General features: G+C 71.8%; 36 protein-coding genes (1 of these 36 only partly in view). 31 read left to right on the top strand and 5 right to left on the bottom strand.

Features of this window, described 5'->3' with window-relative positions; all coding sequences use genetic code 11:
• The 4 genes from ABZY13_RS03010 to ABZY13_RS03025 all read left to right on the top strand — a co-directional run.
• Positions 1 to 63 carry the end of a DUF4365 domain-containing protein gene (locus ABZY13_RS03010; RefSeq protein ID WP_356627089.1) on the top strand. Its footprint begins 504 nt before the window's first position, so the window shows 63 of its 567 coding nt (coding positions 505-567); its start codon lies beyond the left edge, outside the window; its stop codon occupies positions 61 to 63.
• The gene (locus ABZY13_RS03015) at positions 60 to 1274 is read left to right on the top strand and encodes a hypothetical protein (protein WP_356627090.1); all 1215 of its coding nucleotides are present in this window, start codon (positions 60 to 62) and stop codon (positions 1272 to 1274) included. The genes ABZY13_RS03010 and ABZY13_RS03015 overlap by 4 nt, the downstream gene beginning before the upstream one ends.
• Before the next feature lie 97 nt (positions 1275 to 1371).
• On the top strand, positions 1372 to 3348 hold the full coding sequence (thrS, locus tag ABZY13_RS03020) for a threonine--tRNA ligase (RefSeq protein ID WP_356627091.1): 1977 nt from the start codon (positions 1372 to 1374) through the stop codon (positions 3346 to 3348).
• A gap of 90 nt (positions 3349 to 3438) precedes the next feature.
• Positions 3439 to 3987, top strand: a complete 549-nt coding sequence (locus ABZY13_RS03025) for an HIT domain-containing protein (protein WP_356627092.1) — start codon at positions 3439 to 3441, stop codon at positions 3985 to 3987.
• Between the two features lie 120 nt (positions 3988 to 4107).
• Here ABZY13_RS03025 and ABZY13_RS03030 read toward each other — a convergent pair whose 3' ends face one another.
• Entirely contained in the window at positions 4108 to 5769 is a 1662-nt protein-coding gene (locus ABZY13_RS03030) for a hypothetical protein (RefSeq protein ID WP_356627093.1), read from the bottom strand.
• Between the two features lie 185 nt (positions 5770 to 5954).
• A complete protein-coding gene (locus tag ABZY13_RS03035) occupies positions 5955 to 8153 on the bottom strand; it encodes an elongation factor G-like protein EF-G2 (protein WP_356627094.1) in 2199 nt (732 codons plus the stop codon).
• A gap of 257 nt (positions 8154 to 8410) precedes the next feature.
• Here ABZY13_RS03035 and pgsA point away from each other — a divergent pair, with 257 nt between their 5' ends.
• From pgsA to ABZY13_RS03110, 15 genes are all read left to right on the top strand, one after another.
• Positions 8411 to 9103, top strand: coding sequence for a phosphatidylinositol phosphate synthase (gene pgsA, locus ABZY13_RS03040; RefSeq protein ID WP_356627095.1), 693 nt, complete (start codon positions 8411 to 8413; stop codon positions 9101 to 9103).
• On the top strand, positions 9100 to 10005 hold the full coding sequence (locus ABZY13_RS03045; RefSeq protein WP_356627096.1) for a phosphatidylinositol mannoside acyltransferase: 906 nt from the start codon (positions 9100 to 9102) through the stop codon (positions 10003 to 10005). Before pgsA ends, ABZY13_RS03045 begins: the two co-directional genes overlap by 4 nt.
• Positions 10002 to 11165 carry a glycosyltransferase family 4 protein gene (locus ABZY13_RS03050; RefSeq protein ID WP_356627097.1) on the top strand — a complete coding sequence of 388 codons (1164 nt, stop codon included), beginning with the start codon at positions 10002 to 10004 and terminating at the stop codon, positions 11163 to 11165. The genes ABZY13_RS03045 and ABZY13_RS03050 overlap by 4 nt, the downstream gene beginning before the upstream one ends.
• Before the next feature lie 357 nt (positions 11166 to 11522).
• Positions 11523 to 12062 (top strand): hypothetical protein, encoded by a 540-nt coding sequence (locus ABZY13_RS03055; RefSeq protein ID WP_356627098.1) that lies wholly within the window; start codon positions 11523 to 11525, stop codon positions 12060 to 12062.
• A 122-nt stretch (positions 12063 to 12184) separates the two neighbouring features.
• Positions 12185 to 13090, top strand: a complete 906-nt coding sequence (pdxS, locus tag ABZY13_RS03060; protein ID WP_356627099.1) for a pyridoxal 5'-phosphate synthase lyase subunit PdxS — start codon at positions 12185 to 12187, stop codon at positions 13088 to 13090.
• 11 nt (positions 13091 to 13101) lie between these two features.
• Complete coding sequence (pdxT, locus tag ABZY13_RS03065; protein WP_356627100.1) at positions 13102 to 13710, top strand: pyridoxal 5'-phosphate synthase glutaminase subunit PdxT; 609 nt, start codon at positions 13102 to 13104, stop codon at positions 13708 to 13710.
• 47 nt (positions 13711 to 13757) lie between these two features.
• On the top strand, positions 13758 to 14510 hold the full coding sequence (locus ABZY13_RS03070) for a YebC/PmpR family DNA-binding transcriptional regulator (RefSeq protein ID WP_356627101.1): 753 nt from the start codon (positions 13758 to 13760) through the stop codon (positions 14508 to 14510).
• A gap of 123 nt (positions 14511 to 14633) precedes the next feature.
• Positions 14634 to 15182 (top strand): crossover junction endodeoxyribonuclease RuvC, encoded by a 549-nt coding sequence (ruvC, locus tag ABZY13_RS03075; RefSeq protein ID WP_356627102.1) that lies wholly within the window; start codon positions 14634 to 14636, stop codon positions 15180 to 15182.
• Positions 15179 to 15784 carry a Holliday junction branch migration protein RuvA gene (gene ruvA, locus ABZY13_RS03080; protein ID WP_356627103.1) on the top strand — a complete coding sequence of 202 codons (606 nt, stop codon included), beginning with the start codon at positions 15179 to 15181 and terminating at the stop codon, positions 15782 to 15784. Before ruvC ends, ruvA begins: the two co-directional genes overlap by 4 nt.
• A 105-nt stretch (positions 15785 to 15889) precedes the next feature.
• Positions 15890 to 16960, top strand: a complete 1071-nt coding sequence (gene ruvB, locus ABZY13_RS03085; protein ID WP_356627104.1) for a Holliday junction branch migration DNA helicase RuvB — start codon at positions 15890 to 15892, stop codon at positions 16958 to 16960.
• 164 nt (positions 16961 to 17124) lie between these two features.
• Positions 17125 to 17592 carry a preprotein translocase subunit YajC gene (gene yajC, locus ABZY13_RS03090; protein ID WP_356627105.1) on the top strand — a complete coding sequence of 156 codons (468 nt, stop codon included), beginning with the start codon at positions 17125 to 17127 and terminating at the stop codon, positions 17590 to 17592.
• A gap of 132 nt (positions 17593 to 17724) precedes the next feature.
• Positions 17725 to 19488, top strand: coding sequence for a protein translocase subunit SecD (gene secD / locus ABZY13_RS03095; protein ID WP_356627136.1), 1764 nt, complete (start codon positions 17725 to 17727; stop codon positions 19486 to 19488).
• Between the two features lies 1 nt (position 19489).
• Positions 19490 to 20611: a protein translocase subunit SecF gene (gene secF, locus ABZY13_RS03100; protein WP_356627106.1), complete on the top strand. Its 1122-nt coding sequence runs from the start codon at positions 19490 to 19492 to the stop codon at positions 20609 to 20611.
• Positions 20608 to 21147, top strand: coding sequence for an adenine phosphoribosyltransferase (locus ABZY13_RS03105; RefSeq protein WP_356627107.1), 540 nt, complete (start codon positions 20608 to 20610; stop codon positions 21145 to 21147). The genes secF and ABZY13_RS03105 overlap by 4 nt, the downstream gene beginning before the upstream one ends.
• A gap of 169 nt (positions 21148 to 21316) precedes the next feature.
• The gene (locus tag ABZY13_RS03110) at positions 21317 to 23842 is read left to right on the top strand and encodes a bifunctional (p)ppGpp synthetase/guanosine-3',5'-bis(diphosphate) 3'-pyrophosphohydrolase (RefSeq protein ID WP_356627108.1); all 2526 of its coding nucleotides are present in this window, start codon (positions 21317 to 21319) and stop codon (positions 23840 to 23842) included.
• Between the two features lie 109 nt (positions 23843 to 23951).
• Here ABZY13_RS03110 and ABZY13_RS03115 read toward each other — a convergent pair whose 3' ends face one another.
• Positions 23952 to 25181, bottom strand: a complete 1230-nt coding sequence (locus ABZY13_RS03115) for a DUF349 domain-containing protein (RefSeq protein WP_356627109.1) — start codon at positions 25179 to 25181, stop codon at positions 23952 to 23954.
• A gap of 134 nt (positions 25182 to 25315) precedes the next feature.
• Entirely contained in the window at positions 25316 to 26137 is an 822-nt protein-coding gene (locus ABZY13_RS03120; protein WP_356627110.1) for a peptidylprolyl isomerase, read from the bottom strand.
• A 181-nt stretch (positions 26138 to 26318) separates the two neighbouring features.
• On the opposite strand from ABZY13_RS03120, the gene ABZY13_RS03125 reads away from it, so the two are divergent.
• The 5 genes from ABZY13_RS03125 (at position 26319) to rpsD (ending at position 31483) form a co-directional block, all read left to right on the top strand.
• Positions 26319 to 27026 carry an MBL fold metallo-hydrolase gene (locus ABZY13_RS03125; protein ID WP_356627111.1) on the top strand — a complete coding sequence of 236 codons (708 nt, stop codon included), beginning with the start codon at positions 26319 to 26321 and terminating at the stop codon, positions 27024 to 27026.
• A gap of 13 nt (positions 27027 to 27039) precedes the next feature.
• Positions 27040 to 28302 carry a histidine--tRNA ligase gene (hisS, locus tag ABZY13_RS03130; protein ID WP_356627112.1) on the top strand — a complete coding sequence of 421 codons (1263 nt, stop codon included), beginning with the start codon at positions 27040 to 27042 and terminating at the stop codon, positions 28300 to 28302.
• A gap of 173 nt (positions 28303 to 28475) precedes the next feature.
• Positions 28476 to 29132 (top strand): vitamin K epoxide reductase family protein, encoded by a 657-nt coding sequence (locus tag ABZY13_RS03135; protein ID WP_356627114.1) that lies wholly within the window; start codon positions 28476 to 28478, stop codon positions 29130 to 29132.
• 62 nt (positions 29133 to 29194) lie between these two features.
• Entirely contained in the window at positions 29195 to 30550 is a 1356-nt protein-coding gene (locus ABZY13_RS03140) for a replication-associated recombination protein A (protein WP_356627115.1), read from the top strand.
• Between the two features lie 318 nt (positions 30551 to 30868).
• Entirely contained in the window at positions 30869 to 31483 is a 615-nt protein-coding gene (gene rpsD, locus ABZY13_RS03145) for a 30S ribosomal protein S4 (protein WP_356627116.1), read from the top strand.
• 31 nt (positions 31484 to 31514) lie between these two features.
• Here the strand turns inward: rpsD and ABZY13_RS03150 are convergent, their stop codons facing one another.
• Complete coding sequence (locus tag ABZY13_RS03150) at positions 31515 to 33677, bottom strand: tetratricopeptide repeat protein (protein WP_356627117.1); 2163 nt, start codon at positions 33675 to 33677, stop codon at positions 31515 to 31517.
• Between the two features lie 164 nt (positions 33678 to 33841).
• Between ABZY13_RS03150 and ABZY13_RS03155 the strand changes: the two genes are divergently transcribed.
• From ABZY13_RS03155 to ABZY13_RS03185, 7 genes are all read left to right on the top strand, one after another.
• Positions 33842 to 34285, top strand: a complete 444-nt coding sequence (locus ABZY13_RS03155) for a DUF948 domain-containing protein (RefSeq protein ID WP_356627118.1) — start codon at positions 33842 to 33844, stop codon at positions 34283 to 34285.
• 6 nt (positions 34286 to 34291) lie between these two features.
• On the top strand, positions 34292 to 34642 hold the full coding sequence (locus ABZY13_RS03160) for a hypothetical protein (RefSeq protein ID WP_356627119.1): 351 nt from the start codon (positions 34292 to 34294) through the stop codon (positions 34640 to 34642).
• Positions 34642 to 37314, top strand: a complete 2673-nt coding sequence (gene alaS, locus ABZY13_RS03165; protein ID WP_356627120.1) for an alanine--tRNA ligase — start codon at positions 34642 to 34644, stop codon at positions 37312 to 37314. Before ABZY13_RS03160 ends, alaS begins: the two co-directional genes overlap by 1 nt.
• 2 nt (positions 37315 to 37316) lie before the next feature.
• The gene (ruvX, locus tag ABZY13_RS03170; protein ID WP_356627137.1) at positions 37317 to 37781 is read left to right on the top strand and encodes a Holliday junction resolvase RuvX; all 465 of its coding nucleotides are present in this window, start codon (positions 37317 to 37319) and stop codon (positions 37779 to 37781) included.
• Positions 37782 to 37905: 124 nt separating this feature from the next.
• Positions 37906 to 39615 (top strand): endolytic transglycosylase MltG, encoded by a 1710-nt coding sequence (mltG, locus tag ABZY13_RS03175; protein WP_356627121.1) that lies wholly within the window; start codon positions 37906 to 37908, stop codon positions 39613 to 39615.
• The gene (locus ABZY13_RS03180) at positions 39596 to 40435 is read left to right on the top strand and encodes a shikimate dehydrogenase (RefSeq protein WP_356627122.1); all 840 of its coding nucleotides are present in this window, start codon (positions 39596 to 39598) and stop codon (positions 40433 to 40435) included. The genes mltG and ABZY13_RS03180 overlap by 20 nt, the downstream gene beginning before the upstream one ends.
• Before the next feature lie 59 nt (positions 40436 to 40494).
• The gene (locus ABZY13_RS03185) at positions 40495 to 40878 is read left to right on the top strand and encodes a hypothetical protein (RefSeq protein WP_356627123.1); all 384 of its coding nucleotides are present in this window, start codon (positions 40495 to 40497) and stop codon (positions 40876 to 40878) included.
• Positions 40879 to 41127: the final 249 nt, after the last annotated feature.

Consider the following 41127-nt stretch of genomic DNA (forward strand, 5'->3'; position numbering starts at 1 on the left):
GTCTTCGACGACCGCGCCCTGTGCGAGATCATGACGCGGGTCGGGACGGGAGGCAGACCATGACGCAGCGCCCGCTCCACGAACCACTCAGGACCGCCCGGCCCCACCCCGAGGCACCCTGGAGCCGCCCGCCCGAGCCCGGCCAGGTCGACCCGGCCGTTCTCGGCGCCCTGCTGCGCCAGCACGGCTGGCAGCGCCGCGGCGGGGCCGCGGGACGCTACGGCCGCTGGACCCCGCCCGGACCCGGCGGCCGCCCCACCAGCCTGCTCGTCCCCGAGAACCGCGACTTCCCCGACAGCGACGACCTGCTCGCAGAAGCGCTCACCGCCCTCACCCGCAGCAGCGACCCCGCCGCGCGCGACGTCCTCGTCGGCCTCACCGTGCCCAGCGACGAGATCCACTGGTGGCGCGACGTCCCCTGCGGACCCGCCGGCGTCGCCGCGTGGACCGTCGAGGAACAACTGCGCACCGCCGCCCGGCGACTGCTGCTCGCCGGCGCCCTCGCCACCCGCGCGCGAGCCGGCTACCACGGCGCCCGGCACCGCCGCTCCGCCGCCGCCCTGCTGGACAGCGTCCTGGTCGGCGCCCCGGCCGGCGGCCGGCGCCTGACCGCCTTCGTGCCCGTGGGCACCGGCCGCCCGCTCGCCCTGCGCCTCCACCAGGCCCTCCACGCCACCCGCGAGGCCGTCGACCACCGGCGCGCCACCGGCGGCATGGACGCCTTCGACGCCGCCGTCGAGGCGGGCGTCAGCCGGGAGCTCACCGAGGCCCTCGTCGCCCTGGTGAGCGGTGCCGAGGGCGCCCGGATCGCCGTCGAGTGGGCGCCCGCCGCCGCACCCCCCGACGGCGCCGCCCCCGCCGAGGCCGTCGGGTTCACCCCCGGCGACCTGCCCGCCCTGCGCGAGGCCGGCGCCCGCTACCTGCGCGAGGAGCCGTCCGTGCCCGCCCGCGTCACCGGCGACGTGATCCGCATGCGCCGGTCCGGGCGGGGCGGCACCGGCGTCGTACGGCTGCGCGTCCTGGCCGGCGCCGAGGTCCCCCACCTGCGGGTGATCCTCGACGAGGAGGACTACCGCGTCGCCGGACAGGCCCACCTCCTCGGGCTGCCGGTGCGCGTGCACGGGCGGCTGGACAGCAGCGGCGGCTTCCGGCGGCTGACCGGCGCCTCCGGCGTCGTACCGGTCCAGGTGGACGAGGCGGAGCGGGACCGGCTGATGAAGTCGCTCCAGGAGAATCTCGACTTCTTCGAGGATGCCTGCGCCGGGGACGACTGACACAACCGTTTCGCGGTCGGTGGCCGCGGGTCGGTACGATCCGCTATGGCGCGCGCAGTGGAACGCCGCGCATCCATTCGTCAGTCAGGAGAGACCGGTGTCAGACGTCCGTGTGATCATCCAACGCGATTCCGAGCGGGAAGAGCGCGTGGTGACGACGGGCACTACGGCCGCCGACCTCTTCGCCGGCGAGCGCGCGGTCATCGCCGCGCGCGTGGGCGGCGAGCTGAAGGACCTCGCGTACGAGCTGAGCGACGGCGACGAGGTCGAGGGCGTCGAGATCTCCTCCGAGGACGGTCTCGACATCCTGCGCCACTCCACCGCGCACGTCATGGCGCAGGCCGTGCAGGAACTCTTCCCCGAGGCCAAGCTGGGCATCGGCCCGCCGGTCAAGGACGGCTTCTACTACGACTTCGACGTCGAGAAGCCGTTCACGCCCGAGGATCTCAAGGCCATCGAGAAGAAGATGCAGGAGATCCAGAAGCGCGGGCAGAAGTTCGCCCGCCGTGTGGTCACCGACGAAGCCGCCCGCGAGGAGCTGGCCGGCGAGCCGTACAAGCTGGAGCTGATCGGCCTCAAGGGCGCCGCCTCCAGCGACGACGGCGCGGACGTCGAGGTCGGCGCCGGTGAGCTGACGATCTACGACAACCTGGACCCGAAGACCGGCGAGCTGTGCTGGAAGGACCTGTGCCGCGGCCCGCACCTGCCGTCGACCCGGCTCATCCCGGCGTTCAAGCTGATGCGCAACGCGGCCGCCTACTGGCGCGGCAGCGAGAAGAACCCGATGCTCCAGCGCATCTACGGCACCGCCTGGCCGTCCAAGGACGAGCTGAAGCAGTACCTGGACTTCCTCGCCGAGGCCGAGAAGCGCGACCACCGCAAGCTCGGCTCCGAGCTGGACCTGTTCTCCGTCCCGGAGCAGATCGGCTCCGGCCTCGCCGTCTTCCACCCCAGGGGCGGCATCGTCCGCCGCGTCATGGAGGACTACTCGCGCCGTCGCCACGAGGAGGAGGGGTACGAGTTCGTCTACACCCCGCACGCGACGAAGGGGGCGCTCTTCGAGACCTCGGGCCACTTGGACTGGTACGCCGACGGCATGTACCCGCCCATGCAGCTCGACGAGGGCGTGGACTACTACCTCAAGCCCATGAACTGCCCGATGCACAACCTGATCTTCGACGCGCGGGGGCGGTCCTACCGTGAACTGCCGCTGCGTCTGTTCGAGTTCGGGACCGTGTACCGGTACGAGAAGTCGGGCGTCGTGCACGGCCTGACCCGCGCCCGGGGCTTCACCCAGGACGACGCGCACATCTACTGCACCCGCGAGCAGATGTCCGAGGAACTGGACAAGACCCTCACCTTCGTCCTGAACCTGCTGCGCGACTACGGTCTGACCGACTTCTACCTGGAGCTGTCCACCAAGGACCCGGAGAAGTTCGTCGGCTCGGACGAGGCCTGGGAGGAGGCGACGGAGACCCTGCGCGAGGTCGCGGAGAAGCAGGGCCTGCCCCTGGTTCCCGACCCGGGCGGCGCGGCCTTCTACGGTCCGAAGATCTCCGTCCAGGCGCGCGACGCCATCGGCCGCACCTGGCAGATGTCGACCATCCAGCTCGACTTCAACCTGCCCGAGCGCTTCGACCTGGAGTACACCTCCGCCGACGGCTCCAAGCAGCGCCCGGTCATGATCCACCGCGCGCTGTTCGGCTCCATCGAGCGGTTCTTCGCGGTGCTGCTCGAGCACTACGCGGGCGCGTTCCCGGCGTGGCTGGCCCCGGTGCAGGCGGTCGGCATCCCCATCGGCGATGCGCACGTCGATTATCTGCAGCAGTTCGCCGCGGAGGCCAAGCGGAAGGGCCTGCGGGTGGAGGTCGACTCGTCGTCGGACCGGATGCAGAAGAAGATCCGCAACGCACAGAAGCAGAAGGTGCCGTTCATGATCATCGTTGGGGACGACGACATGAACGCAGGGACGGTGTCGTTCCGCTACCGCGACGGTTCACAGGAGAACGGCATCCCGCGCGACCAGGCGATCGCCAAGCTCGTCGACGTGGTGGAGCGTCGCGTGCAGGTGTGACGCGGTCCCCGCCGGTGCGGGGATTTCCGGCCCCCGGGAACTCCCGGGGGCCTTTCCCGTCCTCCCGGCGGCACGCCATATGCTGCACGCATGACGAGTGAGCCGGAACAGCAGTGGGGAGTGGGCACGCAGGACGCGTTCCAGCGTCTGTGGACGCCCCATCGGATGGCCTACATCCAGGGTGAGAACAAGCCGAGCGGCCCGGGCGCCGACGACGGCTGCCCCTTCTGCTCGATCCCGGCGAAGTCCGACGAGGACGGTCTGATCCTGAGGCGTGGGCAGCGGGTGTACGCGGTGCTCAATCTGTACCCGTACACCGGCGGCCACCTGATGACCGTGCCCTACCGTCACGTCGCCGACTACACCGACCTCACCGTCGAGGAGACGGCCGAGCTGGCCGAGCTGACCAAGCAGGCGATGACGGCCCTGCGCGCGGCGTCCGGCGCGCACGGGTTCAACATCGGGATGAACCAGGGCTCGGTGGCCGGCGCCGGCATCGCGGCCCATCTCCACCAGCACGTCGTCCCGCGCTGGGGCGGCGACACGAACTTCATGCCGGTCGTGGGCCACACGAAAGTGCTGCCGCAGCTGCTGGCCGACACCCGCAAGATGCTGGCGGAGGCCTGGCCGAAGGCATGACGGCCACGTGACGGCCGGGGCCGTCGCTCTCCGCCCGTCCGGCGCCTGGGACGAGGGCCGACGGGGCCCGGAGCGCAGCGCTGCTCCGGGCCCCGTCGGCCCGACGGCCGGCCGGAGGGCCTACGCGTCGTACACGTCCGCCTTGCGCGGGCTCGCGTCCTGCACGGCCGTGCTGAGGAACGCCGAGCGGGTGCCGAACTTCTCCGTGTCCACGCCGTTCTCCTTCAGGACCTTGATCGCCGCCGCGTGCACCACCCGCAGTACCGGCGTCGCCGCCCGCAGCGCGTCGTCGGCCATGAACCGGTGCCGCCAGGGCTTGTCGGCCCAGGCGTGGCGCAGGCCGAACGGCTCGGGCAGGGCGAGGGTGCCGCCGAGCCAGTTCAGCAGCGGGGGATACCAGGTCAGGGGGGCGCGGGCCGCGAGCCGTACGACCTCGTCGGTGTCGACCAGGGGGAGCTTTATCTTCCGGGTCTCCCACCGCTTCAGCGACTTCTGCACCTCCTTCTCCTTCGCCTCCGGCTTCGACGTGAACAGCCCGTGCACGGGGCCGAGGGCATGTCCGGTGACCTCGATGCGCAGGGTCTCGTAGAGCACGGTCACGGTGATCATCATGGTGATGACCAGCTGGCCGTCCCACAGCGTCCACTGGACGCCCAGGTAGTGCCGGTCGCCGCTGCCGAACTGCTGCTTGTTGCAGATGTCCTGTATGGCGTGCGGTTTGACCTGGTACGCCTCGACGTCCGTGCCCTCGGGCCGGGACACCGAGCCCGCGTTCTCACCGACCGGGGTGACGATCCAGTGGCGTATCGACGGGGTCGGGAAGCCGCCGGTGTTCAGCGGGCCGCGCTCCAGCATGCGCAGCTGGTCGTGGATGGAGCGGATCACGTCCCAGCTGCGGAAGGGGTGGATCTCCCGGTCGGGATCGGCCGGGGCCAGGTCCTCGGCGAGCTGCCAGGCGCCCCAGCGGGTGCCCATGCCGAGGATGCCCTTGGGGCCGGCGTAGAAGACGGAGTTGGACCGCTGCTCGGCGCCGAGCCGGGCGAGGGACTGGCGCAGCGCTTCGGCGGCGGTCTCGCCGGGGTTGCTGGGCACGGCCTCGGGCACCTTGGCGCCTACGCTGCCGCCGGACAGCAGGCTCTCCCAGCGTGCCCGCAGGTCGACGGCGGTGCGTTCGCAGATGCGCTTGGCCCAGAACCAGCCGACGACCGGGAGGACGACCGCCGCGCGTCCGTACCAGCCCCAGAAGCCGCCGAACGGCATGCGCAGCACGAACAGCAGGGCCAGCGCGCCCACGGCGAACAGCAGCACGGTCGCCAACGTGGAGGCGCGTTTGTCCTCGCGCTTGGCGACGGTGGTGCGCAGCGTGAACACCAGCAGCCACACCAGCAGGCCGGGCAGGACGAGCACGCCGCACAGCACCATGATGATCGCGAGCATGTTGTCCCGCTCGCGGCGGATGCGGTTGGCGGCGAGGCAGTGCTCGACCACCACCTGTGGCTCGATGCCGAAGGACTGGATGAGCGGCTTGCGCCCGGCGCCGAGCATGCGGTCGACCACCGCACGGGAGAACGCCTCGCCCAGGTTGGGACGGAAGATCCGGGCCCACCTCCGGCCCGGTTTCACGGTCGACTTGTGCCACTCGTTGTTGGCCTTGAGTATCTCCTCGACCTCGTTGTCCCGGTAGGCCGCCGAGGCCAGCGCGTACGTGGCCGTCTGGCCCTCGTCGCCCGTACGCGGCACCTGCGGCCCGAAGCTGTCCGCGTAACCGCCGTCAACGGTCATTCCCGCCCCCGATCGCCGCCACTGTCGTCCTGCGGCCTTCCCGACTTCCGTGCTCCGCACACCTGTTGATCAGGCCGTCAACAGCGTATCCGCAGGCGCGGACATTCGTCGGCGGACGACCGAAGCCGTCCGCCGAGTGCGGGCAAGCCCGCCCCACAGGTCACTTGGGTCGCGTTGCGCCCCGACTAGGCGACCTGGCGCTCGTGTTGGCGCAGCCTTTCGGCGACCTGGGCGGGCATCGGCTCGTGCCGGGCATACCCGCGGCTGAAGCGTCCGGTGCCGTGCGACAGGGAGCGCAGGTCCACGGCGTAGCGGCCGATCTCGATCTCGGGCACCTCGGCCCGGACCAAGGTACGTGCGCCGGGGGCCTGTTCGGTGCCGAGGACCCGGCCGCGCCGGCCCGACAGATCGCTCATGACGGCGCCGACGTACTCGTCGCCGACCAGCACGCTCACCTCGGCCACCGGTTCCAGCAGGTGGATCCTCGCGCTCGCCGCGGCCTCCCGCAGGGCGAGCGCGCCGGCCGTCTGGAAGGCGGCGTCGGAGGAGTCCACCGAGTGCGCCTTGCCGTCGAGCAGCGTCACCCGCACGTCGATGAGCGGGTATCCGGCGGCGACGCCCTTGGCGGCCTGGGCCCGGACGCCCTTCTCCACCGACGGGATGAACTGCCGCGGCACGGCGCCGCCGACGACCTTGTCCACGAACTCGATGCCCGAACCGCCCGGCAGCGGCTCGACCTCGATCTCGCAGATGGCGAACTGCCCGTGCCCGCCGGACTGCTTGACGTGCCGCCCGCGTCCGGACGCCCTGCTTCCGAAGGTCTCCCGAAGCGACACCCGGTGCGGTACGACGTCGACCTGGACGCCGTAGCGGCTGCGCAGCCGTTCCAGGGCCACGTCGGCGTGCGCCTCGCCAAGGCACCACAGCACGACCTGACGGGTGTCCTGGTTCTGCTCCAGCCGCATGGTGGGGTCCTCGGCGACGAGGCGGGCCAGCCCCTGGGAGAGCTTGTCCTCGTCGGCCTTGCTGTGCGCCTCGATGGCCAGCGGCAGCAGCGGGTCGGGCATGTCCCACGGCTCCATGAGCAGCGGGTCGTCCTTGGCGGAGAGGGTGTCGCCGGTCTCCGCGCGGCTCAGCCTGGCGACGCAGGCCAGGTCGCCGGCGATGACGTGGGAGACCGGGCGCTGCTGTTTGCCGAAGGGCGTGGACAGGGCGCCGATGCGTTCGTCCACGTCGTGGTCCTCGTGGCCGCGGTCGGTCAGCCCGTGCCCGGAGACGTGGACCGTCTGGTCGGCGCGCAGGGTGCCGGAGAAGACGCGGACCAGGGAGAGCCGGCCGACGTACGGGTCGGAGGAGGTGCGGACGACCTCGGCGACCAGCGGGGCCTCGGGGTCGCACGGGCGCAGCTCGCGGGGCCGGCCGTCGACGGTGGTCACGCGTGGGGTGCCGTGCTCCAGCGGGGTGGGGAAGCCGCGGGTGACCAGATCGAGCAGTTCCACCGTGCCGAGCCCCTGCCGGGCGCCCTCGGGGGCCGGGGCGGCGGCCAGCACGGGGAAGAAGCTGCCGCGCGCGACGGCCCGCTCCAGATCCTCGATCAGCGTCGTGACGTCGATCTCCTCGCCGCCCAGGTAGCGGTCCATGAGGGTCTCGTCCTCGCTCTCGGCGATGATGCCCTCGATCAGCCGGTTGCGGGCCTCCTCGATCAGCGGCAGCTGGTCCCCGACCGGTTCGGACTCCGCGCGCTCCCCGCCCGAGTAGTCGAACAGCTTCCGCGTGAGCAGCCCGATCAGCCCGGTCACGGGCGCGTGCCCGTCGGGCGACGCGGGTCCGCGCAGGGGCAGGTAGAGCGGCAGCACGGCGTCGGGGTCGTCGCCGCCGAAGGCCCCCGCGCAGATCCGGGTCATCTCCTCGAAGTCCGCGCGGGCGGCCTCCAGGTGGGTGACGACGATCGCGCGCGGCATGCCGACGGCCGCGCACTCCTCCCACACCATGCGGGTGGCGCCGTCCACGCCGTCGGAGGCCGAGACGACGAAGAGGGCCGCGTCCGCCGCGCGCAGACCGGCCCGCAGCTCCCCGACGAAGTCGGCGTAGCCGGGGGTGTCGAGGAGGTTGACCTTGATGCCGTCCCATTCGACGGGCACCAGGGACAGCTGTACGGAGCGCTGCTGCCGGTGCTCGATGTCGTCGTAGTCGCTGACGGTGCCGCCGTCCTCCACGCGGCCCGCCCGGTTCACGGCGCCCGCGGTCAGCGCGAGAGCCTCCACCAACGTCGTCTTGCCCGATCCGGAGTGGCCGACCAGCACCACATTCCGTACGGACGCGGGATGGTCGGCCGCCTCTGCCCTGCCGGCGGCTCCGGGGTGGGTGTGCGCCTTGTCGCCCATGACTTGCCTCCCGTGCACGGTGAGGTCACTGCGGGCGCGGGCACGCGAGAGCCGTGTGCGAGCGGCTTCTGCGGCGCCCGCGATCCTTCGAGCTTTCCACTCCCGTCACCGGTCGTCCATACGAGGGACCGGAACCCGTCGCCCGCGGCCGTGCGGCGGGCCCGGGTGCCCGGCCGTCGCCCGCCCGCGCGCGTGGCTACGATGGGCCAGCCGGCGGCCAGCAGGGGCCGCGCGGCGCAGCGACCCTCGGGAAGGCCATGCTGAACAAGTACGCGCGTGCATTCTTCACGCGTGTCCTCACACCGTTCGCCGCGTTTCTCATCCGCCGGGGCGTCAGCCCCGACACGGTCACGCTCATCGGGACCGCGGGTGTGATGGCCGGTGCGCTGGCGTTCTACCCGCGGGGCGAGTTCTTCTGGGGCACGGTCGTCATCACGCTGTTCGTCTTCTCCGACCTGGTCGACGGCAACATGGCCCGCCAGCTCGGCCGCAGCAGCCGGTGGGGCGCGTTCCTGGACTCGACGCTGGACCGGGTCGCCGACGGGGCGATCTTCGGCGGGTTCGCGCTGTGGTACGCGGGCGGCGGCGACGACAGCGTGCTGTGCGCGGTGTCGATCTTCTGTCTGGCCAGCGGCCAGGTGGTGTCGTACACCAAGGCCCGCGGCGAGTCGATCGGCCTGCCGGTCGCGGTCAACGGGCTCGTCGAACGCGCCGAGCGGCTGGTGATCTCCCTGGTCGCGGCGGGTCTGGCGGGGCTGCACGCGTTCGGCGTGCCGGGCATCGACGTGCTGCTGCCGGTCGCGCTGTGGATCGTCGCCGCGGGCAGCCTGGTCACCCTGGTGCAGCGGGTCGTCACCGTCCGGCGCGAGTCCGCCGAGGCGGAGGCGCGGGAGGGCGCCGCGCGGGACGACGCCGGCAACGCCTCCCGCGGGAGGGAGGCGACCACATGAGCGCCCGCGACCGGCTGACGGACGCCCTGTACGGGCTGGGCTGGAGCACGGTCAAGAACCTCCCGGAGCCCGCCGCCGCACGGCTCGGCCGCACCATCGCCGACCTCGCCTGGAAGCAGCGCGGCCAGGGAGTGCTGCGGCTGGAGGCCAACTACGCGCGCGTGGTGCCCGGCGCCTCCCCGCAGCGGCTCGCCCAGCTCTCTCGCGCGGGCATGCGCTCCTACCTGCGCTACTGGATGGAGTCCTTCCGGCTGCCGGCCTGGAGCCCCGAGCGGATCCGGGACGGCCTCGACGTCAAGGACCTGCACCACCTGACCGACGGCATGGCCGCCGGCAGGGGCGCGATCCTCGCGCTGCCGCACCTGGCCAACTGGGACCTGGCCGGCGCCTGGGTCACCACCCACCTCGGCATCCCCTTCACCACGGTCGCCGAGCGGCTCAGGCCGGAGACGCTGTACGACCGTTTCGTCGCCTACCGCGAGGGCCTCGGCATGGAGGTCCTGCCGCACAGCGGCGGCGAGGCTTTCGGCACGCTGGCACGGCGGCTGCGCCGGGGCGGCCTGGTCTGCCTGGTCGCCGACCGGGACCTGTCCGCGACCGGCGTCGAGGTGGATTTCTTCGGCGAGACCGCGCGGATGCCCGGGGGACCGGCGCTGCTGGCGCAGCAGACCGGCGCGGCGCTGCTGCCGGCGAACCTCTGGTACGACGACTCGATGATGCGGGGCAGGGTGCATCCCCCGATCGAGGTACCGGAGTCAGGCAGCCGGGCCGAGAAGACGTCTGTGATGACACAGGCGCTGGCAGACGCCTTCGCCACCGGCATCGCCGAGCACCCGGAGGACTGGCACATGCTGCAGCGGTTGTGGGTCGCCGACCTCGACCCCGCGAAGGGGCCCGCGTGAGGATCGGCATCGTCTGCCCGTACTCCTGGGACGTGCCGGGCGGCGTCCAGTTCCACATCCGCGACCTCGCCGAGTACTTCCTGCGGCTCGGGCACGAGGTGTCCGTCCTCGCCCCGGCCGACGACGACACCCCGCTGCCGCCGTACGTCGTCTCGGCCGGACGCGCGGTGCCGGTGCCCTACAACGGCTCGGTGGCCCGCCTCAACTTCGGTTTCCTGTCGGCGGCGCGGGTACGGCGGTGGCTGCACGACGGCGCGTTCGACGTGATCCACATCCACGAGCCGACGTCGCCGTCGCTCGGGCTGCTGGCCTGCTGGGCCGCGCAGGGCCCGATCGTCGCCACGTTCCACACGTCCAACCCGCGCTCGCGCGCGATGATCGCCGCGTACTCCATCCTCCAGGCCGCCCTGGAGAAGATCAGCGCCCGGATCGCGGTGAGCGAGTACGCCCGGCGCACGCTGGTGGAACACCTCGGCGGGGACGCGGTGGTGATCCCCAACGGCGTCGACGTGGACTTCTTCGCCAAGGCGGAGCCCAGACCCGAGTGGCAGGGCGACACCATCGGCTTCATAGGCCGCATCGACGAGCCCCGCAAGGGCCTGCCGGTGCTGATGCGCGCCCTGCCCCGCATCCTCGCCGAGCGCCCGGGGACCCGCCTGCTGGTGGCCGGCCGGGGCGACGAGGAGGAGGCGGTGGAGTCCCTGCCGGCCGCGCTGCGCCCCCGCGTGGAGTTCCTGGGCATGGTCAGCGACGAGGACAAGGCGCGTCTGCTGCGCAGCGTCGACCTGTACGTCGCGCCCAACACCGGCGGCGAGAGCTTCGGCATCATCCTGGTCGAGGCCATGTCGGCGGGCGCCCCCGTCCTCGCCTCCGACCTGGACGCCTTCGCCCAGGTCCTCGACCGGGGAGCCGCGGGCGAACTCTTCGCCAACGAGGACGCCGACGCCCTCGCGCAGGCGGCCCTGCGCCTCCTGGCCGACCCGGGCCGCCGTGCCGAACTCCGCGACCGGGGCAGCGTCCATGTGCGCCGTTTCGACTGGTCGACGGTGGGCGCGGACATCCTGTCGGTCTACGAGACGGTGACGGCGGGCGCGGCGGCGGTGGCCACGGACGACCGGGCCACGGGGCTGCGGGCACGGCTCGGGCTGGCGCGGGACTGAGCCGGGCAGCGCCTGCGGGGGGCGGGTGGCCGCGTCCCGTGCGACGGCCACCGCGGCCCGGCGCGGGGCCGCACGCGGGCCGACGGGCGGGCCGCCGTGCGCGCTGCCGGGCTGGGCAGCCGTGACCGACGTTCCCCGCGGGGCCTGCCACGCCAGGGCCGGGCGCCGCTGAGGGTCCACGACCCGGGCGGCCGACGCCGCGGAAGCCGCGGTCCAGGAGGCGGGATGCGGCCCGCCCTCGCCCCGGCCACCCAGGGCCGGCACCGAACATCGGGCGCACCGGCCGCGCGCGAGGCCGCCGATCCGGGAGCGCCCGGCGGCGCGGCCCCCGTGGTGCGACCGGTAGCCTTGCCGCCCGTGTACTCCACCCTCGTCTGGATCCTCGTCGGGCTCGCGGCGGTCGGGCTGTATCTCAGCTGGACCGCCGGGCGGCTCGACCGGCTGCATGCCCGGATCGACGCCGCGCGGGCCGCGCTCGACGCGCAACTGCTGCGGCGGGCTTCCGTGGCGCAGGAACTGGCCACCTCCGGGGTGCTGGATCCGGCCGCGTCGATCGTGCTGTACGAGGCCGCCCACGCGGCGCGGCAGGCCGAGGAGGAGCAGCGGGAGGTCGCCGAGAGCGAGCTGAGCCAGGCGCTGCGGGCCGTCTTCGCCGACGCGCCGCAGGTCGAGGCCGTGCGCGCGGCTCCCGGCGGTGAGGAGGCGGCGCGGGAGCTGACGGAGGCCGTACGCCGGGTGCCGATGGCGCGGCGGTTCCACAACGACGCCGTGGGCGCGGCCCGGCGGCTGCGCCAGCACCGCAAGGTGCGCTGGTTCCGGCTGGCCGGTCACGCCCCCTTCCCGCTGGCCTTCGAGATGGACGACGAGCCGCCGGCGGCTCTGGTCGACCGGACCTGAGACCACCGGAGGAGTCCCCCGAAAAGAGTCCACAGGGTGTCCATTGGCCCTTGCTGTGGACTGCTGTGTTCACGTTTCCTCGATCGGGCAGCAACCTTCTTTCCACCGAGTGAGGTCAACCCGTGTCCAGCACCCAGAACCAGGCTCCCGAGACCGGCACCGCCCGTGTGAAGCGCGGCATGGCCGAGCAGCTCAAGGGGGGCGTGATCATGGACGTCGTCACCCCGGAGCAGGCCAAGATCGCCGAGGACGCGGGCGCCGTCGCCGTCATGGCCCTGGAGCGCGTGCCGGCCGACATCCGCAAGGACGGCGGCGTGGCCCGCATGTCCGACCCGGACATGATCGAGGGCATCATCGACGCCGTCTCGATCCCGGTCATGGCCAAGTCCCGCATCGGCCACTTCGTGGAGGCCCAGGTCCTGCAGTCCCTCGGCGTCGACTACATCGACGAGTCCGAGGTCCTCACCCCCGCCGACGAGGTCAACCACTCCGACAAGTGGGCCTTCACCACCCCGTTCGTCTGCGGCGCCACCAACCTCGGCGAGGCCCTGCGCCGCATCGCCGAGGGCGCGGCCATGATCCGCTCCAAGGGCGAGGCCGGCACCGGCAACGTCGTCGAGGCCGTCCGCCACCTGCGCCAGATCAAGAACGAGATCGCCCGCCTGCGCGGCTACGACAACAACGAGCTGTACGCCGCCGCCAAGGAGCTGCGCGCCCCCTACGAGCTGGTCAAGGAGGTCGCCGAGCTGGGCAAGCTCCCCGTGGTGCTGTTCTCCGCCGGCGGCGTCGCCACCCCGGCCGACGCGGCCCTGATGCGCCAGCTCGGCGCCGAGGGCGTCTTCGTCGGCTCCGGCATCTTCAAGTCCGGCGACCCGGCCAAGCGCGCCGCCGCCATCGTGAAGGCGACCACCTTCTACGACGACCCGAAGATCATCGCGGACGCGTCCCGCAACCTGGGAGAGGCCATGGTCGGCATCAACTGCGACACCCTCCCCGAGACCGAGCGCTACGCCAACCGCGGCTGGTAGGACGCACCGACATGAGCGACACCCCCGTCATCGGCGTCCTGGCCCTCCAGGGCGACGTCCGGGAGCACCTCGTCGCCCTGGCCGCGGCCGACGCCGTGGCCAGGCCGGTGCGGCGCCCCGAGGAGCTCGCCGGGGTGGACGGCCTGGTCCTGCCCGGCGGCGAGTCCACCACCATCTCCAAGCTGGCCGTCCTGTTCGGCGTGATGGACCCCCTGCGCGCGCGGGTGCGCGACGGCATGCCCGTCTACGGCACCTGCGCCGGCATGATCCTGCTCGCCGACAAGATCCTCGACCCGCGCTCGGGCCAGGAGACCGTCGGCGGCATCGACATGATCGTGCGCCGTAACGCCTTCGGGCGACAGAACGAGTCCTTCGAGGCCGCCCTCGACGTGAAGGGCGTGGCGGGCGATCCTGTGGAGGGCGTCTTCATCCGCGCCCCCTGGGTGGAGTCCGTCGGAGCGGGCGCCGAGGTGCTCGCCGAGCACGACGGCCACATCGTCGCGGTGCGCCAGGGCAACGCGCTGGCGACGTCGTTCCACCCGGAACTGACGGGCGACCACCGCGTCCACGGCCTCTTCGTGGACATGGTGCGCGCAAACCGGGCGGCCGGGGCCTTGTAGGATTCCTGCGTCGTTGCAGAGATGGGTTACGCGAAGGAGACAGGCAGATGTCCGGCCACTCTAAATGGGCCACGACGAAGCACAAGAAGGCCGTGATCGATGCCAAGCGCGGCAAGCTCTTCGCGAAGCTGATCAAGAACATCGAGGTCGCGGCCCGGATGGGCGGTGCGGACCCCGAGGGCAACCCGACGCTGTACGACGCCATCCAGAAGGCCAAGAAGTCGTCGGTTCCGAACAAGAACATCGACTCCGCGGTCAAGCGCGGCGCGGGCCTGGAGGCCGGCGGCGCCGACTACGAGACGATCATGTACGAGGGCTACGGCCCCAACGGCGTCGCGGTGCTCATCGAGTGCCTCACCGACAACCGCAACCGCGCCGCCTCCGAGGTCCGCGTCGCCATGACCCGCAACGGCGGCTCCATGGCCGACCCGGGCTCCGTGTCCTACCTGTTCAACCGCAAGGGCGTGGTGATCGTCCCCAAGGGCGAGCTGACCGAGGACGACGTCCTCGGCGCCGTCCTGGACGCGGGCGCCGAGGAGGTCAACGACCTCGGCGAGACCTTCGAGGTCATCAGCGAGCCCGGTGACCTGGTCGCCGTCCGCACCGCCCTCCAGGACGCGGGCATCGACTACGAGTCCGCCGACGCCAACTTCGTCCCGACCATGCAGGTCGAGCTGGACGAGGAGGGCGCCAAGAAGATCTTCAAGCTGATCGACGCGCTCGAGGACAGCGACGACGTCCAGAACGTCTTCGCCAACTTCGACGTCAGCGACGAGATCATGGAGAAGGTCGACGCGTAACCGCGCGGGCTGAGCACGGCTCAACGGGCCGACGGGACACACCCGTCGGCCCGTCGTCTTGCCGGGCGTTGTCGGTGGCACCCGATAGCCTGCCCAAACAGGAGAGCGAAGGGAGGGGGCGACGTGCGCGTGCTGGGGGTGGACCCGGGGCTGACCCGGTGCGGCGTCGGCGTCGTGGAGGGCGTCGCCGGACGGCCGCTCACCATGCTCGGCGTCGGCGTCGTCCGCACGCCCGCGGACGCCGAACTGGGCGAGCGACTCGTCGCCGTCGAGCAGGGCATCGAACGGTGGCTGGACGAACACCGGCCCGAATTCGTCGCCGTCGAGCGGGTGTTCAGCCAGCACAACGTCCGCACCGTCATGGGCACCGCCCAGGCCAGCGCCGTCGCCATGCTCTGCGCCGCCCGCCGCGGCATCCCCGTCGCCCTGCACACCCCCAGCGAGGTCAAGGCCGCCGTCACCGGCAGCGGCCGCGCCGACAAGGCCCAGGTCGGCGCCATGGTCACCCGCCTGCTGCGACTCGCCGCACCGCCGAAACCCGCCGACGCCGCCGACGCCCTCGCCCTCGCCATCTGCCACATCTGGCGCGCCCCCGCCCACAACCGGCTCCAGCAGGCCGTCGCCCGGCACACGGCCGCCCACCCGATCGCATCGAAAGGCCGTACGGCATGATCGCCTTCGTCAGCGGCACCGTCGCCGCACTCGCCCCCGACGCCGCGGTGATCGAGGTCGGCGGCGTCGGCATGGCCGTCCAGTGCACGCCGAACACCCTCTCCACCCTGCGCACGGGACAGCCCGCCAGGCTGCACACGTCCCTGGTGGTCCGCGAGGACTCGCTCACCCTGTACGGCTTCGCGGACGACGACGAGCGCCAGGTCTTCGAACTGCTCCAGACCGCCAGCGGCGTCGGCCCCCGCCTGGCCCAGGCCATGCTCGCCGTGCACAGCCCCGACGCGCTGCGCCGGGCCGTCGCCACCGCCGACGAGAAGGCGCTCACCGCCGTCCCCGGCATCGGCAAGAAGGGCGCCCAGAAGCTGCTGCTGGAGCTGAAGGACCGCCTCGGCGCCCCCACCGGCGCCCCCGCGGCGGCCGGCGCCGCCCCCACGGGCTGGCGCGACCAGCTGCACGCCGCCCTCATCGGCCTCGGTTACGCCACCCGCGAGGCCGACGAGGCCGTCGCCGCCGTCACCCCCCAGGCCGAGGCCGCCGGGGGCGCGCCCCAGGTGGGCGCGCTGCTCAAGGCCGCGCTGCAGACCCTCAACAGGGCCCGCTGACGCGCCGGCCCGCGCACCGGCGCGCCGGAACGGCCGGAAACCACCCCGGCGAGGGCGCCGCCCAACCCGTACGAACCACCCGACCGCGACCCCGAGGCACACTCCATGAACTGGGACGACACGACCGACAGCACCGCCGACGACCGGCTGGTGGGATCTGTCGCCGACCGTGAGGACCAGGCCGTCGAGGCCGCCCTGCGCCCCAAGGACCTCGGCGAGTTCATCGGCCAGGAGAAGGTTCGCGAGCAGCTCGACCTGGTGCTGCGCGCCGCCCGCGCGCGCGGCGCCACCGCCGACCACGTGCTGCTCTCCGGCGCCCCCGGCCTCGGCAAGACCACCCTCTCGATGATCATCGCCGCCGAGATGGGCGCCCCGATCCGGATCACCTCCGGCCCCGCGATCCAGCACGCCGGCGACCTCGCCGCGATCCTGTCCTCCCTCCAGGAGGGCGAGGTCCTCTTCCTCGACGAGATCCACCGCATGTCCCGGCCCGCCGAGGAGATGCTGTACATGGCGATGGAGGACTTCCGCGTCGACGTCATCGTCGGCAAGGGCCCGGGCGCCACCGCCATCCCCCTCGAACTGCCCCCCTTCACCCTGGTCGGCGCCACCACCCGCGCGGGCCTGCTGCCGCCCCCGCTGCGCGACCGCTTCGGCTTCACCGCGCACATGGAGTTCTACGAACCCGCCGAGCTGGAGCGGGTCGTGCACCGCTCGGCGCACCTGCTCGACGTCGAGATCGACGCCGACGGCGCCGCCGAGATCGCCGGCCGCTCCCGCGGCACACCCCGCATCGCCAACCGCCTGCTGCGCCGCGTCCGGGACTACGCCCAGGTCAAGGCCGACGGGATCATCACCCGCGAGATCGCCGAGGCGGCCCTCGCGGTCTACGAGGTCGACGCCCGCGGGCTCGACCGGCTGGACCGCGCCGTCCTGCACGCCCTGCTCAAGCTGTTCGGCGGCGGCCCGGTCGGCCTGTCCACCCTCGCCGTCGCGGTGGGGGAGGAACGCGAGACCGTCGAGGAGGTCGCCGAACCCTTCCTGGTCCGGGAGGGCCTGCTCGCCCGCACCCCGCGCGGCCGGGTGGCCACCCCCGCGGCATGGGCGCATCTCGGCCTCACTCCGCCCCGCTCCGCGTCCCCGGGAAACGGACAACAGGACCTGTTCGGGGCGTGACGGCCCGGGCATTCGCCCCCGCAGGAACCCCGATGCCATGCTGAGCGTTGTTCCCTGCGCGCGGACTCGCTTAGACTCCGCCGATGCCGCCTCTCCGCGGCGGCAGACACACCCCCAGCCAACAGGCCGCTCACCTGCGCGGTCGTGCGAAGGAAAATCGTCCCGTGAATAGCCTCGTGACCCTCCTCCCGTTCATCGTGCTCATCGGGGCCATGTTCCTGATGACCCGCTCGGCCAAGAAGAAGCAGCAGGCCGCCGTCGACATGCGGAACCAGATGCAGCCCGGTTCCGGCGTCCGCACCATCGGGGGCATGTACGCGACGGTCAAGGAGGTCAACGAGGACACGGTCCTCCTCGACGCCGGCCCGGGCGTCGAACTGCTCTTCGCCAAGAGCTCCATCGGCGCCGTCCTCTCGGACGACGAGTACAACCGCATCGTCCACGGCGTCGAGCACGACCTGAAGTCCGACGCCGACGTGGTCCCGGACGACGCCTCCTCCCTCACCGAGACCGACGAGCAGGCCGCCGCCGACGACACCTCCGTCGACCTTGGCAAGAAGGACGCCGCCGAGGACGCGCCGAAGACGGACGCCCAGCCGAAGAAGACCGACGGCGACACCGACGCGAAGTAGTCATGTCCCGCAGTGCGCCGGCCGGGCTCGAGCGCACCAGGACATGCGCACCCCGCACGGGATCCCCACACCATGTCATGGCCGCCCGCCCGCCGACCCGGCGCCGGGCGGCCCGAGAGGGAGTACGAGAAGGTGGCAGCACCTAAAAAGGGCCGGAGTGCGAGCGCCCAGAGCAAGCCGTGGCGCTCGCTGGCCCTGATCCTGATCGCCATCCTGGCGCTCACCGGCGGCATGTTCGCCTCCGGTCACACCACTCCGCGTCTCGGCATCGACCTGGCCGGTGGTACGAGCATCACGCTCGGCGCGGTCCCCGAGGACGGCAATGAGTCCGCGATCAACCCGACCAACATGAACACGGCCGTCTCCATCATGGAGCGCCGCGTCAACGGTCTCGGCGTCTCGGAAGCAGAGGTCCAGACGCAGGGCGATCGCAACATCATCGTCAACATCCCCAAGGGCACCAACTCCGAGCAGGCACGCGAACAGGTCGGCACCACCGCCAAGCTCTACTTCCGCCCGGTCCTGGCCACCGAGGCCACCGGCGCCCCGGCGACGACCCCCTCGCCCAGCGGCTCGCCCTCGGCGAGCGGCTCCCCGAGCCCGTCCGCCTCGGCGTCCGCCTCCGAGAAGGCCACGCCCTCCGACGACGAGAGCGCGAGCCCCTCGGCCTCCGCGACCACGCAGGGCCGCGCCGTCACCGACGCGCTGAAGGCCGACCCCACCCCGTCCGCGAGCGCCTCGGCGTCCGCGAGCCCCAGCGCCTCCGCGCCGGCCGGGGACGCCGGCAAGGCGAGCAAGGCGGAGTCCCAGTACGCCACCCTCGACTGCAGCAAGCCCGCGGTCCGAGCGGAGGCCGGCGACGGCTCCAAGCCCGAGGAGACCACCGTCGGCTGCGGTGAGATGGACGGCGTCTGGTACAAGTACCTGCTCGGCCCCGCGGCCGTCGACGGCACCGAGGTCGACGACGCCCAGGCCGTCTACGACACCCAGAGCGGCGCCGGCTGGAAGGTCCAGATGGACTTCACCGGCAGCGGTTCCAAGAAGTTCGCCGAGATCACCGGCCAGCTCGCGAAGAACTCCCAGCCGCAGAACCAGTTCGGCATCGTCCTGGACGGCGAGGTCGTCTCCAGCCCGTACGTCAGCCAGTCGATCACCGGCGGCAACGCCGAGATCTCCGGCAGCTTCACCCAGGACGAGGCCCAGAACCTCGCCAACATGCTGTCGTACGGCGCCCTGCCGCTGACCTTCAAGGAGGACAGCGTCACCACGGTGACCGCGGCCCTCGGCGGCGAGCAGCTCGAGGCAGGCCTCATCGCGGGCGCCATCGGCCTCGCGCTGGTCATCGTCTACCTGCTGGTGTACTACCGCGGCCTGTCCTTCATCGCGATCCTGTCGCTGCTGGTCTCCGCCGCGCTCACCTACGTGATCATGTCGCTGCTCGGCCCCGCGATCGGCTTCGCGCTGAACCTGCCGGCCGTCTGCGGCGCCATCGTCGCCATCGGCATCACGGCGGACTCGTTCATCGTGTACTTCGAACGGGTCCGGGACGAGATCCGCGAGGGCCGCTCGCTGCGCCCCGCCGTCGAGCGGGCCTGGCCGCGTGCCCGGCGCACCATCCTGGTCTCCGACTTCGTCTCGTTCCTCGCCGCGGCGGTGCTCTTCATCGTCACCGTCGGCAAGGTGCAGGGCTTCGCGTTCACGCTCGGCCTGACCACCGTCCTCGACGTCGTGGTGGTCTTCCTGTTCACCAAGCCGCTGCTGACGCTGATGGCCCGCCGGAAGTTCTTCGCGAGCGGCCACCCGTGGTCCGGCCTCGACCCGAAGCGCCTGGGCGCCCGCCCGCCGCTGCGCCGCACCCGCCGTCCCGTCGCCCCCGTCGACCCGAAGGAGGCGTGAGATGTCGAAGCTCGGCACGCTCGGCGCCCGACTGCACCGTGGCGAGGTCGGTTACGACTTCGTCGGCAACCGCAAGCTCTGGTACGGCATCTCGATCCTGATCACCATCACGGCCATCGTCGGCCTGGCGGTGCGCGGCCTGAACATGGGCATCGAGTTCCAGGGCGGAGCCGTCTTCACCACCCCGAAGACGTCCGTCTCCGTGTCCCAGGCCGAGGAGTACGCGGAAGAGGCCTCCGGCCACGACGCCATCGTCCAGAAGCTCGGCAACGGCAGCCTGCGCATCCAGATCGCCGGCACCGACACCAGCAAGTCCGACCGGATCAAGGCGGACCTCGCAGAGAACCTCAAGGTCGACGGCGAGAAGATCAACGCCGAACTCGTCGGCCCCAGCTGGGGCGACCAGATCGCCAACAAGGCCTGGCAGGGACTCGGGATCTTCCTGGTCCTGGTGGTGATCTATCTGGCGATCGCCTTCGAGTGGCGGATGGCGCTGGCGGCGTTCGTCGCGCTCATCCACGACATCACCATCACGGTCGGCATCTACGCCCTCGTCGGCTTCGAGGTCACACCGGGCACGGTGATCGGTCTGCTGACAATCCTCGGCTACTCGCTCTACGACACGGTCGTCGTGTTCGACAGCCTCAAGGAACAGACGAAGGACATCGCCAAACAGACCCGCTGGACGTACAGCGACATCGCCAACCGCTCCATCAACAGCACCCTGGTCCGCTCGATCAACACCACGGTGGTCGCGCTGCTGCCGGTGGCGGGCCTGCTGTTCATCGGCGGCGGCGTCCTCGGCGCGGGCATGCTCAACGACATCTCGCTGTCGCTGTTCGTCGGTCTCGCGGCCGGCGCGTACTCCTCGATCTTCATCGCCACGCCGCTCGTCGCGGACCTCAAGGAGCTGGATCCGCAGATGAAGGCCCTGCGCAAGCGGGTCCTCGCCAAGCGCGCCCACTCCGGCGACCAGGGACCGGCCGAGGACGAGCACACCACCGCCGAGCCCTACGACGAGGACGACGAGCCGGGCGACGCCGCCCCGGCGGTGGTCGGCCCCCGCAACCAGCCCGCGTCCCGCACCCGGGGCCGCGGCCGGCCGTCGGGCAAGCGCCGATGACGGACGTCCAGGAACTGCTGCTCAGCCGCATCCGCGACGTTGCCGACTACCCGGAGCCGGGCGTGATGTTCAAGGACATCACCCCGCTCCTGGCGGACCCGGCGGCGTTCACGGCGCTCACGGACGAGCTGGCCGCCGTCGCCGGGCGCACCGGCGCCACCAAGGTCGTCGGTCTGGAGGCCCGGGGCTTCATCCTCGGCGCCCCGGTCGCCATCCGGGCCGGCGTCGGCTTCATTCCCGTGCGCAAGGCGGGCAAGCTCCCCGGCGCCACCCTCCGCCAGGCCTACGACCTGGAGTACGGCTCCGCGGAGATCGAGGTGCACGCCGAGGACCTGAGCGCGGGCGACCGCGTCCTGGTCGTGGACGACGTGCTGGCCACCGGCGGCACCGCCGAGGCGTCCCTCACCCTCGTCCGCCGCGCCGGGGCCGAGGTCGCGGGCGTCGCCGTCCTGATGGAACTGGGCTTCCTGGGCGGGCGCGCCCGCCTCGAACCGGCCCTCGCCGGAGCGCCCCTGGAGGCACTCCTCACCATCTGAGACCCGTAGCCACCACCCGAGGCGGGCCCGGAGGAATCCGGCGCCCGCCTCCGGCGTTCCACCGGGGACGGTCCGCACAGTGGCCTGAAGGCGATCTGGGAGCCCCGGCTCGCTACCATGGGATTTCCGGAGCCTGACCGGGGACCCGGATCGCGCACGAGGAGCCCTCTTGCCAGACGAGGCCCAGCACCTGACCGCCGCCAAGCCCGAGCAGCCCTCGGAGCCCGCGGCGAAGCCCGCGCCGCGCCCGACGAACGACACCCGCGGGACGGCCGGGCACGCCCAGCCCGAGCCCGTCGCGCAGCCCGCCGAGCAGGCCCGCCCCAAGCCCGCGCCGCCAGAGCGCCCCGCGCCCGCGATCCGCCCCGCCGCGACCCCGCAGCCCGCCCGCTCCGGCTCCTCCAACCGCGTGCGCGCCCGTCTCGCCCGCCTCGGCGTCCAGCGCGCCAACCCGTACAACCCGGTTCTGGAGCCGCTGCTGCGCATAGTCCGCAGCAACGACCCCAAGATCGAAACGGCGACATTGCGCCAGATCGAGCGCGCCTACCAGGTCGCCGAACGCTGGCACCGCGGACAGAAGCGCAAGAGCGGCGACCCGTACATCACCCACCCGCTCGCCGTCACCACCATCCTCGCCGAGCTGGGCATGGACCCCGCCACCCTCATGGCGGGCCTGCTGCACGACACCGTCGAGGACACCGAGTACGGCCTGGACGACCTGCGCCGCGACTTCGGCGACGTGGTCGCCCTCCTGGTCGACGGCGTGACCAAACTGGACAAGGTCAAGTTCGGCGAGGCCGCGCAGGCCGAGACGGTGCGCAAGATGGTCGTCGCCATGGCCAAGGACCCGCGCGTCCTGGTCATCAAGCTCGCCGACCGCCTGCACAACATGCGCACCATGCGCTACCTCAAGCGCGAGAAGCAGGAGAAGAAGGCGCGCGAGACCCTGGAGATCTACGCGCCGCTCGCCCACCGCCTGGGCATGAACACCATCAAATGGGAGCTGGAGGACCTCGCCTTCGCGATCCTCTACCCCAAGATGTACGACGAGATCGTCCGCCTCGTCGCCGAGCGCGCCCCCAAGCGCGACGAGTACCTCGCCATAGTCACCGACGAGGTCCAGCAGGACCTGCGGGCGGCCCGCATCAAGGCGACCGTCACCGGCCGCCCCAAGCACTACTACAGCGTCTACCAGAAGATGATCGTCCGCGGCCGGGACTTCGCGGAGATCTACGACCTGGTGGGCATCCGCGTCCTCGTGGACACCGTCCGCGACTGCTACGCGGCCCTGGGCACCGTGCACGCGCGATGGAACCCGGTCCCCGGCCGGTTCAAGGACTACATCGCGATGCCCAAGTTCAACATGTACCAGTCGCTGCACACGACGGTCATCGGCCCCAACGGCAAGCCGGTCGAGCTGCAGATCCGCACCTTCGACATGCACCGCCGCGCCGAGTACGGCATCGCCGCGCACTGGAAGTACAAGCAGGAGGCCGTCGCCGGCGCCTCCAAGGTCCGCACCGACGCCCCGAAGTCGTCCGGCAAGGGCAAGGACGACCACCTCAACGACATGGCGTGGCTGCGGCAGCTGCTGGACTGGCAGAAGGAGACCGAGGACCCGGGCGAGTTCCTCGAGTCCCTGCGCTTCGACCTCTCCCGCAACGAGGTCTTCGTCTTCACGCCCAAGGGCGACGTCATCGCGCTGCCGGCCGGGGCCACCCCGGTCGACTTCGCCTACGCCGTCCACACGGAGGTCGGCCACCGGACCATAGGGGCACGGGTCAACGGCCGTCTGGTGCCGCTGGAGTCCACCCTGGACAACGGCGACCTGGTCGAGGTCTTCACCTCGAAGGCGGCCGGCGCGGGACCGTCGCGGGACTGGCTCGGCTTCGTCAAGTCGCCCCGCGCCCGCAACAAGATCCGCGGCTGGTTCTCCAAGGAGCGCCGGGACGAGGCGATCGAGCAGGGCAAGGACGCCATCGTCCGCGCCATGCGCAAGCAGAACCTGCCGATCCAGCGCATCCTCACCGGCGACTCGCTGGTCACCCTGGCCCACGAGATGCGCTACTCGGACATCTCCGCGCTGTACGCGGCCATCGGCGAGGGTCATGTCTCCGCGCAGAACATCGTGCAGAAGCTCGTCCAGGCCTACGGCGGCGAGGAGGCCGCCACCGAGGAGATCGACGAGAGCGTCCCGCCGGCCCGCGGTCGCCGCAAGCGCCGTTCCAGCAGCGACCCGGGCGTGGTCGTCAAGGGCGTCGACGACGTGTGGGTCAAACTGGCCCGCTGCTGCACCCCCGTCCCCGGCGACCCGATCATCGGCTTCGTCACCCGGGGCAGCGGCGTCTCGGTGCACCGCAGCGACTGCGTCAACGTCGAGTCGCTGTCCCGGGAGCCCGAGCGCATCCTCGACGTCGAGTGGGCGCCCACCCAGTCCTCGGTCTTCCTGGTCGCCATCCAGGTCGAGGCGCTGGACCGCTCCCGCCTGCTGTCGGACGTCACCCGCGTGCTGTCCGACCAGCACGTCAACATCCTCTCCGCGGCCGTCCAGACCTCCCGCGACCGCGTCGCCACCTCCCGCTTCACCTTCGAGATGGGCGACCCCAAGCACCTGGGCCACGTCCTGAAGGCGGTCCGGGGCGTGGAGGGCGTCTACGACGTCTACCGCGTGACGTCGGCGCGCAGCCGGTCGTAGGGGGGCCGCCGCACCCACGAGGGGCAGCGGCCGGACAGCACGAGGAGGGGACAGCACGAGGAAGGGGCTCCCGTACGCGGTACGGGAGCCCCTTCCTCGGTGCGCTGCGTCAGCCGCCGAACTCCTGCAGACCCTTCAGCGCCTGGTCCAGCAGGGCCTGGCGGCCCTCCAGCTCACGCTCGAGCTTCTCCGCCTTCGCGGTGTTGCCCTGGGCGCGCGCCTGCTCGATCTGGCCCTTGAGCTTGTCCACGGCGGCCTGGAGCTGCCCGGTCAGACCCTCGGCACGTGCCCGCGCCTCCGGGTTCGTCCGGCGCCACTCGGCCTCCTCGGCCTCCTGGATCGCCCGCTCCACCGCGTGCATGCGGCCCTCGACCTTCGGCCGGGCGTCGCGCGGCACGTGGCCGATGGCCTCCCAGCGCTCGTTGACCGAGCGGAAGGCGGCCCGCGCGGCCTTCAGGTCCGTGACCGGGAGGATCTTCTCGGCCTCCTCGGCCAGCTCCTCCTTCAGCTTGAGATTCTCGGCCTGCTCCGCGTCCCGCTCGGCGAAGACCGAGCTGCGGGCGGCGAAGAACACGTCCTGGGCGCCGCGGAAACGGTTCCACAGGTCGTCCTCGTGCTCGCGCTGGGCGCGGCCCGCGGCCTTCCACTCGGTCATCAGCTCGCGGTAGCGCGCGGCGGTCGGACCCCAGTCCGTCGAACCGGACAGCGACTCGGCCTCGGCGACCAGCCGCTCCTTGATCCGACGGGCCTCCTCGCGCTGCGCGTCCAGCTGCGCGAAGTGCGCCTTGCGTCGCTTGGAGAACGCCGACCGCGCGTGCGAGAAGCGGTGCCACAGCTCGTCGTCCGACTTGCGGTCGAGCCTCGGCAGCCCCTTCCAGGTGTCCACCAGCGCCCGCAGCCGCTCGCCGGCCGCCCGCCACTGGTCGGACTGCGCCAGCTCCTCCGCCTCGGCGACCAGCGCCTCCTTGGCGTGCCGGGCCTCGTCGGTCTGCTTGGCCCGCTGCGCCTTGCGCTCCTCGCGGCGCGCCTCGACGGTCGCGACGAGCTGGTCCAGCCGGGCCCGCAGCGCGTCCAGATCACCGACCGCGTGGTGCGCGTCGACCTGCTCGCGCAGATGGTCGATGGCGGCCTGCGCGTCCTTCGCGGACAGGTCGGTGGTCTTCACTCGCTTCTCGAGGAGGCCGATCTCGACAACCAGGCCCTCGTACTTGCGCTCGAAGTAGGCCAGCGCCTCGTCAGGAGAGCCGGCCTGCCAGGAACCGACGACCTTCTCGCCGTCGGCCGTACGCACGTACACGGTCCCCGTCTCGTCGACGCGGCCCCACGGGTCGCTGCTCACAGCGCCTCCTCCACATGATGCCCGCGGGGGCCTCAGCTGCCCCGGGCATCGTCCACAGTTTCGTCACGGCCAACATAGGCGACCGGCGGGCGGCCTGTCCGCATCCCGCGCGACCGAAGTTCCGCAGTTGGGGGTCAGGATTCGGTGACCGTCATCTTGTTGATCACGACGGTCGCGTTCGGGGCCCCGTCACCGGCTCCGGTGCTCTCGCCGGCGTCGGCGATCTTCTTCAGCACCTTCATGCCCGACTCCGAGACCGTACCGAACGGGGTGTAGCTGGGCGGCAGCTGGCTGTCCTGGTAGACGAGGAAGAACTGGCTGCCGCCGGAGTCCGGCTGGCCGGTGTTGGCCATCGCGACCGTCCCCGCCGGATAGACGTTGTCCTTGAGGCTCTTGTCCTTCAGATTCTCGTCGGGAATCGTGTACCCCGGACCGCCGCTGCCGCTGCCCGTCGGGTCGCCGCACTGGAGCACGTAGATGCCGTTGGTGGTGAGCCGGTGGCACTTGGTGTGGTCGAAGTAGCCCTTGCCGGCGAGGAAACCGAACGAGTTGACCGTGTGCGGGGCGGCGGACGCCTTCAGGTCGACGTCGATGTCGCCGCAGGTCGTCGCGAGCTTCATCGTGTACTTCGCCGACTTGTCGATCGTGAGCTTTGGCTCCTTCTTCCAGGTCATCTTCTCGACCTTGCCCGCGGCCGGCTTCTCGCACGGGTCCGGAGCCTTCTTGGTCGGCGACGCGCTCGGCGTGACCTCGGCGCCCGCGTTCGTCTTGTCGTCGTCGCCCTTCATGACCCCGGTCGTGTACAGCGCAAGGCTGCCGATGAGGACCACGCCGAGCGCCGAGGCGATGGCCGCGTTGCGCGCGCGGGCCTTTCGCCTGGCGGCCGTACGCCGCTGCTGCTGCCGCAAGAACTTCTCCCGGGCGAGCTGACGCCGCCGCTGTTCCTGGGTGACCACCGGGTTTACTCCTCATGCGTCTCGGACGTCGACGGTTACGCGTGCGCCCCAGTGGGCCGATCGCGTGCGTGTGCCCCGTACCGTATATGGGTTCGCTGAGGAAACGGCAGCGCCGGTAGGCTCTGAACGCGGGCGCAGCCGGCCCGTGATTCCGCCCGAACCGACACAACGAAGGACGATCGTGCTCATTGCCGGGTTCCCCGCCGGGGCCTGGGGGACGAACTGTTATCTCGTCGCCCCCGCCGCCGGTGAGGAGTGCGTGATCATCGACCCCGGCCACCAGGCCGCCCCCGGCGTCGAGGAAGCGGTCCGCAAGCATCGGCTCAAGCCCGTCGCCGTCGTCCTCACCCACGGCCACATCGACCACGTCGCCTCGGTCGTCCCGGTGTGCGGCGCGCACGACGTGCCCGCCTGGATCCACCCGTCCGACCGCTACATGATGAGCGACCCCGAGAAGGCCCTGGGGCGTTCCATCGGCATGCCGCTGATGGGCGAGCTGACGGTCGGGGAGCCGGACGACGTCCGGGAGCTGACCGACGGGGCGCGGCTGGAGCTGGCCGGCCTGGAGTTCTCCGTCGCGCACGCGCCGGGCCATACCAAGGGGTCGGTGACCTTCCGGATGCCCGAGGCCGGCGACATCCCGCCGGTGTTCTTCTCGGGCGACCTGCTGTTCGCCGGCTCCATCGGACGCACCGACCTGCCCGGCGGCGACATGGCCGAGATGCTCGACTCGCTGGCCCGCGTGTGCCTGCCGCTCGACGACTCGACCGTGGTGCTGTCCGGCCACGGCCCCCAGACGACCATCGGCCAGGAGCGCGCCACCAACCCCTATCTGCGGCAGGTGGCGGCCGGCCAGGGAGCATCCCCGGCTCCCCGACGAGGAATGTGACGAGAGACCTTCCGTGAGCACCTTCAAGGCCCCCAAGGGCACGTACGACCTGATCCCGCCGGACAGCGCCAAGTACCTCGCCGTCCGCGAGGCCATCGCCGCCCCCCTGCGCAGCTCCGGCTACGGCTACGTCGAGACGCCCGGCTTCGAGAACGTCGAGCTGTTCGCGCGCGGCGTCGGCGAGTCCACCGACATCGTCACCAAGGAGATGTACGCCTTCGAGACCAAGGGCGGCGACCGGCTGGCGCTGCGCCCCGAGGGCACCGCGTCCGTGCTGCGCGCCGCGCTGGAGGCCAACCTGCACAAGGCGGGCAACCTCCCCGTCAAGCTCTGGTACTCGGGCTCCTACTACCGTTACGAGCGCCCGCAGAAGGGCCGCTACCGCCACTTCTCGCAGGTCGGCGCCGAGGCGATCGGCGCGGAGGACCCGGCCCTGGACGCCGAGCTGATCATCCTCGCCGACCAGGCGTACCGCTCGCTGGGGCTGAGCCGGTTCCGCATCCTGCTCAACTCCCTGGGCGACAAGGAGTGCCGCCCGGTGTACCGGGAGGCGCTGCAGAACTTCCTGCGCGGCCTCGACCTCGACGAGGAGACCCTGCGCCGGGCCGACATCAACCCGCTGCGCGTCCTCGACGACAAGCGCCCCGACGTCCAGAAGCAGCTCACCGACGCCCCGCTGCTGCGCGACTACCTGTGCGACGCCTGCAAGGCGTACCACGAGGAGGTCCGCGAGCTGATCACGGCCGCGGGCGTCGCCTTCGAGGACGACCCCAAGCTGGTGCGCGGTCTGGACTACTACACCCGCACCACCTTCGAGTTCGTCCACGACGGCCTCGGCTCGCAGTCCGCGGTCGGCGGCGGCGGCCGGTACGACGGCCTCTCCGAGATGATCGGCGGCCCCGCCCTGCCGTCGGTCGGCTGGGCCCTCGGCGTCGACCGCACGGTGCTCGCCCTGGAGGCGGAGGGCGTCGAGCTCCAACTGGCGCCCACGACCAGCGTGTTCGCGGTCCCGCTGGGCGAGGAGGCCCGCCGGGTGCTGTTCGCGAAGGTCACCGAGCTGCGCAAGAACGGCATCGCCGCCGACTTCTCCTACGGCGGCAAGGGCCTGAAGGCGGCGATGAAGGCCGCCAACCGCTCCGGCGCCCGCTACGCCCTCGTGCTCGGCGAACGCGACCTCGCCGAGGGCGTCGTCCAGCTCAAGGACATGGAGTCGGGCGATCAGACGGCGTTCGGCGTCAACGAGATCGTCGCCGAACTCGAGTCCCGGCTGGGCTGATCGTCGTACCGGAGGGCGCCGGTTGTCCGTACGGGCATTCGGCGCCCTCCGGTGTGTCCGAATCCGTGCGGCGATCCCTGCCCCTTTATGCGCAGTGAACGGTGACGACGGGTGTGCGTGCGGCACAATGGCCCCTGCCGGAAGCAGCCCCCCTCGAGTGACGGATCGGCGTGATGAGCAAGACGACAGTGAAGGACGTCTCCACCGCCCCGGAGCCGCAGCGTGCCGCCCCCGGGGCGCGGACGGTCGGCGCGGGCCGGGCCTTCGCCCTGCTGCTGGTGATCACCGGCGCGGCGGGACTGCTCGCCGCGTGGGTCATCACGATCGACAAGTTCAAGATCCTGGAGGCCAAGGCCGAGGGCAAGACGTTCACGCCGAGCTGCAGCCTGAACCCGATCGTCTCCTGCGGCAGCGTGATGGAGAGCGACCAGGCGTCCGTCTTCGGCTTCCCCAACCCGATGCTGGGCCTCGTCACCTACGGCATCGTGATCTGCGTGGGCGTCGGCCTGCTCGCGAACGCCCGCTTCCCGCGCTGGTACTGGCTCACCTTCAACGCCGGCGCCCTCTTCGGCGTCCTGTTCTGCACCTGGCTGATGTTCCAGTCGCTGTACCGGATCAACGCCCTGTGCCTGTGGTGCTCACTGGCCTGGGTCGCCACGATCTTCATGTTCTGGTACCTGACCTCGTTCAACGTGCGCAATGACCTGCTGCCCGCGCCGACCTGGCTCAAGGGCTTCTTCGGCGAGTTCAGCTGGGTCCTGCCGGTCACCCACGTCGGCGTCATCGCCATGCTGATCCTGACCCGCTGGGGCTCCAAGCTCTGGGCCTGACGCTCCCGGACCCGGTCCGGGGGCCGGCGGCGTTGTCGGTGCCGTGCTCTAGGGTTTCAAGCGTGGAGCCCGACCTTTTCACCGCCGCCGCCGAAGACCGCCAGGAGAAGGACCCGACCAGCAGCCCCCTGGCGGTGCGGATGCGCCCGCGCACGCTGGACGAGGTGGTGGGACAGCAGCACCTGCTCAAGCCCGGCTCGCCCCTGCGCCGGCTCGTCGGAGAAGGCGCCGGGGGACCGGCCGGCCCGTCCTCCGTGATCCTGTGGGGTCCGCCCGGCACCGGCAAGACCACCCTCGCCTACGTCGTCTCCAAGGCCACCAACAAGCGCTTCGTGGAGCTGTCCGCGATCACCGCCGGCGTCAAGGAGGTCCGCGCGGTCATCGACGGCGCCCGCCGCGCCACCGGCGGCTACGGCAAGGAGACCGTCCTCTTCCTGGACGAGATCCACCGCTTCAGCAAGGCCCAGCAGGACTCCCTGCTGCCCGCCGTCGAGAACCGCTGGGTGACCCTGATCGCCGCCACCACCGAGAACCCGTACTTCTCAGTGATCTCCCCGCTGCTCTCCCGTTCCCTCCTGCTCACCCTCGAACCGCTCACCGACGACGACCTGCGCGGCCTGATCCGCCGCGCCCTCGCCGACGAACGCGGCCTGGGAGCCGCCGTCGCCCTCCCCGACGACACCGAGGACCACCTGCTGCGCATCGCCGGCGGGGACGCCCGTCGCGCCCTGACCGCGTTGGAGGCCGCCGCCGGGGCCGCCCTCGACAAGGGCGAGAGCGCGATCGCCCTGAGCACGCTGGAAGAGACCGTCGACCGCGCGGCGGTGAAGTACGACCGCGACGGCGACCAGCACTACGACGTCGCCAGCGCCCTGATCAAGTCCATCCGCGGCTCCGACGTCGACGCCGCCCTGCACTACCTGGCCCGGATGATCGAGGCCGGGGAAGACCCCCGCTTCATCGCGCGCCGGCTGATGATCTCCGCCAGCGAGGACGTCGGCCTCGCCGACCCCAACGCCCTGCCCATCGCGGTCGCCGCCGCCCAGGCCGTCGCCATGATCGGCTTCCCGGAGGCCGCTCTCACCCTCAGCCACGCCACCATCGCCCTCGCCCTGGCCCCCAAGTCCAACGCCGCCACCACCGCGATCGGCGCCGCCCTGGACGACGTGCGCAAGGGACTGGCCGGCCCCGTCCCGCCCCATCTGCGCGACGGCCACTACAAGGGCGCCGCCGAACTGGGCCACGCCCAGGGGTACGTCTACCCGCACGACCTGCCCGAGGGCATCGCCGCCCAGCAGTACGCCCCCGACGCCCTCAAGGACCGGGAGTACTACGCGCCCACCCGGCACGGCGCCGAGGCCCGCTACGCGGACGCGGTCGAGTGGACCCGCAAGCACCTCGGTCGCAAGCCCTCCTGAGCACCCTGTAAACTTCCTCGAAGCGCTGCGTCCCGTGTCCGGCCCCGGTCGGCTCACCAGAGCGGGACATCCAGCCGGAGCCCTGGTCCGCCAGGCCTCCAGGAGCGTCGCGCACCGTCGAACGGTGTCGCGGGCAGCCCACCACCACCCGGAGTCCCGGAGCGGTCGGTGGGCCACTCGCGTGCTGCACGTATGTGCCCAGATCAGGGGAGCGGCTGCCCGGCGAGTCCGGTGACGGACCCGCAGGGTTTCCCCGGCTGCGGATTGCGACCTCCCGTAACCCTGGTGAAGCCGTAAACAGACAGAGAGACAAAGACAGTGGCGAACCAGTCCCGCCCCAAGGTCAAGAAGTCGCGTGCCCTCGGCATCGCGCTGACCCCGAAGGCCGTCAAGTACTTCGAGGCCCGTCCCTACCCGCCGGGTGAGCACGGCCGCGGCCGCAAGCAGAACTCGGACTACAAGGTCCGTCTGCTCGAGAAGCAGCGCCTGCGCGCGCAGTACGACGTGTCCGAGCGCCAGCTCGTCCGCGCCTACGAGCGTGCCTCCAAGGTCCAGGGCAAGACCGGCGAGGCCCTGATCATCGAGCTGGAGCGTCGTCTCGACGCCCTGGTCCTGCGTTCGGGCATCGCCCGCACGATCTACCAGGCCCGCCAGATGGTCGTCCACGGCCACATCGAGGTCAACGGCCAGAAGGTCGACAAGCCGTCCTTCCGCGTCCGCCCGGACGACGTCGTGATGGTGCGCGAGCGCAGCCGTGAGAAGCCGCTGTTCCAGGTCGCCCGCGAGGGCGGCTTCGCCCCCGACGGCGAGATCCCGCGCTACCTCCAGGTGAACCTCAAGGCCCTGGCGTTCCGCCTGGACCGCGAGCCGAACCGCAAGGAGATCCCGGTGATCTGCGACGAGCAGCTCGTCGTCGAGTACTACGCCCGCTGATCCCTCGGCAGGCGCGGTACCCAGCGGTGCCTCAGCCCGTCGTCTCCCCGCCCTGCCGGGTGGGGGAGGCGGCGGGCTCTCGCGTGTCCGTGCCGGGCGGACCCGGCGGCACCGGCCCGCGCGGTCCCGGCAGCGCCGCCGCGCCCCGGGCCGCCCCGCCCAGCGCCCGGCCCACGGCCTCCGCGCGGTCCAGCCGCCCGCCGGCCCGCACGCACTCCTCGTACCGCTCGTCGCCCAGCCGCCGGCGCGCCTCGGCCTCGCACAGCCGGTGCGGCGTCGAGAAGTACGCCGAGCCGAACAGCGGCAGCCCCACCGACGGCCACATCCGCGCCGCCGCCCCCTGCAGCACCGCGGCCTCGCCCGGATCGCCGTCCGCCGTGGTCACCAACGCCAGCAACTCGATCGACAGCACCTGCCCGAGCAGGTCGTGGAAGGCGTCGGCGCCCGCCAGACAGTCCCGGAGCAACTCCCGCGCCCGGCCGGGGTCGCCCTCGGTCCAGGCCGCGTACGCCAGCACGTACAGGGCGTAGCCGCGGGCCCACCGCTCGCCGTGGTCCTCGCACACCCGGCGCACGTCCTCGCACAGGCGCACCGCCTCCGGCAGATCACCCTGGAACGCCCGCGTCATCGCCAGCTCCACCTGCGCCATCAGCACATTGCTGTTCAGCTCGCCGATCTCCCGGTAGCGCGCCAGCGCCGAGCGCAGCAGCGTCCGAGCCCGGGCCATGTCGTCCGTGACCAGTGCCAGACAGCCCGTGCGGTGCTCGGCGTACGCCACCGCCACCGCGCTGCCCGCCCGCTCCGCCCGCCGGCGGCACTCCTGGAGCGCCGCGAGCGCCGGCGCCGCGTCGCCCTGGAGGATCGCCACATAGCCGAGCACCCACAGCGCCTTCAGCCGCGACTTCTCGTTGTCCGAGCCGAGTTCCAGGCCGCGCTCCAGCCAGTGCCGCCCCTCGGCGAGCCGCCCGCAGCCGGCCCAGTAGAACCACAGGGTGCCCGCCAGGTACTGGCCCAGATGCGTCTCGCCCCGCTCGGTCAGACAGAACTCCAGCGCGGCCCGCAGATTCGGCAGCTCCGCCGCGATCCGCCCGGCCGCCTGCGCCTGGCGCGGCGAGAACCACTCCAGCTCGCACCAGGTCGCCAGGCCCAGGTACCAGTCGCGGTGCCGCCGCCGCAGCCGGGCCGCGTCCCCGCTCGCCTCCAGCCAGTCGCCGCCGTACGCCCGGATCGTGTCCAGCATCCGGTAGCGCGGCCCCGACGGGGCGTCCTCCCGTACGACCACGGACTGCGCGATCAGCTCCGACAGCACGTCGAGGACGTCGTCGGCGGGCAGCCCGTCCCCGCTGCACACGTACTCCACGGCCTCCAGGTCGAACGGCCCGGCGAACACCGACAGCCGCGCCCACAGCAGCCGCTCCTCGGGGGCGCACAGCTCATGGCTCCAGCCGATCGCCGTGCGCAGCGTCCGGTGGCGCGCCGGCGCCTCGCGGCTGGACCTGCCCAGCAACCGGAACCGGTCGTCCAGCCGGGCCAGCAACTGCTCGCAGGACAGTGCCCGCAGCCGCCCCGCGGCCAGCTCGATCGCCAGCGGAATGCCGTCCAGGCGCCGGCACAGCTCCCGTACCGCCGCCTCGTCGGCGGGCGGCGCCCCCTGCTGCGCGGCGCGCTCCGCGAACAGCCGGGCCGCCTCGTCCTCCTCCAGCGGGGCCAGCGGGAACAGCCGCTCGCCGGTGACGTCCAACGGCCGGCGGCCCACCGCGAGCACCGTGAGCCCCGGCGCGTGCCGCAGCAGTTCGGACACCAGCTCCGCGCACGCGTCCACCAGATGTTCCACCCCGTCGAGCAGCAGCAGGAGCCGGCGGTCGCGGACGTGGCCGAGCAGGGTGTCGCGGGGCGCTCGCGTGGTGTGGTCGGTCAGGGCCAGGGCCTCCACGACCGCGTAGTCCAGCAACGTCGCGTCGCGCACCGGCGACAGGTCCACCCGCCACACCCCGTCGGGCGGCGCGGCCCGCGCGGCCGCGCGGGCGGCCAGCCGCGACTTGCCGACGCCGCCGGCGCCGGTCACGGTCACCAGCCGGGCGGTGTCGAGCGCCCGGGCCAGCGCCGCGAGTTCGGCGGCGCGTCCGACGAAGGCGTCCAGTTCGAGCGGGAGATTGCCGGGCAGGGGAGTACCGGCGGGCTCAGGGTCTCGCATGGGATACGGAGCGTAGTGAATCGTCATCGCTCCGTACAATCGCGCGGACGGTCCGGGGGCCTGGCGCGGCGAGGTAATCCGGTACGGAGCCCCAGCCCCGGCGCGATAGGCTCGGTGCACGACTTTTTCGATGCAGAGGCACGTTCTCAGGGAGCGGGTGCGCGGTGTCCGGTGGAGAGGTGGCCGGGATTCTGGTGGCCGTCTTCTGGGCGATCCTGGTCTCCTTCCTCGCGGTGGCCCTGGCGAGGCTGGCCCAGACGCTCAGGGCGACCACCAAGCTGGTGGCGGACGTGACCGACCAGGCCGTCCCGCTGCTGGCGGACGCCTCCCAGGCGGTGCGCGCGGCGCAGACCCAGATCGACCGGGTCGACGCCATCGCCTCCGACGTCCAGGAGGTCGCCTCGAACGCCTCCGCGCTCTCGACGACCGTCGCCTCCACGTTCGGCGGCCCCCTCGTCAAGGTCGCGGCCTTCGGCTACGGAGTGCGGCGGGCCCTCGGCCGCAAGGACGACGTGCCCGCCGAGGACTCCCGGCGTACCGTGATCGTGGGCCGCACCGTGCCGGCCACCCGGCGGGAGAAGCGGAACCTCCGTGGGAAGAAGGACTGAGCCGAGATGTTCCGCCGCACCTTCTGGTTCTCCACCGGCGTCGCCGCCGGCGTCTGGGCCACGACCAAGGTCAATCGCAAGCTGAGGCAGCTGACGCCGGAGAGTCTCGCCGCCACGGCCGCGACCAAGGCGCTCGAGGCAGGCCACCGGGTCAAGGACCGCGCGGTCGGCTTCGCCCTGGAGGTCCGCGACAACATGGCCCGGCGGGAGGCCGAACTCGGCGAGGCGCTCGGCCTGAACGCGCCCGTCGACCGGGAGCTCCCGCCGCCCGCGGGGTTCGCCGTCATCGAGAACCGCAACGACCCCAAGTACGTCGAGACCACGACGTACTCGTACAACCGGAATGAGGACCACTGATGGAGTCGGCTGAGATCCGCCGTCGCTGGCTGAGCTTCTTCGAGGAGCGCGGGCACACCGTCGTCCCTTCGGCGTCGCTCATCGCGGACGACCCGACTCTGCTGCTCGTCCCGGCCGGCATGGTGCCCTTCAAGCCCTACTTCCTGGGCGAGGTCAAGCCGCCCTTCGACCGCGCCACCAGCGTGCAGAAGTGCGTGCGCACGCCGGACATCGAAGAGGTCGGCAAGACCACCCGGCACGGCACCTTCTTCCAGATGTGCGGCAACTTCTCCTTCGGCGACTACTTCAAGGAAGGCGCCATCAAGCTCGCCTGGGAGCTGCTCACCAGCCCTCAGGACAAGGGCGGTTACGGCCTCGACCCCGAGCGCCTGTGGATCACCGTCTACAAGGACGACGACGAGGCCGAGCAGATCTGGCACGAGGTCGTCGGCGTGCCCAAGGAGCGCATCCAGCGCCTGGGCATGAAGGACAACTTCTGGTCCATGGGCGTGCCCGGACCGTGCGGCCCCTGCTCCGAGATCAACTACGACCGCGGCCCCGAGTTCGGCGCCGAGGGCGGCCCCGCCGTCAACGACGAGCGGTACGTGGAGATCTGGAACCTCGTCTTCATGCAGTACGAGCGGGGCCAGGGCATCGGCAAGGACAACTTCGAGATCCTCGGGGACCTGCCGAGCAAGAACATCGACACCGGCCTCGGCCTCGAGCGGCTCGCCATGATTCTGCAGGGCGTGCAGAACATGTACGAGATCGACACGTCCATGGCCGTCATCGACAAGGCCACCGAGCTGACCGGCGTCCGCTACGGCGACGCCCACTCCTCCGACGTCTCCCTGCGCGTGGTCACCGACCACATGCGCACCGCCGTGATGCTCATCGGCGACGGCGTCACCCCGGGCAACGAGGGCCGCGGCTACGTGCTGCGCCGGATCATGCGCCGCGCCATCCGCAACATGCGCCTGCTCGGCGCCACCGGCCCGGTCGTCAAGGACCTGGTCGACACCGTGATCGGCATGATGGGGCAGCAGTACCCGGAGCTGATCACCGACCGCGAGCGCATCGAGAAGGTCGCCCTCGCCGAGGAGAACGCCTTCCTCAAGACGCTGAAGGCCGGCACCAACATCCTCGACACCGCCGTGTCCGAGACCAAGGCCGCCGGCGGCAGCGTCCTGCCCGGCGACAAGGCCTTCCTGCTCCACGACACCTGGGGCTTCCCGATCGACCTCACCCTGGAGATGGCCGCCGAGCAGGGGCTGTCCGTGGACGAGGACGGCTTCCGGCGCCTGATGAAGGAGCAACGCGAGCGCGCCAAGGCCGACGCCCAGGCCAAGAAGACCGGCCACGCCGACATGGGCGCCTACCGGGAGATCGCCGACCTGGCCGGGGAGACCGAGTTCATCGGCTACACCGACACCGAGGGCGAGTCGACCATCGTCGGCATCCTCGTGGACGGCGTCTCCTCGCCGGCCGCCACCGAGGGCGACGAGGTCGAGATCGTGCTGGACCGGACGCCGTTCTACGCCGAGGGCGGCGGCCAGATCGGCGACACCGGCCGGATCAGGGCCGACTCCGGCGCCGTCATCGAGGTCCGCGACTGCCAGAAGCCGGTGCCGGGCGTCTACGTCCACAAGGGCGTCGTCCAGGTCGGCGAGGTGACCGTCGGCGCCCGCGCCCAGGCATCCATCGACGCCCGCCGCCGCAAGGCCATCGCCCGCGCCCACTCGGCCACCCACCTCACCCACCAGGCCCTGCGCGACGCTCTCGGCCCCACGGCCGCCCAGGCCGGCTCCGAGAACCAGCCCGGCCGCTTCCGCTTCGACTTCGGCTCGCCGTCCGCCGTTCCGACGGCCGTGATGACCGACGTCGAGCAGAAGATCAACGAGGTGCTCGCCCGCGACCTCGACGTCCGCGCCGACGTCATGGGCATCGACGAGGCCCGCAAGCAGGGCGCCATCGCCGAGTTCGGCGAGAAGTACGGCGAGCGGGTCCGCGTGGTGACCATCGGCGACTTCTCCAAGGAGCTGTGCGGCGGCACCCATGTGCACAACACCGCCCAGCTCGGCCTGGTGAAGCTGCTCGGCGAGTCCTCCATCGGCTCCGGCGTGCGCCGTATCGAGGCCCTCGTCGGCGTCGACGCCTACCACTTCCTCGCCCGCGAGCACACGGTCGTCAACCAGCTGACCGAGCTGCTCAAGGGCCGTCCGGAGGAGCTGCCGGAGAAGGTCTCCGCCATGCTCGGCAAGCTCAAGGACGCCGAGAAGGAGATCGAGAAGTTCCGCGCCGAGAAGGTGCTCCAGGCCGCCGCCGGCCTCGCCGAGTCCGCCAAGGACGTCCGGGGCGTCGCCCTGGTCACCGGTCAGGTCCCGGACGGCACCACCGCCGACGACCTGCGCAAGCTGGTCCTCGACGTGCGCGGCCGCATCCAGGGCGGGCGGGCCGCCGTCGTGGCTCTGTTCACCACGGTGAACGGCAAGCCGCTGACGGTCATCGCCACCAACGAGGCCGCCCGCGAGCGCGGCCTCAAGGCCGGCGACCTGGTCCGTACGGCCGCCAAGACCCTCGGCGGCGGCGGTGGCGGCAAGCCGGACGTCGCCCAGGGCGGCGGCCAGAACCCGGCCGCCATCGGCGACGCCGTCGACGCCGTCGAACGCCTCGTGGCGGAAACGGCCCAGTGACGATGCGCCGAGGACGCCGGCTCGCGATCGACGTCGGCGACGCCCGGATCGGGGTCGCCTCGTGCGACCCCGACGGGATTCTCGCCACCCCGGTGGAGACGGTCCCGGGCCGGGACGTCCCCGCGGCCCACCGCCGGCTGGGGCAGCTCGTCGAGGAGTACGAGCCGATCGAGGTCGTCGTCGGTCTCCCTCGCTCCCTCAAGGGGGGTGAGGGCCCGGCCGCGGTCAAGGTCCGCGCCTTCGCGGGAGAACTCGCACGCATGATCGCGCCCGTTCCGGTCAGACTCGTCGATGAGCGCATGACGACGGTCACGGCCACCCAGGGGCTGCGCGCATCCGGCGTGAAGTCCAGGAAGGGCCGTTCCGTGATCGACCAGGCCGCGGCGGTGATCATTCTGCAGCAGGCCCTGGAATCCGAACGGGTGTCAGGTACAGCGCCGGGCGAGGGCGTCGAAGTGGTCATCTGATCGCGATACGGTAACGTTCCGCGCGATGCGGCGGCGTTCGAAACAGCCGGCGCACAGCAAGAGGCGGGACGGGAGCCGGGACTCGCAGGCCGCGCACCCGCCGCCTCGCGGCTCTAGGGGATCGATGACTGAGTATGGCCGGGGCCCAGGCTCCGAACCGTGGCATCCGGAGGACCCGTTGTACGGGGACCGCGGATGGGCAGGACAGCAGGCCGCAACGGGCCCGCAGTCCCCCTACGGCGGCCAGCCGCAGCACCACCCGCACCAGCAGCAGCCGCAGCAGCCGCAGTACGGCGACTGGAGCCAGGGAGGCCCGCAGGACCCCTACGGCCAGGGCCGGCAGCAGCACCCGCAGCCGTACGACCAGCAGCCTTACCACCCCGGCCACGGGCAGCAGCCGTTCGACCCCGCATACCCCCAGCAGCCCGGCCAGGAGCAGGAGGGCTGGAGCACCGGCGCGCAGCCGCACGTCCCCTACGCAGCCGACCCCGCCGACCCGTACGTCCAGCAGTCCGAGGCGTACACCGGCGAACAGCCCGACTTCTACGGCACCCCGGACGCCTACCCGCCGCCCGAGCCGCCCGCCCGGAGACGCGCCGAGCCGGAGCCGGAACGGGCCGGCGGCGACTGGGATCCCGGCCCCGACCGGGGCGAGCACGCGTTCTTCGCGGACGACGACGAGGACGGCGACGACGACGCGCGGAGCACCCGCAGCGGGCGCGGCGACCGGCGCGGACGGGGCGGCAAGAGCCGCAAGAGCCGCAGCGGCTGCGCCTGCCTGGTGGTCGTCCTGGTCTTCGGCGGCGGCCTGGCCGGCGTGAGCTACTTCGGCTACCAGTTCTACCAGGACCGTTTCGGCAGCGCTCCCGACTACGCGGGCGACGGCAACGGCGAGCAGGTCACCGTCCAGATTCCCAAGGGCGCACTCGGCTACGAGATCGGCCGGCGGCTCAAGGAGGCGGGCGTGGTCAAGAGCGTCGACGCGTTCGTCGCCGCGCAGGCGCAGAACCCCGAGGGGCAGTCCATCCAGGCGGGCGCCTATCTCCTCAACAAGGAGATGTCCGCCGAGAGCGCCGTCGAGCTGATGCTCGACCCCAAGAGCCAGAACAATGTGATGGTCACACCGGGGCAGCGCAACATCACGGTGTACCGGGCCATCGACGAGCGGCTCGGCCTCAAGGACGGCACCACCCGGGACGTCGCCGGGAAGAAGTACAAGAGCCTCGGCCTGCCCGAGTGGGCCAACAGCGACCGCGACATCAAGGACCCGCTGGAGGGCTTCCTCTACCCGGGCACCTATCCCGCGGCCAAGGGCATGAAGCCCGAGGCGGTCCTGAAGCAGATGGTCACGCAGGCCAACGAGAAGTACGGGCAGTACGACCTGGACGACAAGGCCCGGGAGCTCGACCTCGACAACCCCCTGCAGGTCGTCACGGTCGCCAGCCTCGTCCAGGCCGAGGGCAAGACGGAGGAGGACTTCCGCAAGATGGCGGAGGTCGTCTACAACCGCCTCAAGCCGTCCAACACCGAGACCTACCAGCTGCTCCAGTTCGACTCGACCTTCAACTACCTGAAGGGCGAGAGCAACATCCACATCAGCGAGTCCGAGATCAACAGCAACCGGGACCCGTACAACACGTACACCCGCAAGGGCCTGCCCCCCGGACCGATCGGGAACCCCGGAGCGGAGGCGCTCAAGGCGGCGCTGAACCCGACCGGCGACGGCTGGCTCTACTTCGTGGCGACCGACGGAGCGAACAAGACAGAATTCGCCCGGACCCACGACGAATTCCTGAAGCTCAAGGACAAGTTCAATGACAGCACGGGCAACTGACGCCCGCCGTGCGGCCGTTCTCGGCTCGCCCATCGCCCACTCCCTCTCCCCGGTGCTGCACCGGGCCGCGTACGCGGAGCTGGGGCTGACCGGCTGGACGTACGACCGGTTCGAGGTGGACGAGGACGCCCTGGCGGGCTTCGTGGAGGGGCTCGGTCCCGAGTGGGCCGGGCTGTCGCTGACCATGCCGCTGAAGCGGGCCGTGATCCCGCTGCTGGACGGAATCAGCGAGACGGCGGCCTCGGTCGAGGCGGTCAACACACTGGTGTTCACCGACGACGGCCGCCGCCTCGGCGACAACACCGACATCCCCGGCATGGTCGCCGCGCTGCGGGAGCACGGCATCGAGCAGGTCGCCTCGGCGGCGGTCCTCGGCGCCGGCGCCACCGCCTCCTCCGCGCTGGCCGCGCTGGCCCGGATCTGCACCGGTGAGGTCGTGGTGTACGTGCGCAGCGCGGCGCGCGCCGCCGAGATGCGGCAGTGGGGCGAGCGGCTCGACGTCGAGGTGCGCACCGAGGACTGGGCGGACGCGGCCGACGCGCTGCACCGGCCGCTGGTGATCGCGACGACCCCGGCCGGGGCCACCGACGCGCTCGCCGCCCGGGTGCCGGAACGGCCCGCGACCCTGTTCGACGTGCTCTACGAGCCGTGGCCGACCACCCTCGCCGCCCGCTGGTCCGCCTACGGTGGCGCCGTCGTCAGCGGTCTCGACCTGCTGGTGCACCAGGCGGTGCTCCAGGTCGAGCAGATGACCGGCCGGACGCCGGCGCCCGTGGACGCCATGCGGAAAGCTGGCGAGCAGGCGCTGGCGGAACGCTAGGATCACTGCGGTCCGCAGGGGGCGGATCTTCTCTTGTGACCGTGGGGGAGCGGTAGTTCATGTCCACAGGTGTGTCCCTGGCGTCCGTCAAGGCGCAGATCTTCGACGCCGTGCTGGGGTTTCTGCCGGACTGGGTGCAGATCACCGTACTGGCGCTGATCGTGCTCGCCGTCGTGGCGTCCTGGGTGATCAGGATCAAGCGCAGGATCGCCCGGCGCCGGGCGGCCCGTTCCGGCCGCCCGGTGCACGCGGCGGCGCAGTACGGGCAGGGGAGCGGCGCCGACCACCTCGGTCCCTACGCGCCGCAGCAGGCGCCGGCCCGGGGGAGCGGCGCGGACCACCTCGGCGCCTACGCGCGGCAGCAGGCGCCCGCTCCGGGGAGCGGCGCCGACTACCTCGGCGCCTACGCGCCGCACAGCGCCCGGCGTGACGGATCGGGCTGACGCGACTACGTCCGCCTGATGGAACAGCGGCCGGGGCAGCCGCGGGGACATGGGAGGATCGGAGATGGCCGGCCAGGGCCGCGCACCCCGGTCGCGCCACCACGGCACGCGAGGACGAAGGCGTGCCGCAAGGGCAGTACCGGGGCGCGAATCATGAGGAGCACCGTTGAGCAGGTTGCGCTGGCTGACCGCGGGGGAGTCCCACGGTCCCGCACTCGTCGCGACGCTGGAGGGCCTTCCGGCAGGTGT

This window comes from Streptomyces sp. NPDC006610, assembly GCF_040611575.1.
Taxonomy (GTDB): domain Bacteria; phylum Actinomycetota; class Actinomycetes; order Streptomycetales; family Streptomycetaceae; genus Streptomyces.

What these genes read in the sequence shown, in the direction of transcription:
- ABZY13_RS03105 (WP_356627107.1), top strand. Translation starts at nt 20,608, where the DNA reads ATGACGGACGTCCAGGAACTGCTGCTCAGCCGCATCCGCGACGTTGCC.
- ruvX (WP_356627137.1), top strand. Translation starts at nt 37,317, where the DNA reads ATGCGCCGAGGACGCCGGCTCGCGATCGACGTCGGCGACGCCCGGATC.
- ABZY13_RS03180 (WP_356627122.1), top strand. Translation starts at nt 39,596, where the DNA reads ATGACAGCACGGGCAACTGACGCCCGCCGTGCGGCCGTTCTCGGCTCG.
- ruvB (WP_356627104.1), top strand. Translation starts at nt 15,890, where the DNA reads ATGAACTGGGACGACACGACCGACAGCACCGCCGACGACCGGCTGGTG.
- pdxT (WP_356627100.1), top strand. Translation starts at nt 13,102, where the DNA reads ATGAGCGACACCCCCGTCATCGGCGTCCTGGCCCTCCAGGGCGACGTC.
- ABZY13_RS03045 (WP_356627096.1), top strand. Translation starts at nt 9,100, where the DNA reads ATGAGCGCCCGCGACCGGCTGACGGACGCCCTGTACGGGCTGGGCTGG.
- ABZY13_RS03030 (WP_356627093.1), bottom strand. Translation starts at nt 5,769, where the DNA reads ATGACCGTTGACGGCGGTTACGCGGACAGCTTCGGGCCGCAGGTGCCG.
- ABZY13_RS03185 (WP_356627123.1), top strand. Translation starts at nt 40,495, where the DNA reads ATGTCCACAGGTGTGTCCCTGGCGTCCGTCAAGGCGCAGATCTTCGAC.
- ABZY13_RS03160 (WP_356627119.1), top strand. Translation starts at nt 34,292, where the DNA reads ATGTTCCGCCGCACCTTCTGGTTCTCCACCGGCGTCGCCGCCGGCGTC.
- ABZY13_RS03015 (WP_356627090.1), top strand. Translation starts at nt 60, where the DNA reads ATGACGCAGCGCCCGCTCCACGAACCACTCAGGACCGCCCGGCCCCAC.
- secF (WP_356627106.1), top strand. Translation starts at nt 19,490, where the DNA reads ATGTCGAAGCTCGGCACGCTCGGCGCCCGACTGCACCGTGGCGAGGTC.
- ABZY13_RS03070 (WP_356627101.1), top strand. Translation starts at nt 13,758, where the DNA reads ATGTCCGGCCACTCTAAATGGGCCACGACGAAGCACAAGAAGGCCGTG.
- ABZY13_RS03035 (WP_356627094.1), bottom strand. Translation starts at nt 8,153, where the DNA reads ATGGGCGACAAGGCGCACACCCACCCCGGAGCCGCCGGCAGGGCAGAG.
- ABZY13_RS03135 (WP_356627114.1), top strand. Translation starts at nt 28,476, where the DNA reads ATGAGCAAGACGACAGTGAAGGACGTCTCCACCGCCCCGGAGCCGCAG.
- mltG (WP_356627121.1), top strand. Translation starts at nt 37,906, where the DNA reads ATGACTGAGTATGGCCGGGGCCCAGGCTCCGAACCGTGGCATCCGGAG.
- pgsA (WP_356627095.1), top strand. Translation starts at nt 8,411, where the DNA reads ATGCTGAACAAGTACGCGCGTGCATTCTTCACGCGTGTCCTCACACCG.
- ABZY13_RS03150 (WP_356627117.1), bottom strand. Translation starts at nt 33,677, where the DNA reads ATGCGAGACCCTGAGCCCGCCGGTACTCCCCTGCCCGGCAATCTCCCG.
- alaS (WP_356627120.1), top strand. Translation starts at nt 34,642, where the DNA reads ATGGAGTCGGCTGAGATCCGCCGTCGCTGGCTGAGCTTCTTCGAGGAG.
- ABZY13_RS03025 (WP_356627092.1), top strand. Translation starts at nt 3,439, where the DNA reads ATGACGAGTGAGCCGGAACAGCAGTGGGGAGTGGGCACGCAGGACGCG.
- ruvA (WP_356627103.1), top strand. Translation starts at nt 15,179, where the DNA reads ATGATCGCCTTCGTCAGCGGCACCGTCGCCGCACTCGCCCCCGACGCC.